Origin of the sequence: Methylobacterium sp. 285MFTsu5.1, assembly GCF_000383455.1 — a bacterium.
GTDB lineage: Bacteria > Pseudomonadota > Alphaproteobacteria > Rhizobiales > Beijerinckiaceae > Methylobacterium.
Window position 1 is genome coordinate 1 of sequence record NZ_KB911279.1, and the last position, 56,016, is coordinate 56,016.

Genomic DNA, 56,016 nt, shown 5'->3' on the forward strand with positions numbered 1-56,016 from the left:
GTTGATGCCCCGCTGGATCTCGCCCAGGATCCCCCGCACCTGCCCCGTGGCCGCCTTGGCCTGGTCGGCCAGGAGCTTCATCTCCGAGGCCACCACCGAGAAGCTGCGCCCGCTCTCGCCGGCCGCGGCCGCCTCGATGGCGGCGTTCAGCGCCAGCAGGTGCGTGCGCTCCGAGATGTCGTTGACCGTCTCGATGATGTCGCCGATCGTCTGGGTCTTCTCCGACAGGCTGACGATGTTGCCCGCCACCGCCTCCGCCTGCTCGCGGATCGCGTCCATGGCCTTGGCGGTGTCGGACACCGCGCGCAGCCCCTGGCGCGAGGTCTGGGCGGTCGCCTGGGCGGTGGCGATCACCTCGGTGGCGCGCTTGGAGATCTGCGCCCCCGAATGGGTGATCTCGTCGACCGTGGCGGCCGTCTCCTGCACGGCGGCGAACTGCTGCTCGACCGAGGCCGCCTGCTCCTGCGCCGAGGCGCGGATCTCGGCCGCGGCCGCGTTCAGGTCCGCCGTCGCCGCCCGGTTCGTCCGCGCCAAGTCCGACAGACCCGAGACCATCGTGTTCAGCGTCGTGCTCAGACGGCCCACTTCGCCGCCGGCGCGGACATCGAGCGTGCTCGACAGGTCGCCCTCGCCGACCCGTCCCACGAAGCCCATCACCGCCACGAGAGGCCTGACGACGAGGCGGTTGATGGCGACCCCGATGCCCAGGCAGATCAGCAGCGTGATCAGCGTTCCGCCCCAGAGGGCGAGGCCCTCGTTGCGCTCGCTCCGCGCGACGCGCTCGGCCAGCGCGGCCCGAACCGCTCCTTCGAGACCCTCGATGGCCGCGAGCTTCTCGCGGAAGGTGTCGAACAGCCGCTTGCCCTGACCGTCCGCCTCGATCTTGACCGCCTCGTCACGCTTCGCCGGATCGGCCGCGATTCGCACGACGACCTCGCCGACCTCGGTCTGCCAGCTGCGGGCCGCGGCCACCGCGTCGGCCAAGAGGCGCGTCCGCTCGGGATCGTGGCCGATCAGGGTCCTGAGCCTGTCGATCGCCTCGTCCAGTGTCTGGCGCCCCGTGCGGTAGGGCTCCAGGCTGCCGTCGCGGCCCGTGATCAGGTAGCCGCGCAGTCCGGTCTCCTGATTGAGCATGGCCGCGCGGAAGCCGTCGAGGGCGCGGATCAGCTGGTTGGACCGGCTCCGGGCATCGGTCGCGTCCCGCAGCTGATCGGCCGTGATCAGGACCGCGCCGCTGGTCAGGACCGACACCAGGGCGATGACACCGATCGCACCGCCCAGGATGCGGTTGAGGCCCAGCGTTTGCGGCATCGTCTGCTTCATCCTACGCGGCCCCGCGGACGGCTCTGGCTGAGCCGCGACCGGGGCGCGCTCGCCTCTTAGCGCCGCCGCCCGGCGGATGCGAGCCGCAGCGCCGGGTGCTGGTGCGATATTTACGAGTTGTAAACCGACGAGCGACTTGTACTTGTGCAAGCGAGCGATTGTGTATGCATCTAAATAGCGAGAGCCGCAGTTTTCGATCGTAAAGGTTTTTCAGAGGGCGTTTGCGTCGCGCGAGATGTTGATTTCTTTCCTGATCGATACCGATCGCAAAGCGGATCCACTCGACGCGAACCTTCGCGCGCGGGCCCGCGTCGAGCAGCTCGACGTCGCGCTCCGCCTGGTTCCCTTCACGATTCTTGTGAGCCTCAGCGTCGTACAGGTCATCGTTTATCTGTTCTGGCAACCGGGCAACCGGGTCTACCTCGCCGGGCTCGAGGCGCTCGTCCTGCCCCTGGCGGTGGTCTCGCTCCAGCAGTGCTGGCGCTGGCGCTCCCGTCCGAAACCCCTCGAAGTGCCGTCCTCATTCGTCCAGGGCGTGGTGCTGGCCGCCCAGGCCTACGGCCTCCTGCTGGCCTCCATCCCGGTCATGCTCTTCGCCGGAGCCGACGCGCACGGGCGGCTCCTGATCGCCTCCAGCATCGCGGGCCTGATCGCGACCGGCATGAGCGCGGCGGTGCTGCCCCGCGTCGCCATCGGCTATTCCGGCCTGATCATCCTCGGCTCATTCATCGCCCTCGCGACGACCGGGGAGCCCTTCTACATCTACGTCGCGGTCCTGCTGTTCTTCTACGCGATCTTCATCTGCTTCACGATCGTGCATCTCAGCCGGCTGTTGACGATGCGGGTCATCGCGCAGATTGAGCTGGAACGGCAGCAGGAATTCACCCACCTCCTGCTCAACGAGTTCGAGGAGAGCGCCAGCGACTGGCTCTGGGAAACGGATGCCGACCTGCGCCTCCAACACGTCTCGCCGCGCCTGATCGAGGTCGCCGGCTCCTCCGAGCGCCAGCTGATGGGCCTGCCCCTGGAGCGGCTGCTGCTGCCGCCGGTGGCGCCGCCCAGGAGCCACTCGAGCACCACCCTGTGGGGCTGCATCGCCGAGCGGCGCGCCTTCCGGAACCTGCACCTGCAGCTCGACATCGCCGGCGAGCGGCGGACGTGGTGCCTCAGCGGCAAGCCGACCTTCAACCGGGCCGGCGCATTCTCGGGCTATCGCGGCGTCGGCTCCGACGTGACCGAGAAGCGGCGCTCCGAGGAGCGGCTGTCGTATCTCGCCCTGCACGATTCCCTGACCGATCTGCCCAATCGGGTCCTGTTCCATCAGCTCCAGGAAACGGCGCGGGAACGGCTCGCGCAGGGGGACCGGTTCGCCGTGCTCGCCCTCGACCTCGACGAGTTCAAGAGCGTCAACGACACCTTCGGCCACGCGGCCGGCGACAGGCTCCTGAAATCGGTCGCCGAGCGGCTGCGGAGCTTCGAGGCGTCCGATGTTCAGCTCGCCCGTCTGGCGGGCGACGAGTTCGCGGTCCTCGCGACCGGACGGAGCGCCCGTGACCTGCACGGCATCGAGTCGCTCGCGAACGGCATCGTCGAGGCGCTCGCGTCGCCCTTCACCATCGACGGCATCCGGCTGACCGTCAGCGTCAGCATCGGGATCGCGATCGCCCCGCAGGACGGGTGCCAGGAGATCATGCGGCGGGCCGACCTCGCCCTCTACCGCATGAAGAGCGAGGGCCGGAACGGCTACCGCTTCTACGAAGCGGAGATGGATGAGCGGATCGAGGCGCGGCGCGCCCTGACGGCCGACCTGCGGGGCGCCCTCGATCGGGACGAGTTCGTCCTCTACTTCCAGCCGATCGTGGCGGCCAAGGAGTGCCGCGTGCGCGGCTTCGAGGCGCTGATCCGGTGGAAACATCCGGTGCGCGGCTTCGTCTCGCCCGGCGAGTTCATCCCGCTCGCCGAGGAGACCGGGGTGATCATACCGCTGGGCGAGTGGATCCTCCGCGAGGCCTGTCGGATCGCGGCGGGCTGGCCGGGAGATGTCCGCATCGCCGTCAACCTGTCCCCGCGGCAGTTCCGCCACTCGGACCTGACGCAACTCGTCCGCTCCGCGCTGCGCACGAGCGGGCTCGCCGCGCCGCGCCTGGAGCTGGAGGTGACCGAATCGGTGTTCCTGGAGGCCACGCCGGCGATCAACGCCACGCTCGCCAAGCTCCGCGAGATGGGCGTGCGGCTGTCCCTCGACGATTTCGGGACAGGCTACTCGAGCCTGAGCTACCTGCGCCGGATCGCCTTCGACAAGATCAAGATCGACCAGAGCTTCGTCCGCGACCTGCCGCAGGAGCGGAGCGCTGCGGCGATCGTGAACGCGATCATCGACATGGCGACGAGCCTCGACATGACGATCACCGCGGAGGGCGTCGAGACGGATGCCCAGCGCGCCTGCCTGCTGGAGCAGGGGTGCCACGAGTTCCAGGGCTACCTGTTCAGCAAGCCGCTGCCGGCCGAGCAGGCCGCCGCGCTGGCGCGTAGCGGTCAACTCCTCCCGGCGGCGGTTCAGGCGGCGTGAGGCGCGTTCAGACGCCGAGCGGCGCGACGCCGGTCGTGCCGCTCCCGCCCGCGACGGCGTGCGGGGACGTCTTCGGCCAGTAGGGCAGGAAGCCCTCGATGATCGCCCGCGGAATATCGAGCGGGCGATAGTGGACGGTGTCCACGAACATCAGCGACTGCTCGCCCCGGCCGAGGAGGCCGTTGACCTCGCTGTGGATCTCGTGCGCCAGGGTCACGAACTTCCTGTTGTGGCTCGCGATCGAGATACGGACGGTGACCGGCTCGAACTCCATCGCCTCCCGGCGGAAGTCGTGCTGGAAGGACTTCGTCAGAATGTAGAAGTCCGTCGATTTCAGGTCGAAATCCGGCATGCAGATGTTGAAGAACAGCTCGCGGGCCTTGCCCACCCAGCGCACGTAATTGGCGAAGTAGACGTTCCCGACCGAGTTGGTGTCGTCGTAGGTCGGGATGAGGCGCAGGACGAACCAGTGCCCGTCGAACCCGTGCGACGCGACGGCGTCGGTCTGGTCCAACGCCACGGGCACCGGCGCCGCCCGCGGCGCCCGCTCCGCCGCCGGGATCAGCTCCGCGACCGGCGGCGGCGCGCGCCAGCCGAGGACCTCGGCGATCATCGGGAGAGCGCCGATCAGGCCGATCAGCGGCGCGATGGCCAGCAGCGCCCAGCTCGGGGCCAGATAGCCTGTCACGAAGATCAGGCACGCCGTCGCCCCGATCATGGAGGTGAGAACCGGGTCGTAGCGGCGGGTCGCGCCGAGCGTCTCGCACACGAGACACGCCGCCGCCCCGACGAGGAGCGTGGCGAAGGGCATCATCAGGTAGAGGAGCGAGAGGTTCGCCCAGATCGCCGCCGCCGCTGTGGCGAGCGCGGCACCGAGGATCCAGACCGGCGACGCCACGAGGCCGGCCGGCACGAAGGCGAGGAGCGGGGAATTGCTGCGGGCCGTGACCGAGATCCCGAGCCAGCGCGTGGCGCTGTAGAAGCTGTCGATCGTGGTCGCGGCGGCGATCGCCGTCCAGATCACGAAGGCCACCGCGACGCCGGTCGCGGGTTCGCGCCCGATCGCCTGCGCCACGGCCGCGTAGGCTCCCGACAGGCCGTCGGACGAGACGACCGGCATGCCGAGCCCCGCCCGCGCGGCGATGAGCGCGTTGATCGTCAGGAGACCGAGGAAGAGGAGCGCGCCGGTCACGTAGGCCGCGCGCACCGACCCGCCCGAGCGCCGGATCTCGACCGCCCGCTGCCACTGCTGGATGTCCATCCAGGGGCCGAGCAGGAAGCCGACCAGCGAGGGGACGACGAGCCCGTAGAAGCGCTCGTCGAAGGCCTGCAGCGGGACGTCCCAGCCGTCCCGCTGCGCGGACAGCCCGCCGAGCAGGATCACGCTCGCGGCGAGCCCGACCGCCAGCGCCCCGCAATGGACGATGCGGATCCCGCGCAGCGGGACGGCATGGCCGAGCGAGCAGGCGACGAGGACCAATGCGATCACGCCCACGGCGGCGTCGTGGCCGAACAGGGGAAGCCACGCGTAGGCCGCGAAGCCGAAGATCGTGATCGCGACGGCGAAGAACTGGGCTCCCATGAACAGGAGCGCGTAGGGGCCCTGCACGGCGGCCACGATCGCGTCGATATTCCGACGCGGCGCGCCGAGCATCCAGCCGAACAGGCCGAGACCGGTCGCGTTCGGCAAGGCGAAGGCAAGGAACCCGAGCCAGCCGTATGTCAGCGTGACATGGATCGCGTAGAAAAACCCGAGCCCCCAGAACCACGACAAAGCAATCGTGGGTGCCCAGGCCGCGGAGCGGATGAACTGGGAAGGCATTGTGGCTTCAAGCGCTCCGGACCTTAAGCTGCAATAGCGTATCAGATTCGTTTCGGGAATATGGCGAACCCAAAAGAAGGCGGATACAAGAAATTCAGTGAGGGAAAAGCATCGGGCTGCTCCGCCACGGCCGGCGATCCGAGGGGGGCGCGTGTCCTATAGGCACCCGCCACGGCGCCGAGGCCCGGGTGATCCGCCTAGTCGGCGAGCGTCTTCCGACCGTCGCGGACCAGATCGACGAAGTTGCAGACCAGGGCGGCTTTCGCGGGCGACCACAGCGCGAAGACGTCGGCGCGGATGCGGGGTCCCTCGAGCGGCCTGTAGACCACGTCGGCATGCGCCAGCCGGGCGACGTATTCCGGGATGATGGCGATGCCCAGGCCGGATGCGACGAGGCTCGTCAATGAGGCCGCCTCGACGGCCTGATGGGTGATGGTGGGGACGAACCCGGACTCGACGCAGCAATCCCAGAGATACTTGGCGAACAGCGAATCGGACATCCGGAGGAACACGAACCGCTCGTCGCGCAGGTCGGCGAGCCGGAGGCTGCCCCGCGCGAGACGGTGCCCCCTGGGAAGGACGACCTGCACGGTCTCGCTCCACGCGCGGACCCGGACCAGATCGGCATCCTGCGGCGGGGCTCGCAGGAAGCTGACGTCGGTCTGCCCCGCCTTCAGCATCGCGATCTGGCGATCCGGCGACATCTCGTGGATTCGGAGATCCACCGCGGGATAGACCTGCGCGAAATCCCGGATCGCGTGCCCGAGCGGCCCCGCGAGCATCGAGCCCGTCAGGCCGACATTGATGATGCCGGCGGTGCCCCCGCCGATCGCCCGGGCGCGCTCGACGGCCTCGGCGGCCCGCTCCAGGAGCCCGATCGCCTGAACGTGAAAGTCATGACCTGCCCGCGTCAGCGCCACGCGCCGGGTCGTCCGCTCGAAGAGAGCCGTCCCGATCTCCGCCTCCAGATCGCGGATCTGCTGGCTGAGCGGCGGCTGCGCGACACCGAGGCTCTCCGCGGCGGCGGTGAAGCTCAGGTGCTTCGCCACAGCGACGAAGTAGCGGAGATGGCGCAGTTCCATGGGCGGATTAAAACTCTGAGCGTTTCAAACTAAATGAAATAGATATTTGACGTCTAGATCGTTCGGCACGATTTTGCCGCCGGGAAGGCCGAGCAGGCATCGCTTTGCACAATGGCGCCGCGCCGCGCGGTCGGGCTCGACCGGACCCGCCCATGAGAGGCGGGACGATCGCGGTCGGGTCGGGTCGGGTCGAGCCTTCCGAGGGAGATCGCGATGAAGCGCTTGTACGGGTCGCTGTTCGGGCAGGTTGTGGCCGCCCTGATGATCGGCATCCTCGTCGGCCGGCTCTGGCCCGACTTCGCCGTCACCCTCAAGCCGCTGGGCGACGTCTTCATCAAGCTCATCAAGATGGTGGTCGCGCCGCTGGTCTTCGGCGTCGTCGTGCACGGCATCGTCGGCGCGGGCGACCTCCGGAAGGTCGGTCGCGTCGGGCTCAAGTCCCTGATCTACTTCGAGGTGGTGACGACCATCGCGCTCGCGCTGGGGCTCGTCCTCGCCTACGTGTTCGCGCCCGGTCACGGCATGAACGTCGATGTGGCGACCCTCGATGCCAAGTCGCTCACCAGCTACACCGACCGCGTCGGGCAGGTGACGGGCACCGTCGACTTCCTGATGAAGATCGTGCCGACGACCTTCATCGACGCGTTCGCCAAGGGCGACATCCTCCAGGTCCTGCTCCTCGCGATCCTGTTCGGCGCCGGGCTCTCGCTCCTCGGCGAGCGCGGCAAGCCGCTGGCCGACAGCCTGGAGCGCATCACCGAGGTCCTGTTCCGGATCATCGGCTTCATCGTGCGGCTGGCGCCGCTCGGCGTGCTGGGCGCGGTCGCCTTCACGGTCGGGAAATACGGCGTCGGGTCCCTGAAGCAGCTCAGCATGCTGGTGATGCTCTTCTACGCCGGCGTCGCGCTCTTCGTGGTCGTGGTGCTCGGAAGCATCATGCGGCTCGCGGGATTCAGCCTCTTCAAGCTGCTCGCCTACCTGCGCGAGGAGTTGACCGTCGTCGCCGGCACCGCCTCGTCGGACTGCGTGCTGCCGCAGGTCATGCGCAAGCTGGAGCGGCTCGGCATCAAAGAATCCACCGTCGGCCTCGTGATCCCGACCGGCTACTCCTTCAACCTCGACGCCTTCTCGCTCTACCTGACCCTCGCCACCGTGTTCATCGCCCAGGCGACCAACACGGACCTGTCCTTCGGCCATCTGATGCTGATCCTCGGCATCGCGCTCCTGACCTCCAAGGGCGCCCACGGCGTGCCCGGCTCGGCGATCGTCGTCCTCGCCGCCACGTTGTCGGCGGTGCCGGAGATCCCGGTGATCGGGCTGGTCCTCGTCCTATCGGTCGACTGGTTTGTCGGCATCGCCCGCGCCCTCGGGAACCTGATCGGCAACTGCGTCGCGACCGTCGTCATCGCCGCCTGGGAGGGCGACATCGACCGAGTGCGGGCCAATCGCGTCCTGAACGGCGAGGACACCACCGACACGGCGGAGATCCTCGAGGCGCCCGTCGCCGAGCCGCGCACCGCGTGACCAGATCCCCGACAGACGTTTACAGCTTGAAGTCGAATTCTGGAGACCGACCATGAGCGCTGGAGCCTACAACCCCCCGTGCGGTGGCCTACCCGGCCAGACGCGGCTGATGACCGGCCGCGCGGTGTTCACCGAGGCCTACGCGGTGATCCCCCACGGCGTCATGAGCGACATCGTCACCAGCCTCCTTCCGGGCTGGGACAGGACCCAGGCCTGGATCGTGGCCCGGCCGCTCTCGGGCTTCGCCGAGACCTTCGCCCAGTACCTCATGGAGGTCGCCCCCGGCGGCGGCAGCCAAGCCCCCGAGCCGGAGCCGCAGGCCCAGGGCGTCCTGTTCGTGGTCGCCGGCACGGCCAGCCTCACCCTGGAGGGCGCGCGGCACGCCCTGCGGCCGGGCAGCTACGCCTACCTCGCTCCCGGGGCGGCCTGGGCGCTGCGCAACGACGGCGACGCGCCCGCGCGCTTCCATTGGATCCGCAAGGCCTACCAGCCCGCCGCCGGCCTCGACGCGCCGACGTCCTTCGTCACCCACGAATCGGCGGTCGAGCCGGCCGGCATGGTCGGCACCGACGGCGCCTGGGCGACGACCCGCTTCGTCGCCTCCGACGACCTGCGCCACGACATGCACGTCAACATCGTCAGCATGCGCCCGGGCGCCTCGATCCCGTTCGAGGAGACCCACGTCATGGAGCACGGACTGTTCGTGCTGGAGGGCAAGGCGGTCTACCGGCTCAACCGCGACTGGGTTGAGGTCGAGGCGGGCGACTTCATGTGGCTGCGCGCCTTCTGCCCCCAGGCCTGCTACGCGGGCGGGCCGGGCCCGTTCCGGTACCTGCTGTACAAGGACGTCAACCGCCACCCGGCGCTGGCGCCGCGCGGGCTCGGCCGGTGAGCGCTGGCGCCCGCACGGTCGTCGCCCGGCCGCTGACGGCCGAGGCGTTCGCGCCGTTCGGCACGGTGATCGACGTCGCCGCGGTGGCGCCGCGGCCGATGAACGGCGGGATGGCGCGGCGCTTCCACGATCTGGCGGCGGTCGAGGTCGTGGGCGAGGGGTCGCGGGTGGTGATCGGGCTGGTCGAGGCGCAGCCCTACCCGGTGCCGCTGCGGCTCGGCCTGGTCGAGCGGCACCCGCTGGGCGCGCAGGCGTTCCTGCCGCTGAGCGTGGCGCCGTTCCTGGTGGTGGTCTGCCCGGACGCGGAGGGCCGTCCCGGCCCGCCCCAGGCCTTCGTGACGGCGCCGGGGCAGGGGGTCTGCTACGCGCGCAACACGTGGCACGGGGTGCTGACGCCCTACGGCCAGCCGCAGGACTTCGTGGTGGTCGACCGCGGCGGCCCGGGCGTGAACCTCGAGGAACACACCTTCGAGGAACCCTGGACGGTGCATCTGCCCGGCCAGGACTGAGGCCGAGCGCGCCATCCGCGCCATCGTCGCGTCGCCACGGTCTCGCGCGGCCGGGGCCGCCTCCGGTCGCCCCGTATCAGCGGCGGCCGGATGCAATCATTCCCGGGGACGCGGCCGCGAAAGTCCGTTGACTGGCACCGGTCAGCGGCTATCGAGGCCGCAATCAGGAGTCCGCACCAACGCGGACCCGAGGAAACGTCGGGCCCCGCGCCCGCACCGGAAAGGCCGCCATGTCCCCGTACCGCACGCCCCTGTCCCGCCGCCGATTCCTGGCGACCGGCTCGACGGCCCTCATCGCCGGTACCGTGGCGGCACCGCACGTGGCGCGGGCGCAGAAGGCAGAATTCACGTACAAGTACGCCAACAACCTGCCCGACACGCATCCGATGAATATCCGCGCCCGCGAGATGGCGGAGGCGCTGCGCACGGAGACCGGCGGCCGGTTCGACCTCAAGATCTTCCCGACGAGCCAGCTCGGCTCCGACACCGACACGCTCAGCCAGCTGCGCTCGGGCAGCGTCGAGTTCTTCACGATGTCGCCGCTGATCCTCTCGACGCTGGTGCCGAACGCGTCGATCAACGGCATCGGCTACGCCTTCCCGAGCTACGACGCCGTCTGGCCGGCCATGGACGGCGAGCTCGGCGCCTGGGTCCGCCAGCAGATCGCCAAGGCCGGCCTCGTCGCCATGGAGAAGATCTGGGACAACGGCTACCGCCAGACCACCTCGTCGACCAAGCCGATCGCCACGCCCGACGACTTCAAGGGCTTCCGGATCCGCGTCCCGGTCTCGCCGCTCTGGACCTCGATGTTCAAGGCCTTCGACGCGGCTCCCGCGTCGATCAACCTGAACGAGACCTACTCGGCCCTGCAGACCAAGATCGTCGAGGGCCAGGAGAACCCGCTGGCGGTGATCTCCACGACGAAGTTCTACGAGGTGCAGAAGTACTGCTCGCTCACCAACCACATGTGGGACGGGTACTGGTTCCTGGCGAACCGCCGCGCCTGGGAGCGCCTGCCGGCGGACCTGCGCGAGACGGTGGCCCGCCACATCAACGCCGCCGGCATGAAGGAGCGGGCGGACGTCGCCCAGCTCAACGCAAACCTGCAGGCGGACCTGTCGAAGAACGGGATGGTCTTCAACAAGCCCGACCCGGAGCCCTTCCGCGACAAGCTGCGCAAGGCCGGTTTCTACGCCGAGTGGAAGGGCCGGTACGGCGACGAGGGCTGGTCGCTGCTCGAGAAGGCCTGCGGGAAGCTCACCTGATGAGCGCCGCGGGGGCGCCGCGCGGCGGGGTCGCGCCGTGCTCCCGGCGGGTGATGAATCTCGCCCATTTCCTGCGCCGCGCCGCGCGCCGGTTTCCGGACGCGGTGGGGCTCGCCTGGGGCGCGCGGCGCTGGACCTGGGCCGAGCTCGACGCCCGGGTCGACGCGATGGCGGCGGCGCTCGCCGCCCGTGGTGTGACCAAGGGTGATCGCGTCCTGGTCCAGGCACGCAACAGCAACCAGCTGTTCGAGTCGATGTTCGTCTGCTTCCGGCTCGGCGCCGTCTGGGTGCCGGCCAATTTCCGGCAGACGCCTGCGGAGATCGCCTATCTCGCCCGTGCCAGCGGCGCCTCGACGCTGATCTGCGGCGCGGGTTTCCCGGAGCACGCCGCCGCGGTGCGCGAGGCCTGCCCGGATCTGGACCGCGTCGTGGCGATCGGCGACGCGGCCTTCGGGGCCGGCTACGACGCGCTCGTCGCCGACCATCTCGGCGCGGCCGCGCCCGTCGCCGATGTCGAGCACGACGATCCGTGCTGGTTCTTCTTCACTTCCGGCACGACGGGCCGCCCCAAGGCGGCGGTCCTGACCCACGGCCAGATGGCCTTCGTCATCACCAATCACCTCTGCGACCTGATGCCGGGCACGACGGAGGCCGACGCGTCCCTGGTCGTGGCGCCGCTCTCGCACGGCGCCGGCATCCACCAGCTCGCGCAGGTCGCGGCCGGCACCAAGACGGTGCTGACCGCGGGCGAGCGGCTCGATCCCGAGGAGGTCTGGGCTCTCATCGAGGCGTGGCGCGTCACGAATCTCTTCACCGTGCCGACCATCGTCAAGCTGCTGACTGAGCACCCCGCGGTGTCGACGCACGACCATTCCAGCCTGCGCCACGTCATCTACGCGGGCGCGCCGATGTACCGGGCGGACCAGCAGCACGCGCTGCGAGTGCTCGGGCCGGTGCTGGTGCAATACTTCGGCCTCGGCGAGGTGACGGGCAACATCACGGTGCTGCCGCCCCGCCTGCACGCGGCCGAGGACGGGCCGGACGTCAAGGTCGGCACCTGCGGATTCGAGCGCACCGGCATGCAGGTCCAGATCCAGGACATGCAGGGGCGCGAGTGCCCGCCGGGCGTCACCGGCGAGATCTGCGTCTGCGGCCCGGCCGTGTTCGCGGGCTACTACGACAATCCGGAGGCCAACGCGGCGGCGTTCCGCGACGGCTGGTTCCGGACCGGCGATCTCGGCCATCTCGATTCCGAGGGCTTCCTGTTCATCACCGGCCGCGCCTCGGACATGTACATCTCCGGCGGCTCCAACGTGTATCCGCGCGAGATCGAGGAGAAGCTCCTCACGCATCCGGCGATCACCGAGGCCGCGATTCTCGGCGTCCCGGATCCCGGCTGGGGCGAGGTCGGCGTCGCGGTCTGCGTCGCCCGTCCCGGGGCCGCGGTGCAGGAGGGAGAGCTGATCGCGTGGCTGTCCGCGACTGTCGCTCGTTACAAGCTGCCTCGGCGCGTGTTCTTCTGGGAGGCCCTGCCGAAATCCGGCTACGGCAAGGTGACAAAGCGCGCGATCCGCGAGGGACTTGAGGCGCGGGGCGACCTGCCCCTCGCCGGGCAGGCGAGGCCGCAGGCCCGATAGGGCTGTCGCGATCCCATCCGGTTGATGCGGCATCCCGTCTTTGCGAGCGGAGCGAAGCAATCCAGTCAGCGCCACGATCTCAGTGGACGCGCCGCCCTGGATCGCTTCAATTCGCTCTCGAGGACGCCAGCGGCGGAATCGGCCTCCATATGCGGGATGCAGTTTCAGGGAGTCGCATCGACCTAAGGGGGTCCGACCGGTGGCAGGCATTCCGAGCGGAAAGTCGGGCCGGTCCACATCCCTCCGCGCACATCATGATCTCGTTGCATGACAGCTCCGAGATGCAGACCCTGACATGTCCCCGGAGCTGCGCGCATATTGCAGTGCAGCACGCCGGGCCCCCGCCCGGCCACGATCGGGATCTCGGCACGATGACCACCCTCGCGAATCTCGTCAGCCGGCTCGAGGGTGCAGTGCGGCGCGCCGCGGCCGAACGCTACGCCGAGCAGCGCGAGCGGATCGCGCGGACCGGCGGCGCCGGCATGATCTGATCGCGCGCGGCGCGTCCCCGCGGTGGAGATCGTCAGAGGAAGCCGATCGAGAACCAGGGGACGAGGATGATGGCGAGCAGCCCGATCAGCAGGGCCACGATGTAGCCGACGATCGGGCGCATCCCGGCATCGGGATGGATCCGGCTGATGGCGCAGGCGGCGTAATAGCCGACGCCGAAGGGCGGGGCGAACAGGCCGATGCCCATCGCGAGGATGACCACCATGGCGTAGTGGACCTCGTGGACCGCGACTGCCCGCGCGATCGGGAACAGCAGCGGCCCGAACAGCACGATCGCCGGGATGCCCTCCAGCACCGAGCCCAGGATGATGAAGGCGAAGGCCGAGACGAACAGGAACCCGAGCGCGCCGCCCGGAAGGCCCTTCATCACCACGGCGAGCGTCTCCGAGAAGCCCGACTGCGTCAGCGCCCAGGCCATCCCGGTGGCCGCGCCGATGATCAGCAGGATCGCCCCCGACAGCGCCGCGGTGGTCACCAGCATCGGGTAGAGCCGCCGCCACTCGAACTGACGGTAGATCAGCAGGCCGGCCAGCGCCGCGTAGACGATGCCGATGGTCGAGACCTCGGTGGCGGTGGCGATGCCCTCGACCACGGCGAAGCGGATCACGAACGGCAGCGCCAGCGCCGGGATCGCCACCAGGAAGGCGCGGCCGATGACCCGGCCGGACGGCCGGGCGACGTGGCTCAGGTCCTCGCGGCGGTAGCGCCACCAGACCAGCGCGCACAGCGTCGCGGCGAGGACGAGGCCCGGCATCAGGCCGCCGGTGAACAGCGCGGTGATCGACACGCCGGTGACCGAGCCGATGGTGATCAGCACGATCGAGGGCGGGATCGTCTCGGTCTGCGCGCCCGTGGTGGCGAGCAGGGCCACCAGATCGCCCTCCTTGGCGCCGCGGGCCTTCATCTCGGGAAACAGCACGGGCGCCACGGCGGCCATGTCGGCGGCCTTGGAGCCGGAGATGCCCGAGACGAGGTACATGGCCCCGACCAGCACGTAGTGCAGGCCGCCGCGGACGTGACCGAGCAGCGAGGCCAGGAAGCCGACCATGGCTTTCGCCATGCCGGTCATCTCGATCAGCAGGCCGAGGAACACGAACAGCGGCACCGCGAGCAGGATGAGGTGGCTCATGCCCTCGTCCATGCGGCCGACCACCACCATGGAGGGCGCGTCGGTGGTCAGCGTGATGTAGGCGAAGGTCGACAGGCCGAACGCGAAGGCGATCGGCACGCCGGAGAAGACCAGCGCGCCGACGCCGACGACGAAGAACAGCAGCAGGTTGAGGTTCCCGAGGTTGGCGAGCCACGGCTGCAGCGCCAGGAGCGCGGCGGCAACACCGCCCCCCAGGATCAGCGCCCCCACGGTCAGTTTCCAGTCGGCGGTCTCCAGGAGTCGGATCAGCGCCACGATCAGCATGAGGCCGAGGCCGATCGGCAGGGCGGCGGCGCGCCACGCGTTGTTCAGCTCCAGCGCCGGCGTCTGCACGAAGGTCTCCTCGCTGGCGAACTCGAAGGCCGGCTCCAGCAGCAGGGCGACGAAGATCAGGCCGGCGACCAGGGCGACCGTCTCCAGGAAGGCGCGCAGGCGCGGGCCGCTCATGGCCACGAAAGCGGTCATGCGCATGTGCTCGGCGCGCCGGAAGGCGACCACGGCGCCGAGCATGGCGAGCCACAGGAACAGGATCGAGGCGAGCTCGTCCGACCAGATGATGGGATCGCGGAACACGTAGCGGCTGACGACACCGCTGAGCAGAACCGCGATCTCGGCCAGGACGAGCAGTGCCGCCGGGATCTCCACGAGGTGGCCGAGCCCGGCATCCACCCGGCGCAGCCAGCCCCGGGCGCGCAGCGGCGGTCCCGAAAATTCAATCCCCGCCGTCGACTCGACGGCCGCAACATCGATCTGCATGGCGCCCCTCCGTCGGGGCCGCTCCCGATGCCGCTGGCGGCGGGATCGACCCCACATGCGTCTTCGCGTGTGTCTTGCGGTGCGTCTCGGCGCGCCTTCGTTCTCCGATACCGTTATCCGATCCTGCGGAAAACGGTCCCGGTCAGTTTGCCCGACGCATCTTCACGATGCGACCGCGCCCCATCGCCGTACTTCGTTTTCCAGTCCTTGTGGAATCTCTGCCGTTCAGCGGCGCGCGAATCCGCGCCAGCAGGTCGGCCGGCTCGCGGATGCGGGCCGCCCGAGCGGGTCGCGGAGCGGCGTGACAGTTTCCTAACCCAGCGGCATCCGCATTAAATTTTCGCCGCGGGGTGATCCTGAGACGTTGTCGGCGTCGAACGCGTCGGTGATGAGGTGGGCATAGTCCATGCGGGCGGCGACCCGCACCCCGAAATCCGGATGGGCGCTCAGGAATCGCGCCGGCCGCAGCGCCACGAGGTCGGAGGCGCGGTTCGACTCGGCGGAGGCGCGCCCGACATGGTCGCGCAACGCCTATCCCGCAGGGGTCCGCGGGATGCCCTGACCCACCTGCTCGAACAGAACGACGCCCAGCGTCTCTTCCGTCCTGCGCGATGCCTGACTGACTGCGCTCGGGGGAGAGGTTGGACGGCGGAGAGGGGTACGGACGGCCTCATCCGGAACAGGATAGGCCGCGACCGGTGCCGCTGGGATCGGGCCCGGGCCGGCGATACGCCGGTCGCGGCGCGCCGAGATCAGGCCGACCGGTGGCCGCGGACCCGGACCGGCGCGGCGACCGGGACGATCTTGCCCTGCTGGGCAACCTCGCAGAGGACCGCCACCATCGCGTCGGCCTGCGTCTCGAGGTCGGGCGGCCCGACATCGTCGCGCGTGTTACGCCAGGCGATGAAGATGCAGGCCAGGATGGCCGACGCGCTGGCTGCCAGGGGTGCGATGATCAGCGCGGCGAGGGCGCTCACCGGCGCCAGGATCGTGGCTGTCGCGAGACCGCTGACGATGGCTGCGGCTATCAAGACGATCATCGGAGCCTCGCCCGATCTGCGTGGCCGGATCCCGTGCCCGTCCACCGTCCTAGGATCACGTCACAAAGGTTTACGCTTCGTTAACGGGAAGCTTCCATCCGCTAATTCCGTGGCAGCTGTCCCGCCGATTGCTTGACGATCGCCCGTTCAGCGCCCGCGAGGACAGGTCGGGGCGCGGATTCGTGCCCCCGGCTCCGGTCAGCCGGGTCGCGCAACACGACGAGCTGCGCCGTGGTCGGCCCGATCGCGGACGCCGGCACGCCGGTGGCGCGGACTGTGCGGAGACTGTTCACGCCTTCGTGAGGTTACGCGCTGCAATCCGCTCGCGCAGCGTGTCGACCACATGCCCAGATGTGTTCAAACTGATACGATCGGATCAGGCCTAGTACAGGGCGATCCCTTGCTGCTCAGGGTTGGGCAATGATAGCCCTTGCGCGCCCGGCGTGTAGGAATTCTGTCTCCAATGGCCATCGATGTTCGAGCTGTCGCGCGCCTGCGCGAGATCGCAGCCGTCATTGGCTGTCCGGTCGAGGCCTTCTACGGACCGGATGGCGAGGCCGTCGACCTCGGCATGACGCACGAACTCTTTCACCTCTGGCACGCGATACAGGATCCGAATGCGCGTCAGCGGGTCCTGAACAGCGCGCGGCGTGAGGCTCTCGGCGACGCGGTCCCCGGGACGGCCGCCGAATAGCCGCCGCGCCGTCAGCGCCCCTGTGCGATCCAGCCCAGGACCGTCGCGCAGCGCTCGGCCTGCTCGCGGGTCAATCCCGACGCGACGGCGGCGCCGTTGCGGTAGACCACGAAGGTCCCGTCGTCGGTCGCGCGGATCTTGACGGACGCCATCACTCGGCTCCCGACGTGAGAGCCCGAAGCTGGGAGAGGCCGGCCGCGGTGATCTGCCAGACCGCCACTGGACCACCCGGATCCTCGAGCGGGTCGATCCGCCGGAGATGGCCGGTGCTCTCGAGCGCCGTCAGTCGGCTGTGGTCGCCGGGCCAGGACGCGTCCGCCCTCTGACGGATCGTGATCTGGTAATCCCGTGCCTCCGCTGCCTTGTTGAGGAGACGGCGCTGGTGGTTCACTCGCATCGGCACTCCGGCTCAGCTCGGGTCGGTACGCAGTAACTACGGACAGGCTGGCCGATACGGTTAAGCTTGGCAACCCCGCGGTCGCAACGGGCTCTGGATCGTCCTGTTCAGAGGGCGGGCGGCGGGAGCTTCGGATCACCGGCGCGGAGCCGCCCTGCCGCGTCGATCCTGCGCGGCGCTCCCTCGAGCCGGGGCGGTTGCCGGCGCGACGTCGGTTTCGGATGCCGGGCTCCACGATCGCGGGCGCGGACATAGTGAAAGGCCGACCGGGTTGCCCCGGCCGGCCTCTGTCGCTTCGCGGTGCGTGTCGCTTACCGCAGGAGCTGGAGGACGCCCTGCTGGGCGGAGTTGGCCAGCGACAGGGCCGAGATGCCCATAGACTGGCGGGTCGACAGCGCCTGCGAGTTGGCCGCCTCCTGGTTCAGGTCGGCGTTCGTCAGGTTGGCCGAGCCCGTCTGCAGCACGTTGATCAGCTGCTTGGAGAAGTCCTGGCGGTTCTGAACCACCGACAGGTTCGAGCCCAGCGCGCTCGCCGCGGAATTCAAGGTCGCGTCGGCTTTGGTCAGGGTCGACAAGGTCTTGTTGACGTCCGCGTTCAGCAGGAAGTTGCCGAGGCCGTTCTGGCTCGACGAGTTGTTCGAGCTGGTGATCGACGACAGGCCGAGACCGCTCGCCGTGGCGTCGACCGAGGCGACGTTGAGGGTCGAGCTGCCGGTGTCGTTGAACTTGATGTTCAAGTCATTGCCCTTGCCGGCAATGAGGTTGACGCCGTTGTAGCTGGCGTCGCCGGCGAGCTGCGTGATCTGGTTGAGCAGGTTGTTGTACTGGTTGGCCAGCGAGGCGCGCTGCGTCACGCCCGAGATCGACAGGTCGCTGGACACCACGGTGCTGGCGGCGGTGCCGTAGGTCGAGGCGGTGGTGGCCGAGGCGGTGAAGCCGAGCGCCGTCTGGCTGCCGGAGTTCTGGAATTCCACGTCCGCCTGGGCGTTCAGGACGATCTTGGTGCCGGTGCTGTCGACCGAGAAGATCGCGCCGGCGCCGAACGAGCCGCTCGACGAGGTCGAGGCCGAGCTGACCGCAGAGTTCAGGGCCGCGACCGTGGCGCTGACGCTCGAGGAGGCGGCGACCGTGGCCGAGACCGAGGTACCGTTGATCGTCATGAGCACCGTCTGGGAGGCGGTGCTGGCGCTGTAGGCGTTGGCGGCGGTGCCGGTGGTGGAGAGCTGGGTCGAGAGCGCCTGGTTGGCGATCGACTTGGCCTGGTCCACGAGCTTCTGGATCGAGGTGATGCCCTGGTTGGCGGCCTGGATCGACTGGATACCGTTGGAGACGCCGTCGAGGAGCGAGTTCAGGCTCGAGGAGCGTCCGTCGAGGGCCTGGGAGGTGAAGAAGTTGGTCGGGTTGTCGAGGGCGGAGTTGACGGTCTTGCCGGTCGCGAGCCGGTTCTGGGTGGTCGCCATCAGCTGGGCGGTGTCCTGCAGCGAGAGCAGGTTCTGACGCGTGGCGGCCGACAGGGTGATCGAGGACATAGGTCTTATCTTTCTGATTTGATGCACCCGTTTCTCGGGTACGCCAGTAATCGCCCTTCAAATGTTTCGCGGGGGTTAAATCAATTGCTGACTCCGAGTGTGTCCGAAGTGATCGTTAATGAATCGATCCTTGAAGCGCTAAGTATTTACGGATCGCGGAGCGTGTTCAAGATCTATTAACCATCCGCAGCCATAAGCTGTGACGCAAACCAAGTCTGTCGCGCCTGCCCGACCGGTGCCGATCCGGTTCGGTCGGCGCGGCGGGTACGGGGCGCACCTTGCAGGGAGCTCAGATGTGATCGCTCAAGCGTCTGGTGATGTTGGCGCCGCGACCCCTTCAGCGTCGCCGAAGTTGCCCCATGTGGCGATCGCGATCCCCTGCGGGACCATGGTCCACGCGGACTTCGCCGTGAGCCTCGGATCGATGATGCACTCGCTCGGCGAGATGCCGATGTCGATCGTCGTCGGGAAGTCGTCGATCGTCGCCGATGCCCGCAACCTCGGCCTCGAATACGCGCAGAAGTACGGGGCGGAGTACGTCCTGTTCATCGACAGCGACATGACCTTCCCGAAGGACGCACTCCTCAAGCTCCTCGTAAGGCAGGTCGACATCATCGGCGCGACCTATTCCCGCCGCACCGCCCCGTTCCACTTCCTGGGCGACATCCTCCCGGAGCAGCCGGCCGACGCGCCGAAGGGTCTGCTGGAGATGTCCCGGATCCCGACCGGCTTCCTGCTGATCAAGTCCACGGTCTTCGAGAAGCTGAAGAAGCCCTATTTCCGCTTCCGCGTCGACGAGGAAGCCGGCGTGAACATCGGCGAGGACTTCGACTTCAGCGACCGCGCACGCGCCGCCGGCTTCCGGATCTGGTGCGATCCGTATCTCAGCAAGGAGCTCGGCCATATCGGCGAGCAATCCTTCAAGCTCTGACAGCGTTCCGCGCCGCGGCGCGCGACCCCCGACACGGTGAGGCGTGGGAATGAGGATCGCGATCATCACGCCGTCGAGGCTCAAACCCTCGACCCTGGCCGGAAAGGCCGGCCAGTACTTTTTGGAGCACGCGATCGCGAGCGCCAACGCCCAGGAGCTCGACCGGCCGGCGACGATCCACTTCTTCGTCGGGATCGACCCCGGGATCGAGATCCCGGCGCGGCTCGCCGCGCACCCGCAGACCACCTTCGCACGCGGCCCGCAGAGGGGCCAGATCCCCGCGCTGAACGCCGCCATTGCCGCCGTCGACGACAGCTGGGACCTCGTCGGCTTCCTCGAGGACGACGATCACTGGCTGCCGGCCTATCTGGGCTTCGCGCTGAGGGCCCTCGAGAGCTTCGATTTCGTCTCCTCGACGCAGCTCGAGACCGACGAGGCCGGCGAGGTGGTGCGGATCAACGACTTCGCGACGCCGTCGGGCTGGCTGATGCGGCGGACGACCTTCGCGCAGGTCGGCGCGATCAGCCCGGCCGCGAAGTGGCACTACGACAACGAGTGGCTCGGCCGCCTCGCCGAGACCGGCCTGCGCCGCGCCCACCTCGTCGAGGCGACGGCGCCCGTCACGCTGCAGGACGCGATCCAGGTCCGTCCGTGGCTCGCCAACGTCCTGCGCAACGGCGGCCCCAACGTGCAGCTCGTGCGGCACGGCTTCGTCCTGCCGCTGGTGTGCCGCCTCGTGCATCCGGGCTCCGGGACCTCGGATGTCGGCTCGGGCGGCACCTCCAAGGCCGAGAGCAACGCCGAGTACCAGCGGCTGGTCGACCGCTTCGGTCGCATCCCCTGGTGAAGGCGCCGGGTGGAGCACCCGACGCCCGCAGCCCCCCTGCCCGAGGCGGCCGACCTAGGCGGTCCGCCCCCGAGCCCGCCCCCGCAGCGCGTCCTGGAACGCGGCGAAGACCCGGCGCATCTGCGGGGCCTTGTAGGGGTACAGCTCCGCCGAATCCATGTCGTGGACGACCATCCCGGTATCGGCCTCGAAGACCAGCAGACGGCCGTCCGCGCTCTCGGCGCAGTCGATGATCAGGTAATCGAGGCCGATCCTGCGGTGGATCTCGGCGAACGCGGCGCGGTGGCGCTCGGCGAAGTCGGTGTCGAACGTGGCCATGGCGGCGGCCTCGACCTGCCGCTTCACCGGATCCTCCAGCATGCCGGCGTTGAGGTAGTGGATCATCCAGTGATCGCGGATGGCCATGTGGCAGAGGTAGGGCACACCGTCGATCAGTACGATGCGCAATTTCCGATAGAGGCCGTCGGGACCGCGGTAATCGCAGAACTGCGTGACGTAGAACGCCTCGGCCTCCGTCTGCGCGAGGTAGAGATGCAGGTCCTCCGACCGGTCGATCTTCTGGAGGTCGTTGCCGGCGTGCGTGTCCAGAGGGCGCACGAGGAGCGGGTATGTCGGTCCCTCGGCTCTGCGGGACGCCGCGGCGCTCAGGATGGAGCGGCTCACGCGGACGACCTCCGGCGCCAGGATCTCATCCGCCCCGCGGAGCGCGTCCGCGATCCCGTGGCGGGACGTCTTGAGGACGTGGCGCGGGTGATTGACGATCGGCCGCGTCCACTGGTCCGCCGCCGCCGCGAGGGCTTCCAGGAGCGGCTCGGCGGTCCGCGCGTAGGCGATGCCCGTGACGATGACGTCGTGCGCCGGCAGGTCGTGCGGGATCGGCTCGCCGGGGCGGAGATAGAGGTAGGTGAGGCCGAAATCGCCGTCGTTCAGCAGGAAGTCGATCGGCGTGTTGGCCATGAGATCGCCGGCCGTGACCAGGACGAGGACGCGAATCCGCGCCTGATCCGGGTTCGAGCGCAGCGAGAAGACCCGCTGTCCGTCCAGCACCTCTCTCTGGAGCGCGAGCCCCTCGGTGAAGCGGTGCTTCAGCAGCAGGATCGTCGCCATGTCCAGCGCCGTCCCGGCGTCGAGGGCGGAGTCTCCGCCCTCGGCGAGGATCTCGGCGGCCAGGGCGGCCATGTCGGCGCCCTCGAAGGCCGCCCGGATCAGGCGGGCCGGGCCGATCATCGGGTTCGGGTTGTCGATCCCCGCAACGTGCGCTTGCATCAGAGCCTCCGAGCCGTGGGGTCGCCGCAGCGATCCCGGAACCGCGATCAGGTGTTTCGAATCGCGCTCCGCGGCACGACGAACGCACTCTGACCGCACGGAGGTTTACGAAGCGCTAACCATGTTCTCGGTTCACCGGCGGCAGTCCCGGCCGCGACGCGGAGGCCGTGCACGCGCGTCAGGCGTGCCTCACTCGCGCCGCGGCGCGGCGCCCGCGCGCCGGAGAGCGTCGGCCAGCGCCCCGCCGGGGGCCTCACCCGGGCTCGGTCGGCTCCGCGGCGCGTCCTGCCGCGGCTCGGCCGTCCTCCGGGTCTGCTGGCCCGGCTCGACGGGATCGTCTAGCCGCAGCGACAGCGCGATGCGCTTGCGCGGGACGTCGACGCTGAGGACCAGCACCCGGACGACCTCGCCGATCCGGACGACCTCGGTGGGCGACGCGATCCGCCGCCGGGCCATCGCGGAGATGTGGACGAGCCCGTCCTGGTGGACGCCGATATCCACGAAGGCCCCGAAGGCCGCGACGTTGGTGACGACACCCTCGAGCTGCATCCCGGGCTTCAGGTCCCCGATTGTCTCGACGCCCTCCTGGAAGCGCGCCGTCTTGAATTCCGGCCGCGGGTCCCGCCCCGGCTTCTCGAGCTCGGCGATGATGTCGCGCACGGTCGGCAGGCCGAAGCGCGCGTCGACGAAGGGCTCCGGCGCGAGGCGGCCGAGGAGGGCGGCGTTGCCGAGCAGGACGTGGATATCGCTCTTCGTCGCCTGGAGGATGCGGCGGACCACCGGATAGGCTTCCGGGTGGACGCCAGACCCGTCGAGCGGGTCGTCACCGCCCTGGATGCGGAGGAAGCCGGCGGCCAGCTCGAAGGTCTTCGGGCCGAGCCCCGGGACCTTCTTGAGCGCCGCCCGCGTGCGGAACGGGCCCTGGGCGTCGCGGTGGGCGACGATCCGCGCCGCCATCGCGCCGCCGAGGCCGGAGACCTGCGCCAGCAGGGCCGGGGAGGCGGTGTTGACGTCCACCCCGACCGCGTTGACCGCGTCCTCCACCACCGCCGAGAGCGACCGCGACAGCTTCGCCTCGCTCACGTCGTGCTGGTACTGCCCGACGCCGATCGACTTGGGGTCGATCTTGACCAGTTCCGCCAGGGGATCCTGGAGGCGCCGAGCGATCGACGCGGCGCCGCGATGGGACACGTCGAGGTCGGGCAATTCCTTGGCGGCGATCTCGGAGGCCGAGTAGACCGAGGCGCCGGCCTCGGAGACCACGACCTTCGCCAGCGGCAGGTCCGGGTTCGCCGCGATGATCTCCGCGGCGAGGCGCTCGGTCTCGCGGGACGCGGTGCCGTTGCCGACAGCGAGAAGCTCCACGCCGTGCAGCCGGCAGAGCCGGCCGAGCGTCGCGACGGCCTCCCGCCAGCGCCGCTGCGGCTCGTGCGGGTAGGTCGTCTCCACCGCGACGACCCGCCCGGTCCGATCAGCTACCGCGACCTTCACGCCGTTCCGGTAGCCCGGATCGAGCCCCATCGTCGCCCGGCCGCCCGCCGGAGCGGCGAGGAGCAGGTCCTTGAGGTTCCCGGCGAAGACCGACACGGCCTCGTCCTCGGCCCGCTCGAACAGCCGGCCGCGCAGGTCCTGCTTGATCCCGGCCCGGATCTTCGTTCGCCAGGCCGTGCGCACCGTGTCGAGGAGCCAGGCATCGCCGGGACGCCCCCGCGCCGCGATCTCGAAGCGGCGGCAGATCGCCATCTCGAAGGGCCCGGGAAGGCCCGGCGCCGACTCCTCCCCCTCCGCGGCGAAGCCGACGTCGAGCACCTCTTCCCGCTCACCGCGGAAGATCGCCAGGATCCGGTGCGAGGGCATGCGCTCCAGCCGCTCGCTCCAGTCGAAGTAGTCCAAGAACTTCGCCCCCTCGTTCGCCTTGCCCTTGCGCACCTGCGAGACGAGCTGGCCGGTCCGCCAGTAATCCGCCCGCAGGCGCCCCACGAGGTCGGCATCCTCGCCGAAGCGCTCGATCAGGATGGCGCGGGCGCCCTCCAGCGCGGCCTCGGTGTCCGGCACGCCGCGCGCGTCCGACACGTAAGCGGTCGCGACCGCTTCGGGCGCGCGGTCGGGACGGCTCAGCAGGGCCTGGGCCAGCGGTTCGAGGCCGGCTTCGCGGGCGGATTGCGCCTTCGAGCGCCGCTTAGGCCGGAAGGGCAGGTACAGGTCCTCCAGCCGCGCCTTCGTGTCGGCGGCGTCGAGGGCCGCCGCCAGGGGCGGGGACATCTTGCCCTGGGCCGTGATGCTCGCGACGATCGCGGCGCGCCGCTCGTTGAGATCGCGCAGGTAGGACAGGCGCTCCTCCAGCCTGCGCAGCTGCGTGTCGTCGAGGCCGCCCGTATTCTCCTTCCGGTAGCGCGCGATGAACGGCACGGTCGCGCCGCCGTCGAGGAGCGCCACGGTGGCTGCGACCTGCGCCTCCCCGACACCGAGTTCCTCGGCGATCAGAGCGTTCACGGATTTCATGGGTTCTCCGACTGGAGTCGCGGCGACGGACGGGCTGCCTGGGTGGAGCGCCAAGCCGTCGGAAACAAGGCACCGGTCAGGGGCGCGGCTGCGCGTCCGCCCCGGCCTCCGCCTTCACGGCCCGGGCACAATCCAGGATGCGGTGCCGGGCATCGGGATCCTTGATCGAGAACCACAGGGTCAGCAATTCTTCGGTCATCGAACGGTCGTCCTGCGGGTCCGGATCGAAGAAGACGTCGACCGAACATCCGAGAGTCTCGGCCAGATCGCCGAGAAGGCGGCGCGACCGTTCGTTCGGGACTCTGCTGTGATCTGCCATCACGTCGATCCGCCTCGCAGCGCCACCGGGTGCTGCCGCCAGAATGCCCTCGACCCCGCCCGCAACGGGTCAGAGCATCGAGATCCAGACAATCCAGTCAAGTCCACGCGTCGCAGGACCGTCGCGGCGTCGGCAGCGCGGATGCCGCGGCGACTGTCACGGGGCCAGCGCAGTTCCTGGGGATAGCTGGCCGGCTGTCCGCTCATCCTGGCACGGATTTCGCACCCGATTGTTCAGGTCAGATCTCGATGGATAGCTGGCACGATGCTGAAGCATCGATCTCATCGCGCTCCGTCCGCGAAGACACTAGTCTTCAGCGGAAGTTCGCGGCGGCCGGCGCGCCTTGACGGTCGCGAAACAACGTCATCCGGATGTCACCCGCGGATGCAAGTCTTTCGCTCCGCATGTCCCGGACAGGGAGGCGCCCGTGCAATTCGAGATACGAGAGCGTAGCCGGTCGCTGTGGTCCTGGGTTCTTGTCAACGAGACTGACGAGCCCGTTCTCGAATCGCGACGCAGCTTCCCGTCCCGCGCCCAGGCCACGGCGGCGGCCCTGGCCTTCTCTCAGCTCGTCTCCCGTGCGGGGCGCAGCCTGGGCGGCGGCCCGCGTCAGGTCGGGTTCCTCTGACGGTAGCTTGCTCCGGTTCGGTGTCAGGTCGTCCGGATCCGGTGGCGCACGAGGCTCACGAGACTCGTGGCGGCGATGACGCAGCCGACGCCCATCGCGCCGAGGCAGCTGATGGTGCGGATCGGCTCGCCGCGGGCCAGGACGATGGCCACCGCGAGCGGCAGGAGCAGGAACACGAACAGGAGGGTCATGACCGGATCCGAATGACGATGCGCGAATCTAGGACCCGAATGGTTAATCACTTCTCACGTCTCGGTCCGGCTGGCGGCCTCGGTGGACCTCGCGATCCGGCCGCACCGACACGTCTCCGCGAGCGGCGCTGAGCGATCTCGGGCGCGCGCCGCGACCCGTCACTTAGCGGGCGGACGGACCGCGATCACCGTTCGCGTCCGTCGAGGCGGACGAGACGGTCGACCAGGGCCCGGTCGTGCAGGAGCGCCATCCGCTCTTTCGGCGAGAGCCACGCCTGCGCCTCCGCCACCGTCTCGGCCTCGCAGATCTTGGCGGTGGCCAGGGTCTGGTCCGGATCGATCGCGCCCCGGGGCCGCCGCTGTCCGAGGGGCAGCATCCGCGTGTGGTCACGCGCGAGGTCGGGATCGGCGTGTAGGGCCGCAAGGGCATCCGTCTCGTCGAACCCGTGCTCCGCGTTGCGGGCCGCGAGGGACGCGGCGCGGACCGCGATCTCCGGCGGGGTAGCCTCTTCCGGCGTAGCGAGGAGCAGGCGTCGCTTGAGCGCCAGGCCGAGCCCGAGCTGGCCGCTCGCCCAGGAGATCGGGATCGCCAGTACGAGACCCAGGATCGTCGGGCTCATCCAGAGGAACAGCGAGGTGGCGATCGCGAAGGCGGCGACGCCCGCCACCAGCCCCAGCAGCGTGTGCCAGCGATGGCGGACGACGATGTCGCGCAGCGGGATCGAGCCGTCGTCCCGCCGCTGCGGGTTCCATCCCGTGTCCCGTCCGAGCAGGATGCCCATCACGGAGCCCGACTGGATCACCATCGCCACCGGCGCCACCAGGGCGGATAGCAGGATCTCGACGAGGCTCGACAGGACGAGCCGTCCGGCGCCGCCGCAGGCGCGCCGCACCGGGCCGTCCAGCAGCGCCAGGATCAGGCCGAGGAACTTGGGTGCCAGCAGCACCGCCATGGTCAGGCCGAACAGCTGGAGCGCGCGGACCGGATCGAAGCGCGGGAAGACCGGCGAGAAGCCGGCGCCGCCGAAATAGTCCGGCCGCTCCGTGGCCGTCTGAAGCACCAGCAGGATACCGACCACCAGCTGCAGCAGCCACAGCGGTGAGGCGAGGTAGCCGGCGATGCCGGTGGCGAAGTGCTGCCGCGTCGCGGGATGCAGCCCGGCGGCGCCGATCACCCGCGCGTGCTGAAGATTGCCCTGCGCCCAGCGCCGGTCGCGCACCGCCACGTCGATCAGCGAGGGCGGGCTCTCCTCGTACGAGCCTGGCAGGCGATGGAGCATGTACACCGCCCAGCCCGCCCGGCGGATCAGGGCCGCCTCGACGAAGTCGTGGGATAGGATGTGTCCGCCGAAAGGCGGTTTCCCGGGCAGGTCCGGAAGGCCGCAGGAATCCGCGAAGGCGCGGGTCCGGATGATCGCGTTGTGACCCCAGTAGTTGCCGTCCCGGCCCGACCACGCGGCGAGGCCGGCGGCGATCACCGGGCCGTAGATCCGGGCCGCGAATTGCTGGAGCCGGGCGAACAGGGTGTTGCGGTTGATGATCAGCGGCAGCGTCTGGATGATCCCGGCGTCCGGGTCCGCCTCCATGGCGGCCGCGAGCGCCACGACGGCAGATCCGCTCATCAGGCTGTCGGCGTCCAGCACGAGCATGTGGTCGTAGCGCCCGCCCCAGCGGGTGACGAAATCGCCGATGTTCCCGGCCTTGCGGTGATGGTTCTTCGGCCGGTGCCGGTAGTAGAGCCGGGCCTCGGGGCCGAGCCGGCCGCGCAGGTCGAGATAGGCCCGCTCCTCGGCGATCCAGGCATCGGGCTGGGTGGAGTCCGACAGGACGAACCAGTCGAAATGATCGCCCAGCCCGGTCGCCTCGACCGCCTCGCGCATGGCCTCGATGCCCGCGAAGGTGCGGGCTGTCGCCTCGTTGTAGACGGGCATCAGGATCGCGGTCCGCGTGCGCAGCGCGGCCGGGTTCGGCGCCGGCCGGGACCGGCGCAGCAGCGTCGCGAAGCCGAGCACCGCGCTGGTGAAGGCGAGCGCGATCCACGAGAAGGTCAGGCAGAACAGGACGACCAGCACGAGCTGGAGCGCGGTCGGGCTGCCCGAGACCGACACGGTCTCCACCATCTGCCAGCCGCCGAAGGCCGTGAGCGCCAGGGCACCGCCGAACACCAGGACCCGCTCAGGCCAGGGCGTCCGGACCCGGCGCTCCGGCCGGTGACCGAGCCCCGGATCCCAGCGCGCCAGATCCTGGACGGGCATCGACAGGGGTGCCTCGGGCGGCAGATAACGGCCGCCGTCGGTCACGGTCTCGCGCCCGGAACCGGCGTCCGTCGCTGGCGGCAACATCATGGTCTCGTCCAGTCGCACGGGGGAGGCCGTTCCTCAGCAATCGGGTCGGGGTTCAGGGTGTCCAGCGAAACAGCCAGGTTTCGCTGGCCCGGGCCTGGCCGCGCCGGAGCGCGAGACGCAGCTCGCTCGCGCGCTCGCTCCCCGGATCGAGCTCGAACAGGATCCGCAGCGTCTTACGATCGGGGTACCGAAACCGTTCCTGGCGCGTGATCGTCCCGGCCGAGGAGCCGAGGTCGACGTCGATGTCGCCGGGCTGGAACAGCGCGTCGCCCTCGAAATCGACGGCGAAGAGGCGGCGGTTCCCCGTGCTGCCGTGGCCGCAGCGGCTGTCGCGCACCCGGGCGATCTCCGGCGGCAGCGGGTCCGGCCAGCCCTTGGACCAGTGCTGCCGGCACTGGAAGCGCATCTCCGCGCCCTTCGCGAGCTTCGCCTTGGGCCGCCAGTAGGCGAACACGTTCTCGTTGAGCTCGGAATCGCTCGGGATCTCCAGCAGCGTGACCGCGCCCTCGTTCCAGTCGTCGAGGGGCTCCAGCCAGAGGGACGGTCGCTGCTCCCAGTGGCGCCGGTCGTCCTCGAAATCGTCGTAGGCGCGGGCGCGCTGCATGAGGCCGAAGCCCTTGGGCCCGCGATCCACGAAGGCCGAGACCTGCAGCGCCTCGGGATTGTGAACCGGGCGCCAGATCGGCTCGCCGTAGCCGTTGTGGATCGCCAGGCCCTCCACCGAGAAGGCCGCGGCGCGCAGGTCGTCCACGCGGTTCCGGTCGAGGGGCCCGAACAGGTAGCTGCCCTGCATGCCGCCGAGACCGATATGGTCGAGTTCGGCGCGGGCGAAGACCGTCCCGTCGATCTGCGCCGTGGAGACGTCGCGGCCCGGCGTCAGCGTGATCTTGAACGCCGCGGTCGCCGATTCCGATTCCGCGAGGGCGTGGACGATGACCGGCTGGCCCGCCCGCGGCGCCTCGACGAACAGGGCCCGGAACAGCGGGAATTCCTCGCCGCGGGAATCCGCCGGCCGCAGGGCGAGCGCCCGGGCGTTGATGCCGAAATCCTGGCCCTCGGCGACGAGGCGGAAGAACGAGGCGCCCTGGAACAGGGCGAAGTTCGACAGCCCGTCGGCACCGTCGAACCGGGCGCGCAGGCGGAAGCCCGAGAAGGCGGTGTCGGCGGTCAGGTCGGGCAGGTCGAGGCCCGGCGCCGCGATGGCGGACTTGTCGTACCCGACCGGCTGCACCACGCCGTTCTCCACGACGAATAGCGACACCGGCGTCTCGAAGATCGAGCCGCGCAGCAGCGGCTCCAGGACGTAGCCGGTATTCCGGTCGGCCCAGACCGCGCGGCCCTCCGCGGGACGGATCGCCTCGTAGGCCTCGCGGGAGAGGTTCTTGAGAACCGTCGGCACGTCGCCGGTCTTCGGGGCGGCGTAGGGGGCGGCGGCCCGGGCGCGGGCGAGGTCGGTCAGCGTGCCCGCCGCGAATGCCTCGCCGGCGCCGGGCAGGGGCGGGGCCTTCTCCGGGTCGGCCGCCCGCGCGGCTGCCGGGAGCAGGCCCGCGGCAGCGCCGAGCGCGCCCCCCAGGACGGCGCGGCGTGTCGCGGTGGCGGAGAATCCGGGATCGATCATCATGCAGGCGGTCGTCTCACGTCGCAAGGCAAGGTGCGGGAGGCCCCGTGTATACGGACAGGCCGGCTGAACCCAGCGTTAAGCAAGCGCTTGAACCGCAAGGGGCTCCGTTGACTTAACCCGAGCCGGCTCTCTAATTCGGCCGACTGCATCGGAACGGGGGAGGCAGCATGGGATCGTTGCGAGTGACTGGCCACGGCGTGGATCTCGGCGAGAGTCTGCGCGGCCGCGTCGAGGAACGGATGTCGGCGATCCAGGCGAAGTATCTCGACTCGCACATGCACGATTCCTGCAACGGCCACGTCACGCTCCGGCGCGACGGCACAGCCTTCCGGACGGATTGCGTCCTGCACCTCGTCTCCGGCCTGACGATCGAGGCCAACGGCTTCGCGCACGACGCGCGGTCGAGCTTCGAGCAGACCGCGGAGCGTCTGGAGACCCGTCTGCGGCGCTACAAGCACAAGCTGAAGCAGCACGCGACGGGCCCGGGGGACGACGCGGCAGTCGAGGCCGCCTACGCGGTGTTCGCCGCCCCGGAGGTGGAGGAGGACGACGCCGCCGAGGGCGACGCCCACCCGCCGATCGTCGCCGAGAGCACCAAGACCCTCCAGCGCCGCACCATCGGCGAAGCGGTGACGGCCCTCGACATGACGGGATCCCCAGTGGTTGTGTTCGTCCACGCTGGCACCGGCCGCGTCAACGTCGTATATCGGCGGAGCGACGGAGCGATCGGCTGGGTGGACCCGCCGAACGCCACCGAGTGACGCCGCGGGTCGGGAGGAACGGAGCCGGAACCGGCTGGTTTCCCCGCTTATTGAATCTGGTGGGGGCGCGGCCGGAACGGTCGTCGATGCCCCTGCGACGAGGCCCGCTTCCTCGCGAACGGGCGACGGGGCAACGGTCGTTCGATGCCAGTTCTGGAATTCCTCGACCCCGACTCGGTCGTGCCGGCCCTGCGCGCCCGCGCCAAGAAGCAGGTGCTGCAAGACCTCGCCGCGCAGGCTGCGCGGCGCCTGCCCGCCCTCGGTGAGCGCCCCGTCTTCGACACGCTGCTCCAGCGCGAGCGGCTCGGGTCGACCGGCATCGGCGACGGCGTGGCGATCCCGCACGGCAAGCTGCCCGGTCTCGACCGTCTCTTCGGGCTGTTCGCGCGCTTCGACCGGCCGGTGGACTTCGAGGCGCTCGACGGGCAGCCCGTGGACATCGCCTTCCTGCTGCTCGCGCCCGAGGGCGCCGGCGCCGATCACCTGAAGGCCCTCGCGCAGGTCGCCCGCATCCTGCGCGAGCCGGGCATGCTCGCGCATATCCGCGCCGCCCGGGACGCCGGCGCGCTCTACGCGCTCCTGACGCGCTCGACGGCACCGCAGGCCGCGTGATGATCCAGAGCTTCCGAACGGCCGCCGCCCTGACCCTCGCGGCCGGCATCTCCGGCGCCGCCGCCCAGGGCGAGACCACCTGCGCGCGCGACGTCCTGGTGGCGCAGTCGATGCAGCGCCAGGCCCTCGAGCAGCTCGAGCAGGCGGACGGGGACGACGCCAAGAACTGCCGCGTCTGGCGGCGCCACGTGGAGACGATGCGCCGCGTGGCGAGCGTCTACGGTCGCTGCCTGTCCGGTTCGGAGCGCGGCGAGCGCCTCGCCCAGGTCCAGGGGTCGGACCGCGAGTTCTCGGCCGCGATCAAGGCCCGCTGCAAGGGGCTGTAGGGGCGGGGGTGGCGCGCGCCGCGCCCTCAATCCACGCCGCGGAGCATGAGCGGCTCGGCCACCATCTTCACCGGCTTGCCGCGCCCGATCAGGATCGCCGCGCGGGAGCGTTCGGGATCCGCCTCGAAGCGCGTGCGGACCCAGCTGACCAGGAACTTCATGTATTCCGAGGCCAGGAGGCGCGCGGCCGGCGGGTTCTTCCACCAGCGATCGGCATCGAAGGCCTCGCTCACGACCGGATGCGGCAGGACGCGGTCGCTGTCCTGGAGGGCGTGGTCGAGTTCGACCAGCGTCCGCGGCATGTGGTAGTTCGAGGTCACGACCGCGACGGTGCTGAACCGGTGCGCGCGCATCCAGCGGCGCGTCTCGATGGCGTTCCCGATCGTGTTGCGCGCCCGGTAGTCGAGATCCACGCAGCAGGCGATCAGGGCGCGCTGGGTCGGGTTCAGCCGGGCGATCTCGTCGCGGCTGGTCCGCTCGTTGACCCCGGTGATGAGCAGGCGCCGCCCGTAGCCGCCCGCGAGCAGGTCGATCGCGTCGCCGATCCGCTGGGCACCGCCGGTCAGCGCGACGATCCCGTCGGCCCGGTCGGTCGGCGTCCGCTCCTGGCGGGCGAGCGCGCCGACGAACACGAGAAAGCCCGCGAACAGGGCCAGCATCCCGAGCCCGGCGCCGAGGCCGCAGGTCCAGAGCGCGATCCGCCGCCGGTCGCGCGGGCGCGCGGCGGCGCGGCGCGGGAGACCCCACTCGTGCCAGGCCCAGCCGACAACGTCGGTCGAGGGCGGATCCGATGCGCGCAGCATACGCGTGGTCATCCTCCGGAGAATCGGCGCCGATTGCGGCGGCTCGGAGGCCGGCGCGGTCGGCTGTTTCCACACCGCAACGATAAAGTTTCCAGATGGTAAACGCGCTCGGAAGACCCCCTATTTCCACGTCTTCGTGACGCAGCAGGGATCAGGCCAGGAAGCGCCGCACGGTCACGCGCGAGACGACGCCCGTGACGAGGGACGCGATCACGCCGATCAGGATCACGCTGGCGTAGCCGCGCAGGCCGATATGGAACGCGCCGAACAGCGCCTCGACCTCCTGACCGGCCGGTCCGGAGCGCGCGGCCCGGGCGAGGAGCCCGGCGATCACGAAGGCCACGAGGGCCAGACCGGCGCCGATCGCGCCGCCGCGCAGGCCCAGGCCGAAGAACCGCCGCTGGAACGCGCGGGCGATGTAGTCGTCGTCGGCGCCGACGAAATGCAGCACTTCCACCACCTCGCGGTTGCTCGCCATGGCGCCGCGTGTCGCGAAGGTCACCGCGAGGCCGGTGGCGATCAGGACGAGCAGCACGAGCCCGATCCCGATCCCGACGAAGGCGTTGGCGGCGGTCGAGAGCCGCTGCAGCCAGAGGGCGTGGTCGTCGAGGCTGGCGACGCCCGGCAGCGCCTCGACGAGGCGTGATCGCAGCCGCTTCAGGTCGGCCGCCTGGCTGCTGGAGAGCTTGAGGGCGATGAGCCGCGGCACCGGCAGGTCGGACAGGTCGAGCCCGGTCCCGAGCCACGGCTCGAGCAGGCGCTCCGCCTCGGCCTTGCTGAACACCCGCGTCTCCGCGATCCCGGGTTCGGCCTTGGCGATGCCGTCGGCGCGCGCGACGTCGGCGTCGACGTCGCGGCCGGGACCGGGCCGGACCTGGATCGTGACCTCCCGCGCCACGTCGCCCTGCCACTGGGCGGCGTTGGTCGCGACCATCTCGGCCGCGCCCGCGCAGAGGCCGGCGAGGAAGGTGAGGATCGCGATGACCGCCGCGAGGGAGCGCCCCGCCGCCGTGTCGGTGGGCACCAGCGGCGCGTTGCGGCGCAGGTTGGCCGGCATCGACGGGTCGGGCGGCACGGCCGATCCACCGGCCTTCGTCCGCGGCATCGCCTGAGTGCTCATTCCTCGATCCGCAGCCGGCCTTCGCCCAGGACCATCCGGCGGGCATCGACGGCGTCCATGATGCCGAAATCGTGGGTGGCGATGATGACCGAGGTCCCGAGCTTGTTCAGCTCCAGGAACAGGCGCAGCAGCCGCCGCCCGAGGCCCGGATCGACGTTGCCGGTCGGCTCGTCCGCGAGCAGCAGGTCGGGCCGCGCGATCAGCGCGCGGGCGATGGCCGCGCGCTGCTTCTCGCCGCCCGAGAGCAGCGGGGGCAGGGCGTGCATGCGCTCGCCGAGGCCAACCCAGCGCAGCAGTTCCACCACCTCGGCCCGGTAGCTGGCCTCGGCCCGGCCCTGGACGCGCAGGGGCAGGGCGACGTTCTCGTAGGTGGTCAGGTGGTCGAGGAGCCGGAAATCCTGGAACACCACGCCCATCCGGCGCCGGAGCCCGGTCAGCGCCTTCGCGGAGATGTCGCTCACCTCCTCACCGAAGATCGAGACGAGCCCGCGGGTCGGCCGCACCGACAGAAGGATCAGGCGCAGCAGCGTCGTCTTCCCGGCGCCGGACGGGCCGGTCAGGAACTGGAAGGAGCGCGGCGCGATGCGGAAGCTCACGTCGGACAGCACCTCCGGCCCGAGGCCGTAGCGCATGCCAACATTCTCGAACTGCACCACCGGCCGCTCCGCGCCGGGCAGCAGGCTCTTCATGCTCGCCTGTAGGTTCAAAGCCGTGCCGTATCTCGTCTGTCCGTCCCTCGGGAATCGCCGGAGCGGCGGGCGTTTTCAAGGCCTCGGGGATTTCACGGCCCCTTAACCCTGTTCGGGCACACTTCTTCAAGCAATTCACAGTCCGGCCCGGTCGCGGCCGATCGATGCGAGTATGGCGCGGATGCTGATCGCCTGCCCGAGCTGCGCGAGCGAATATCGCATCGACGCCAGCAAGGTCGGCATGGAGGGCCGTTCGGTCCGCTGTGCCGCCTGCCGCGAGACGTGGTTCATCTCGCCCGCCGACGTCCTCGCCGGCCACGAGGCGGAGCTCGCCGCGCAGGCCGAGACCGATCCCCTCGCGGACGCGGCCTGGGAGGAGGCGACCGCCTCGGTGCGGAATGCCACCGACGTTCCGGCGCCCGAATCCCGACGGTCCGCCAAGCGCAAGTCCGCCGGGAAGGCCGCCGGGAAGGCGCGCCGCGCGATCCCGGGTCTGACCCCGTCGCTGGCTCTCGGCCTGACACTCCTGGCGGCGATCCCGCTCGTCTGCCTCGCCCGGACCAGCGTGGTCCGGGCCGTCCCGCAGACCGCCTCCCTGTTCGCGCGCATCGGCCTGCCGGTGAACGTGCGCGGGATCGAGATCCGCGACGTCGTCGCCTTCAACAACCCGGCCGAGGACGACAGTCCCGCGGAACTCGTCGTCGAGGGCGACCTCGTCGGCGTCGCGCGCTCGGACGCGCCCGTCGCGCCGCTGAGCGTCGAAATCCGCGACGCCGGCGGTCGGACGATCAAGACCTTCACGGTCGCGCCGCCGCGGACGATCCTCGCCGCGACCGAGACCGCGCGATTCCGCGCGAGCCTGCCGTCGCCGCCGGCCGCTGGGCGCGCGGTGGTGCTGCGTTTCGCCGACGCGTCCGCGACCCGCTCCGACCCTCGGGTGGCGGCGGCGGATCGGTGAGGCAGGTCCGCGCCGGCAATTAGCTCAGGTTGCGCCTCTCCCGCGGATCGGCAACCTTCTCGACGGCGCTCCCGTTGCGGGCGTGAGCGTCGGCCGACGTCGGCGTATGGGATCGCCGTGCCTTGAGTGTTCGCGAAACCGTTCCCATCGTCGTCGAGACGACCGACTCGGTCGATCAGAAGCGCGCCTTCGACTACTGGCGCAGCACGGCACTGGCGCGCGTCGACGCGACGCCGCTGGCACCCGACATCCCGTTCGCGGCGGGCCGCCGGCTCGCGATCACCCGTCACGGCGCGATCCTGCACACCCTGAGCAAACCGATCGGGGTCGAGCGCACGACGCAGCACGTGCGCCGGGACGGGCGCGACGACATCGCGATCGTGCTCCTCGTCCAGGGCAGCGGCTACATCGAGCAGGGCAACAGCGGCGCCGTGCTGGGCGCCGGCGACATCGCCGTCCATGCCATGGACCAGCCCTTCGCGATCGGCAGCCGCGATTCCTACGAGGAGATCCGCCTCCAGGTGCCGCGCGCCGCCTTCGTGAGCCAGGTCGGCAGCGTGCACGCCTTCGCCGGGCGCGGTCTCCGCGCGACGCCGCTCAGCGGCCTGTTCGCGACCTATCTGCGGTCGTTCTCCGAGACGGTCGGCGGTATGTCGGAGGCGGAAGCCGGCATCGCCCTCGAGGGCGTCCTGCACCTGCTGCGCGCCCTGGCCGACCGCCAAGGCGAGACGGCCGGCGACGAGCTGTCCGGGGACGCCGTACGGGCCCTGGCCCTCGCCCATATCGAGCGCCGACTGCACGATCCCGCCTTCGGGCCGGAATCGCTGCCGACGGCTCTGCGGGTCTCGCGAAGCCGCCTCTACGCGGCTTTCAGCGGCGACGAGGGCGTGGCGGCGAAGATCCGCGACGCCCGGCTCGACCGGGCCTACAGGCGGCTCCGCGGCGGCACGCGGATCGGGTCGGTGATGACGAGCTGCGGCTTCACCGACGCGGCCACCTTCAGCCGCGCCTTCCGCCGCCGGTTCGGCGTGGCGCCTCGGGACGTGCTGGAACGCCGCCCCTGACGGAGTCAGATGCGGCTGCCGCGCGGGTCGGAGACCGTCCGCCCGGGCGCGACCGCGCCCGCGAGCCGCTGCGCCACGCCGATGAACCCCAGGCCGAGGCGGATCGCGACGACGCCGACCCGCGCGATCCGGATCTGCCCGGGCAGCTGGCGCGGGCCGATCGGGCGGTAGGCGAGGCGCGGGCTGGCGCGCTCCGCCTCCGCGATGGCCTGACCCAGCGGGAGGGACGCGATGCGCCGCGCCTCCGGCGGAACGATGCCGATCGCCCGCGCCCAGCCGTCGCTCCGCGCGAGCGCCCCGCGCCCGTGCATCTGGCGGAATCGCCGCCGCCAGAGGTAGCGCCGCACGGCGCGCGGGAAGGTCTCCATCCGGGCATCGCAGAGCGCGTCGGGCTCCTCGCAGCGGGAGCGGATCGTGTCCGCCACGCCGCCCGGCGCGCGCCCGGCGAGGCGGGCCGAGATGGTCACGCAGACGTCGGTGGCGTGCCGGACCCGCAGCCCGTGTTCCAGCAGCCGGGCGATGAAGGCGCCGTCCTCGCCGAGCGGGATCTCGGGCATGCCGCCGACGGCGAGGTACGCGCTGCGGGTCACCGCGAGGGTCGCGCCGATTGCGGTCCGGTGGCAGGGCCAGGGGTCGTTCGGATCGGGATCGATCCGCGCCTCGGCCTCGGTGATCAGGGCGTCGTAGGTGTCCTCCAGCCGGCCGCGGGCGGGGAGCGAGGGCGGCAGCAGCGCCGCCTCCGCCGCGTCGAGCTCGACCCGGCCGGCCACAGCGTCGGCCCCGGCCTCAATCGCCGCGCGATTGCGCGCCACCCAGTTGGGCGGGACCCGGCTGTCGGCGTCGGTCGACAAGATGATCCCCGCATTCCCCGCATCACCCAGCCAGGCGGCGGCGGCGTCCATGGCCCGGCGCCGGGCCCATCCGGCATGGGCGCCGGAAAAATTCTCGACGGACACGCGGACCGGGATCGACAGCGTCGGCACCAGCGCGGTGACGAGGGCCTCGGTGCCGTCCGTGCAGTTGTTCAGGAACAGCACGAGCCCGACGCGCCCCGATTCGGCACCCTCCTGGGCGTCGATCGCCCGCAGGCACGCGGCGATCCGCTCCTCCTCGTTGCGCACGGGCACCGCCACGATCGCATCGGGACCCGGGACGTCTGACAAAGGGGGGCTCGACACCGGTGATCATCTCCGCCGGACCCGTCGTGCGGGTCTGGATCGGGCTTATGCCGGAGCTTCCCTGAACGGGACCGGACCGGGGAGACCTAGCGACGCGCCGCCGGTCAGAGGGTCTTCTCGACGAAGCCCTCGATCCATTCCGGCTGGGTCTCGCCGACCGAGCGGCCGACCTCGGTCTCGCCCTTGTAGGCGATCAGCGTGCTCTGCATCCGCACGTTCAGGCGGCGCAGCAGCTCCTTCTGGCTATCGAAGTCGATGTCGAAGATCTGGAGATCCTTGAAACGCGGCTCGGCCGCGAGTTTCGCGAGGATCGGCTTCTGCGTCCGGCAGATCGGGCACCACGGGGCGCTGACCGCGATCAGCACCGGCTTCCCGCCCTTCTGCGCGGCCTCGAAGGCCGCGTCCGAGAACGGCCGGGTCTCGCCCGCCAGGGCAGCGGTCGGGACCTCGAGCAGGGCCGGGCCGGCGAGGGCGAGGCCGACGAGCGCGAGGACGTGACGGCGGCTCTTCATGGCATGCGATCCTCCCGCGACCCCGTCGGCGCGGGGGGCTGCTGGTGGCGGGATGCTACGTCGCGCGCCCGGCCCCGTCCCTGTGACCTGTGCGCCCCGGAGACGGAAAGCCCCCGCGCCGGATCACATTGTCGAGACGCCGGACGGCGGCGCGTCGGACGACCGGTCCTCCGCCACGAGCGCCGCGATGTCGTCGGGATCCACCGCGTCGATCGGGCGCCGGATCTTCAGGGCGCGCGTGGGCGCGCCGGCGCGCATCACCAGCACGATCGTCTCCATGTCGGGGCAGCCCGGATCGGCGCAGGCGATCTCGTTGACCGCCAGCGTGTCGGCCTCGCCGAGGCCGAGGGCCGTCCGCAGATCCTGCTTCAGGCGCGCCGCGATCGCGGCGCGCTCCGCCGAGCGGGCCCGCCACGCCTTGAGGCTCACGAAAGCCATGCGCGATGCTCGTTGTCCTGCCGTGGAAGCCCGGTTGCGGATGTGTAACACTGTTACAGTTTTCCGGGGGCGGTCAAGCGTCGCCCCATGCGCCTGAAACAACCGTCGTGTTCACCGGTCATGTAGAGGCCGACCTCGGAAAAACCGACTGCGTTGGTCTTCGGACTCGACAGGGGCGTAGAGGTCCGGTGTGGTGTAATAGGCGCGCGAAGGATGTGAGATCTTGCGACCCTGGCGGGACGGACCGGACGACCGGCGGAGCTACCATCACGGCAACCTGAAGGAGGCCCTGCTGGAGGCCGCGCGCCGGTTCATCGCCGAGCGCGGGATCGGCGGCTTCACCCTGGTCGACGCGGCGCGGCTCGTCGGCGTGACGCCGGCCGCCTTGTACCGCCATTTCCGCGGCCGCGAGGCGCTCCTCGAGGAACTCGCCGGGCGCGGCTTCGCGGAGCTCGCCGCGCGTCTGGCGCGGGCCCTGACGTCGCGCGGGACGCCGCTGGAGCGGTTCACCCGGATGGGTGAGACCTATCTCGCCTTCGCCGAGGAGGAGCCGGCCTACTACGCGGCGATCTTCGAGACCCGCGGGGCACCCGTCGGCGGGGCCGATCCCGACGCGCCGCCCGGCACCCCCGGTGCGGAGGCGCGGCCGAGTCCCTTCGACCTGCTGGTGGAAGCGCTGCAGGCGACCTTCGCGGACGGGTTCGGGGGCGTGGCGCCCCGCTTCATCGCCCTGGAAGTCTGGGCCCTCGCGCACGGCCTCGCCACCCTCTCGGCCGCCGGCCATCTGCCGCGCGGCCCCGGCTTCCCCGACAAGTACGAGTTGCTGCGGGCCGGAGTCCTCGCCCTGGTCCACGGGGCGGGGCGCCCCGGCGAGCGCGACGGCGGCGGTGGGCGGCCTTGAAAGGCCCCCGCCGGACCCGCATGTTAACCGCGTTCACATGAACAGCGGAGCACAGCCGTGACCTCTCAATCCTCCTCTCCCTGGGCGACCGGCAGGCTCTGCCGGTCCGGCCCGTTCCCGCGTCGGTCGCTGGAGATCGGCGCGATCGTGGTGGGCTTCATCTACTGGTGGCCGATCGGCCTCGCGCTCGTGGCCTGGAAATTCGCGGGCTACCCGGCCTTCGCCGAGATGCGGGACGCCGCGCGCCGGACGGTGTCGGGGTTCGAGGGCGGGCGCCCCGCGTCGCGCTTTGCCCGCGCCTTCGAGGCCGCGAACCGCCGCGGCGGCAGCGGGAACGCCGCCTTCGACGAGTACCGCCGGGCCGAGCTCGACCGCCTCGAGGCGCAGCGCCGCGCCCTCGAGGAAGAGAGCCGCGCCTTCTCGGACTTCGTGGAGGAGCTGAAGCGCGCCCGGGACCGCGAGCAGTTCGACGCGTTCATGGCCAAGCGCCGGACCGAGGGTGGCGGCCGCGCGGTCTGATTCTGCGACGCGGCGTCCGGGCTCATCGGCCCGGACGCACCCCCTGAACACCGCGTGCCGTCTCAGGCCGCGCGGACGCGATCGAGGAACCGCGCCACCTCGCCGTTCAGGTGCTCGGACTGCTCCGAGAGCCGCGACGCCTCGGCCAGAACCTGCCCGGCGGCCTGACCGGTCTTCTCGACGGCCCCAGCGACGCTGACGATGCTGCGGGTCACCTCGCCGGTGCCGGCCGCGGCCTGACCGACGTTGCGGACGATCTCGTGGGTCGCCGCGCCCTGCTGCTCCACCGCCGCCGCGATCGTCGTCGCCACGCCGTCGATGTCCCGGATCCGGGCCGTGATCGTCCCGATCGCCGCGACGGCCTGCCCGGTCGAGGCCTGCACCCGCCCGATCTGGCCCGCGATCTCTTCCGTGGCCCGGGCGGTCTGCTCGGCCAGCGCCTTCACCTCCGTGGCCACCACCGCGAAGCCGCGCCCGGCCGCGCCCGCGCGCGCCGCCTCGATCGTGGCGTTGAGCGCCAGCAGGTTGGTCTGACCCGCGATGGTCGAGATCAGCCCGACCACGTCGCCGATCCGCGCCACGGCCTCGCTCAGGTCCCGGACCAGCGCGCCGGTCCGGTCGGCCTCCGCGACCGCCGCCCGCGCGAGGCCGGCCGAGCCGTCGACCTGCCGGCCGATCTCCTGCACGGAGGCGCCGAGTTCCTCGGCCGCCGCCGCCACGGTGCCGACGTTGCTGGCCGCCTCCTCGGCCGCGGCCGCGACGGTGGTCGACTGCCCCGCGGTCTCGGCCGCGGTCTCCGTCATGCCGCGGGCCGTGGCCTGCAGGCCGGCCGCCGCGGTCGAGACCTGCGCGACGATCCCGCCGACGGCGTCGGCGAAGCGGTCGGCGACCTGCCGCATCGCGAGGCCGCGCTGACGCGCCGCGTCCTGCCGGGCCGCCTCGGCCTCGGCCTCGAGCTGCCGAGTGCGGATCAGGTTGTCCTTGAACACCTGCACGGCGCGGGCCATGGCGCCGATCTCGTTGCGCCGCCGGAGGCCCGGGACGGCAACGGCGGAATCCCCGGCCGCGAGGGCCTCCATGGCCGCGGTGATCCGCCGGATCGGCCGGAGCACGCCGCGGAACAGGGCGAGCAGCCCGAGGGCGACGAGCAGCAGGGTCGCGACCAGGGCCGCCCCGTCGCGCCACAGGGTGCTCCGCGCCGCCCCCGACAGGGCCTCGGCCCGCGCAACCATCTCGTCGAGGCAGACGAAGGCGAGGTCGACGAGGGTCACCTGCTCGGGCGTGTCGAGCTTGCGCGCCTGGGCGAGCGTCAGGCCCGGCGGCGCGCCGCGAGCCAGGGCCTGCGCCACGGCGCGCCGGCGGGCGAGGGGGGCGCCCTCGAAATTGTTCTCCCGGGCTCGCCGGAACGCGGCCTGGACCGTCCCGGACGCCTCGGCCGCGGCCTCGATCGCCGCGTTCCAGGCCGCGTCGAGCCGTCCCCGCTCCTCGGCGGCCGCGACGGTCTCGTCCAGCGACCAGGACGCCCCGGCCGCCAGGGATGTCTGCACGCGCAGCGCGACGGCGCCGTTGGCCATGCGCGTCGCCCACGCCGCCCGCTTCAGGGCGAGGTCGCGCCGGAGGAGCCCGTCGGACAGCGGGATCGCGGCGTCCACGGCGTCGCTCGTGGCGATCAGGGCATCGAGCATGGCCTGGAGGGCGGCCCTGGCCTCCGCCGTCACCGCGCCGTCGCGACGCGCGCCCGGCACGTCCAGGGCGGCGTCGACCCGCGGCCGGAGGCGATCGAGGCGGCCGCTCGCCTCGTGCAGCCGGCCGAGGGTCGCCGCCACGGCGGGCATTTCCAGACCGTCGAGGAGCGGCCGGGCCGCGGCGAGCCCCGCGATGGCCCGCTGCCGGTCGGCGTAGAGCGACGCGCGGGTCTCGGCCTCGACGGGCTCGGCGGCGGCGAGGAACTGCAGCGTCGCGCCCCGCTCGAACCGGGTCACGTTCAGCGTCTGGAGGAGGGCGCGGCTCGCCCGCACCAGCGCGATGACCCGCTCGGCCTCGGCGGCGTGCTGCCGCGCCTCCCGCACGGTGCCCGTCGCGAAGCCGAGCATGATCGTGGCCATGACGACGAGGACGAGGCTCATGGTCGTCCGGATGGACAGGTCCCCTACGCGCATCGTGCCTCGGCTCCGGTCGCCCGTTCGATCGGGCATGCCGGAGCATAGCAAGTTTTTCCCCGCACAACCGTGACAACGAGAGCGGGCACAGGCACCCGCCTGCCTTCAACCGCTACCTTGCGCACTATCATGCCGTAATACGTCCCGATAATGACCGGACATCCGCGCGGATATTTTTGGTCACCACTTGATCAGACGCGGATAGGGTGCAAAAAAACTTCCATTTACCTGTGCGCAACGACACTCACGCTCGGAACAGCGCGCCGTCCGAGGGGTCCCGCGTCCCTCTCGGGGGGCGCCGCGTCAGCCGGCCAGAAGCGCGGCGAAATGGGCGACGAGCCGCCGGGCGACCTCGTCCTTGCCGAGGCGCGGCCAAGTCTCCACGGCGCCGTCCCGCCGGATCAGGTGCACCGTGTTGTCGAGGCCGCCCATGACGCCGCCCTCGGCCGACACGTCGTTGGCCACGATGAGGTCGCAGCCCTTCCGGGCGATCTTCGCCCGGGCGTGCTCGACCACCGTGTCGGTCTCGGCCGCGAACCCGACCACGAGGGGCGGGCGCCCGGCCGGCCGGCGCGCGATCGTGGCGAGGATATCGGGGTTCTCGACCAGCGGCATCGGCGCCGGCCCGGTTCCGTCCTTCTTGATCTTCTTGCTGCCCGCCTCCTGCTCCGGGCGCCAGTCGGCGACCGCGGCGGCGAAGACCGCGATGTCGGCCGGCAGCGCTTCCTCGACGGCGGCCAGCATCTGCCGGGCGGTCTCGACCCGCACGACGGCGACGCCCGGCGGGTCGGGCAGCGACACCGGCCCGGAGACCAGGGTCACGGCGGCGCCGGCCGCGGCGGCGGCGGCCGCGATGGCGTGGCCCTGGCGGCCCGAGGAGCGATTAGCGATGTAGCGGACGGGGTCGATCGGCTCGTGGGTGGGGCCCGAGGTCACGAGCACGCGCCGGCCGGCCAGGGGCCTGTCCCCGCTCGGGGCGCCGAGCATCCGCTCCAGCGCGTCGGCGATCTCGTTGGGCTCGGCCATCCGGCCGGGTCCGGATTCGGGCTCGGCCATCCGGCCGGCATTCGGCCCGACGATCCGGACGCCGTCGCCCTCCAAGACCGCGCGGTTCCGGCGGGTGGCGGGATGCGCCCACATCTGGACGTTCATGGCCGGCGCGATCAGGATCGGCAGGGTCGTGGCCAGCAGGACCGTGGTCGCGAGGTCGGCCGCGTGACCGCCGGCCATGCGGGCCATCAGGTTGGCGGTCGCGGGCGCCACCACCACGGCATCCGCCTGACGGGCGAGCTTGATGTGACCGATCTCGGCCTCGGAGGCGCGGTCGAACAGGTCGGTATGCGCCCGCTCACCGGCGAGCGCGGCCGCCGCCAGCGGCGTCACGAATTCCTGCGCCCCCGCGGTCAGGACCGGGCAGACGCTGGCGCCCCGCTCGCGCAGCCGCCGGATCAGGTCGAGGGCCTTGTAGGCCGCGATGCCGCCGCCGATGACGAGGAGGACGCGGCGATGGGCGAGGGTCTCGGTCATGCCGCCGACCCTCTGCGCGCCGGTGCGCGCGCGTCAAGCGGCCTCAGGCGGCGGCCGGGACGGCCGGCGCCTTCAGGCCGCCGAACCGGCGCTCGCGGCGACCGAACTCGGCCACGGCCTCGGCGAGGTCGTCGGGCCCGAAATCGGGCCACATCCGCTCGGTGAACAGCAGCTCGGCGTAGGCCGCCTCCCACAGCATGAAGTCGGAGAGGCGGCGCTCGCCGCCGGTGCGGATCAGCAGGTCGACATCCACCGGGGAGCCGTGCATCGGGCCGGCCACCAGCTTGCCGAAGCTCTCGCGCGTCGGCTCCTCGCCGGCGAGGCGCTGCGCCGCCGCGATGATCGCGTCGCGGGCCGAGTAGTCGACGCAGATCCGCAGATGCAGCCGGGTCCCCGCCGCCGTGGCGGCCTCGGCGGCCGCGATCGCCTGTGGGATGCCGTCGGGCAGACGGTCGCGCCGACCGACGACGCTGAGACGGGTGCCGGTGCGGGCGAGGCGCTGGGTCTCGTTGCGCAGGTACGAGCGCAGGAGCCGCATCAGGCCGCCGACTTCCTCGGCCGGCCGCTGCCAGTTGTCCGCCGAGAAGGCGTACAGCGTGAGCGTGCCGATGCCGTGATCCGGGCACGCCTCGGCGGTGCGGCGGATCGCCTCGACGCCCCGGTGGTGGCCGGCCAGCCGCGGCAGGCCGCGCTGCGTCGCCCAGCGCCCGTTGCCGTCCATGATGATCGCGGCGTGCAGGGCTCCCGGCACCGCTTCGCTTTGCATCGTAAAGTCTCCCGGCATGGGCGTGGCGTAGAGGTCTATCGAAACGGGATTAACATTCCCGGCGGGACGGGCGGTCTCACGCCGTTTTCGTGGCCGGATCGAGGCCGCGGACACCGGATTCGGGGCCGCGCTCGGCCGCCTCCGCGGCGTCGCGCACCACCTGCTCCAGCACGCCGAGATAGCCGATGAAGCGCCGACGCCCGACCGCCGTGAGGCGGCAGATCGTCTGCGACCGGTTCTGCGCGAAGCGCTTCTCGAGGCTCACCAGATCCGCCTCGCTCAGAACGGCCAGGTGGCGGCTGAGATTGCCGTCGGTGAGCCCGCACAGCCGCTTGAGATCCGGGAAGGGCAGCCCCTTCGGGTGCGCCACCAGGGAGGTCAGCACGCTCAGGCGCGCCCGCTCGTGGATGATCCTGTCGAGCCCCTCGTAGGAGAAGCGCCCCTCGGAACGGTCAGCGGTCGTCATCGAAGGCCCGGGCCCCGTGATGGATGATCCCGGCCAGCCACGCCTGGCCGAACAGGAAGGGCAGGCCCATCGTCCAGGGCGACAGGGCCCGCGTCTCGGCCGAGACCGCCAGGACGGCGAGGCCGGCGAGCAGGTACCAGGCCCCGACGCCCTGGACCGCCCGGGGCAGGATCCGGGCCGAGGCGAAGAGGCCGAGGCCGACCAGCACCTGCCAGAGACCCGGCAGCATCCAGACCTCGCCGGGCGCGAAGCGGGCGATGACCAGGGCGAGGCAGGCCCCCGCGCCCGCGGCCGGCAGGAACACCTCGATGGCGTTCCACACCATCGCGTCGGCGAGGCCGGAATGCAGGCGCCGGCTGCGCCGGACCGCCTCGACGCCGATCATCGCGAAGGCCGCGAGGGCCGCCGCGATCCAGAGGCCGAAGAACAGGCCCGGCCGCGCCGCGGGATCGCCGAGCCACAGGGCCTGCCCCGCCGCGCAGGCGAGCGCGAGGCCGCCGGTGCCGGCGACCGTCGCCGCGCCCAAGCCGCGGAACGCCGTATCGCGGGCGATCTGCGAGCGGATGGCCACGATGTCGGCCAGCGCCTTGTCCAGGTCCTGCATGTGCCTCAAGCCCCCGGCCGCAGCATGCCGCACTCCCCACTTTGCACCGCAAAGTATCGACGGGGTCGGCCCACCGCAAGCCGATTTCCGCGCGCGCATGCCGATCTTCTCAGCATCCGGGACCGCGGTCGAGTTCGCCCCCGGGTGAATTCTACCTATCGGTTGTATTCGCCACACCGTCTTTAGTGGAACGCCACGGCGCTCCGCGGCAGGTCCTCGGCATGGCCGGCGGCGGACGAAAGCCGTCAAACCGCACCCGCGCAGGGTTTCTCGGAGCGCGATCCGGGCCCATATTGTTCTCATGCCCGCACCGAAGAAACCGCGCGCCGCCTCCGTGACGGCCACGTCCGCCAAGGCGTCGAAGCCCGAGCTGAAGCCCCTGGACACCTATCTGGCGGAGCTTCTGAACCCGGCGCTCAACCGGAACCGTCCGGCCACCGTCGAGCCGCCCCCCGAGGCGCCGGCACGGCCGGGCCGCAAGGCGGGGGGCAGGAAGGGCAACCCGAAGGACGGGGTGCCCGCGGCCGCGACCCGGCGGGCCGAGATCGCCCGCGACGGCTTCGCGGAGGCCCCCCAGGCCGGCTACGCGCTCGGCGACGCGGCCGATGTCGACCCCCGTCTGGCGCAGGCGCTCGGCCTGACGCCGCCCGAGGACGGCCCCGCGCCGGAGGGCGCCGATCTGCCGGATCCCGGCGGCGACGGCGGCGCCTCGGCGACGGTGAGCGCGCTCGAGCGGCTGCTCACCGAGGGCAACCCGCTGTTCAAGGACGGCAAGACCTGGACGCCCCACCGGCCGGAGCGGCCGCAGAAATCCGAGGGCGGCGTCCGGTTCACGCTCAAGTCGGAATTCACGCCGGCCGGCGACCAGCCCCGGGCGATCGCCGAGCTCGTCGGCGGCGTGCAGGCGCTGGAGCGCGACCAGGTGCTGCTCGGCGTCACCGGCTCGGGCAAGACCTTCACGATGGCCAAGATCATCGAGGAGACGCAGCGCCCGGCGCTGATCCTCGCGCCCAACAAGACGCTGGCCGCGCAGCTCTACGGGGAGTTCAAGGCTTTCTTCCCCGACAACGCGGTCGAGTACTTCGTCTCCTACTACGACTACTACCAGCCCGAGGCCTACGTCCCGCGCTCCGACACGTTCATCGAGAAGGAATCCTCGATCAACGAGCAGATCGACCGGATGCGCCACGCTGCCACCCGCGCCCTGCTGGAGCGGGACGACGTGATCATCGTCGCCTCGGTCTCGTGCATCTACGGCATCGGCTCGGTCGAGACCTACACGGCGATGTCGTTCACGGTCTCGCTCGGGGAGCGGATCGAGCAGCGCCAGCTCATCGCCGACCTCGTGGCCCTGCAGTACAAGCGGATCCAGTCCGACTTCGCCCGCGGCACCTTCCGGGTGCGCGGCGATTCGATCGAGCTGTGGCCGGCCCACCTGGAGGATCGCGGCTGGCGGATCGGCCTGTTCGGCGACGAGGTCGAGAGCATCGTCGAGTTCGACCCGCTCACCGGCAAGACGATCTCCGAGCTGAAATTCGTGAAGGTCTACGCCAACTCGCACTACGTCACGCCGCGCCCGACGCTGCAGCAGGCGATCAAGGGCATCAAGCACGAGCTGAAGGGCCGGATCGAGGAGCTGACCAAGATGGGCCGCCTGATCGAGGCGCAGCGCATCGACCAGCGCTGCACCTTCGACATCGAGATGATCGAGGCGACCGGCGCCTGCAACGGCATCGAGAACTACTCGCGCTACCTCACCGGCCGGAAGCCGGGCGAGCCGCCGCCGACCCTGTTCGAGTACCTGCCCGACAACGCCCTGGTCTTCACCGACGAGAGCCACGTCACCGTGCCGCAGATCGGCGGCATGTACCGGGGCGACTTCCGCCGGAAGGCGACGCTGGCCGAGTACGGCTTCCGGCTGCCGTCCTGCCTCGACAACCGCCCGCTGCGCTTCGAGGAGTGGGACGCGATGCGGCCGATGACGGTCCACGTCTCGGCGACGCCCGGCAAGTGGGAGATGGAGCAGACCGGCGGCGTCTTCGCCGAGCAGGTCATCCGCCCGACCGGCCTCGTCGACCCGGTGATCGAGGTGCGCCCGGCCCGCAGCCAGGTGGACGACCTGCTGGGCGAGGTCCGGGAGGTGGCGCAGGCCGGCTACCGGACCCTCGTCACCACGCTCACCAAGCGCATGGCCGAGGACCTCACCGAGTACCTGCACGAGAACAGCGTGCGGGTGCGCTACATGCACTCCGACATCGACACGCTGGAGCGGATCGAGATCATCCGCGACCTGCGGCTCGGGGCCTTCGACGTCCTGATCGGCATCAACCTGCTGCGCGAGGGCCTCGACATCCCGGAATGCGCCCTGGTGGCGATCCTCGACGCCGACAAGGAAGGTTTCCTCCGCTCGGAGACCTCGCTGATCCAGACCATCGGCCGCGCCGCCCGCAACGCCGACGCGCGCTGCATCCTCTACGCGGACAACATCACCGGCTCGATGGAGCGGGCGATGGCCGAAACCGAGCGCCGCCGCGCCAAGCAGCTCGCCTACAACGCCGAGCACGGGATCACGCCGCAGAGCGTGAAGCGCGGCATCGCCGACATCCTGAGCAGCGTGTTCGAGCGCGACCACGTGCAGGTCGATACCGGGCTCGCCAAGGACGCCATCACGGTCGGCCACAATCTCAAGGCCGTGATGGCGGACCTCGAGAAGCGCATGCGGGCGGCCGCCGCCGACCTCGACTTCGAGGAGGCGGCGCGGCTGCGCGACGAGCTGAAGCGTCTCCAGGCGACCGAGCTGCTGGTCTCCGACGACCCGATGGCCCGGCAGGGCGACGTGGAGCGCGAGGCGGGGAAGTTCGGCCGGAAGCCGCCGCGCGGGGGCAGCCGCATCGCCAGGCCCGACCTCGACAATATGGGCCCGGGGACGGACCGGGAGCTGCCGGTGGGCGGCGCGGCGCCGGTCTGGCAGGAGCGGCCGAAGCCGCGCTCGACGCAGGGGCTCGGCGGTCAGAAGCCCAAGTACAAGGGCGGCGGTGGGCGACGGCGGGGCTGACCCGGCCGCCGGGACCTCAGGCGGCCTCGCTGCCGCGGCCGAGGCCTTGTCCCGACCCGGCCTCGCCGGCATCGACGATGGCCTGCGCGATCCGGACCACGAGGACGTGGCAGGCCTCGTCGTAGGCGTGGGAATCCGCGCGGACCGCCGCCTCAACGACGGTCCCCGCCTGCTCGCGCACGATCTCGCGGGCGGTGCGCAGCGCGTCGGCGTAGGGCTCAAACGGTCGGGGCATCGTCGCGCTCCGGAGACGCCGGGCCTGGCCCGGATAGGCGGCTGGAACGAGCCGGGCGACGAAACTGTTCCCCCGGCCGCTGGACGTCGATGCCGCAGCGGCCCAGATCAGCCGCGATGAGTGACGAGCACGCGATGGCCTCAGAGACGAACCCGCCCCCGACCCTCGACGACGAGACCCTGGCCTTCGCGGGCCGGGTCTTCCAGTACGCGCGGATGGGTCACGCCGAGGAGCTCGCCGACCTGTTCGGGCAGGGGCTGCCGGCGAACCTGCGCAACGACAAGGGCGACAGCCTGCTGATGCTCGCTGCGTATAACGGACAGGCGGAGGCCGCCCGGGTGATCCTGGAGGCCGGCGGCGACCCGGAACTCGCCAACGACCGCGGCCAGACACCGCTCGCCGGGGCGGCCTTCAAGAACGACCTCGCCGTCGCGCAGCTCCTGCTCCGGCACGGGGCCGCGGTGGACGGGACCGGCGACGGCACCCGCACGGCGCTGATGACCGCCGCCATGTTCGACCGCACCGAGATGGTCGACCTGCTCCTCCAGCACGGCGCCGACCCGGATCGCCGCGACGCCTCCGGCCAGAGCGCCGCCGACATGGCCCGGGCGATGGGCGCCCAGGCGACGCCGGCGCAGCTCGACGGGGCGCCCCGGCGGCAGGCGTGAGGCCGCGTCGCGAGAAGACCTGTTCGGGCGCGACAGGCGCCGCACACGGGAGCACAACCTTGTCGCGATGGATCGGGGCCGCCCTGCTGGCCTGCCTTGCCGGAACCGCCGCCCTGAGTACGGCCTCCGCCGCCGAGACGCCCTGGCCGGCCTTCGGGCACGACCCGAGCAACCGCAACTTCTCCGAGCTGACCCAGATCAACCGCGACACGGTCGGCCGGCTGCGCCCCGCCTGGATCTTCCAGACCGGGATCACCGGCTACTTCCAGGCCCAGCCGGTGATGGTGGACGGCACCCTCTACGTCTCCACGACGCAGAACAACGTCGCCGCCCTCGACGCGAAGACCGGCAAGCCGCTCTGGACCTACACCCACAAGCCGCGCACCGAGAAGATCTTCGGCCCGCCCTCCAACCGCGGGGTCGCGGTGTCGGGGGGCCTCGTCTTCGAGGCGACCATGGACGGGCAGCTCATCGCCCTGGACGCCAGGACCGGCCGGATCGTCTGGGAGAAGGAGGCGGTGCGCCCGGAGGAGGGTGAGACCGAGACCGCCTCGGGCCTGGCCGCGACCCTCGGCGGCAAGCCCGTCCAGGGTTCGAGCCGCCTCGGCTTCAAGATGCCGCCGCTCGTCGCCGACGGGCTCGTCATCGTCGGCGTCACCGGCGCCGGCTACGGCCTCCACATCGAGGACGAGGCGGGCGGCCTCGACGGCGGCTCGGTGGTCGGCATCGAGGGCGGATACGGGCGGCGCGGCTGGCTCGCGGCCTACGACGCGAGGACCGGCGAGGAACGATGGCGCTGGTACGTCACGCCCTCGGAGGGCTGGGAGGGCGGCTTCGTGGAGAAGACCGCCGACGGCACGCCGCTCCACCGCGACATCGCCGCCGAGAAGGCGGCGGCGCCCGCCAACCGCGACGCCTGGCGGGTGGGCGGCGGCTCCCTCTGGATGACGCCCGCCTACGACCCCGATCTCGGCCTGATCTTCCTCGGCACCGGCAACCCGGCGCCGCAGAATTTCGGCCTGTCGCGCCCGGGGGACAATCTCTACACGATGTGTCTCGTCGCCCTCGACGTGAAGACCGGGAAGCTGCGCTGGTACTACCAGCAGGTGCCGCACGACGAGTGGGGCTACGACGTCGCCGCGCCGCCCTTCCTGCTGGACATGCCGGGCGGCGCCAGGGCGGTGGCCTCGGCGAGCAAGACCGGCTGGATCTACGTCCACGACCGCGCCACGGGGAAGCTGCTCGCGCGCTCGGCCCCGCTGATCGAGCAGAAGAACCTGTTCGCGCCGCCGACCCCGCAGGGCACAGTGGTGGCGCCCGGCCCGCTCGGCGCGGTCTCGTGGCCGCCCACCGCCTATGACGGGACGCGCGCCTACGTGCAGGTCCGCCACGGGGCGACGACCTACACGGTGAAGACCGTGCCGGCCGCCGCGGGGCGTCCGGAGATCCGCTACACGGAGACCGGGGAGGCCAGGGGCGAGCCGTCCTTCAGCACGCTCACGGCCGTCGATCTCGCGGACGGCGGCCGGATCGCGTGGTCGGTGCGCGGCGCGAGCCGCCTCTCCGGGGGCACCCTGGCGACCGCCGGCGGGCTCGTCTTCTCGGGCGAGGAGGACGGCCATCTCGACGCCCACGACGCGCGGGATGGCCGGATTCTCTGGCGCTTCCAGTGCGGGGCCGGCATCAGCGGGCCGGCGATGACCTACGCACTGGACGGCAAGCAGTACGTCGCGGTGGCGGCGGGCGGCGCCTCATTCACCAGGGCGTCGGGCTTCGGCACCGGCGACGCGCTGCTGGTCTTCGCACTGCCCGATTGACCGCGACCGGCCCACAGCGCGGACGAATGTCGCGGCGCGCGGGACTCTCGACGCTGCGGCGGGACGGGACGCCCCGGCGCGGCCCCTTGGCTAGTGGGCCACGAAGAGGGACAGCGCGCACAGGGCACTCGCGCCCAGTGCGAACGTCACGTCGGTCCAAGCGAAACGAGCCCTGCCAGGCATGCAGAATCTCCGCGCGAATACAGACCAACAAATTCCCGGACAAGTTGTTGCCGTCCGCTACCGGACAGAAGCCTCGCGGACGGTGGCCGGAGACGTTCGAGGAGGCAGGCCGGGACGGGTACGCTCACGACGCGCGGCCTTACGCGGCTGGCGCGTGATGTCCGGGCGCCCGGACCGCCTCAGCCCGCCACGACGGCGTAGCGGGTGCGCAGGCGCAGGCCGAACACCGCCATCATGAACATGCAGCAGGTGGCGTTGTTGCCGTTGTAGAGCACCGTCTCGAAGGAGGCCGAGACCAGCCCGAGGAACCACAGCCTCAGGAACAGCAGGGTCTCCGCGTCGAGGCGCGTCCCGCCGGCCACGCGCTGCAGGTCGCGCACCGGGGCGAGCACGAAGGCCACCACGGTCAGGGCGAGGAACGGCAGTCCGCCGATCAGCGCGGTGTCGAGATAGGCGTTGTGGGCGTGGTCGACGGTGTTGACCCAGGTCAGCGCCTCGGAGCCGGCATACATGGTCCGCTCAGTCATCCAGAAGGCGCCGATCCCCCAGCCGCGCCAGGGCCGGATCATGATGTTGTCGATGGCGAACTGCCAGATCTCGCTGCGGCCCGTGAAGGTCGCGTCGGTGAGCAGCGACCCCACCGCCTCCTGGATCGGCGGCGCCAGCACCGAGCCGATCGAGATCAGCGAGAACCCGATCACCGGGCCGAGGAGCAGCAGGCGGCGCAGGAACCCGCCGGTCAGGACCTGGCACAGGCCGGTCACGGCGAGGATCACCGGCAGGAGCAGGATCGCGGTCTTGGAGCCGCTCGCCACCAGGAACCCGGCCGCCAGGAGCACGATCGCCCAGCCGAGGACGCGGCTCGCCACCCTGGCGACGTAGAGGCCCACGATCACCAGGATCACCATGGCGGCGCCGGCCTCGTTCTTCTGCGGGAAGATCCCGCGCCAGAGGCCCGGGTGGCTCGGATCGGAATTGACGTCGAAGGCCGAGTGGATCGCGAGGTTCGGCACGAAGGCGACCGCGAGGTAGGAGGCGAGCACGATGACCAGGGCGGACCCGGCCATGGTCAGCGCCAGCTGGCGGGGCGAGCGGGCCACGATCAGCACGCCCGCCGAGAGCATCGCCGCGATGGCGAAGAGCGCGAGCCGCCGCAGCGACAGGCTCGGCTCGACGGAGAGCAGCGCCGTCGCCCCGAGCCAGAGGGCGCAGAGCACGAGGGGGCGGGTCACCAGGGGGCGGAGGTGGCGCACGCCGATCCGGTGGATCGCCGCCGCCATGGCGGCGCCGGCGCTGAGGAACAGGATCTGCGTCAGCAGGCTGCCGTCCTCGGAGGCCGCGAGCATCGACCGATCGGACAGGTCCTTCAGCCAGACGTGGTTCCAGAGCAGGACGAAGACGGCCCCGTTCAGGAGCACGCGCAGAACGTCCGGCACGTCGCGGCCCGCGACGCCGCGCTGCCGCCCGTCGGCCGGGATCCCGATCGCCGCGTCCGCAGAAGCCATGCCGTCCCACCGCGAGGCCGCGCCGCGCGGCCAGGACCATTCTAGCGGCCCGCAGGTGCGGGGCGATGGAAAATCAGATGTTGCACCCCGCGATCGCGCGATAACCTTGACGCGATGCCGGCGGGGTCAGCGCCGCATCGTGTACTGCGAGCGGCCGGCGGATTGCCGCATCAGGAAGGACGCCATCTCGGCCAGTTCCGGCGCCTTCGAGCGGAAGGTGACGGACAGCGCCAGCAGCGTGTCCTTGTGGTCGAGGCCCGGGTAGAGCCGCTCCTGGACCGGGACGTGCTCGGCCCGCAGCTTGGCGGCGAGGCTGACCGTGTGCCGCGGCTTCACCACGGTGTCGGCGTCGCCGGTCGCCAGGAAGGCGGGGGGCGAGAGCGGGCCCACGAAGGCGACGGGCTGCGTGGCCTCCGAATCGGGCGCCTTGCCGAACACCTTGACGGTGGTGTCCTGGTCGAACGGCAGGAAGTCGTAGGGGCCGGACAGGCCGGCGACGGCCTTGATCACCTTGGGATCGACCCCGGCGGCGATCACGTAGCGCGGGTCGAGGCCGAGCATCACGGCGTTGTAGGCGCCCGCCGAGTGGCCGGCGAGCACGATGCGGCGCGGGTCGCCGCCGTATCCGGCGATGTTGTCGCGCACCCACGCGATGGCCTCGGCGCCGTCCTCGAGGAAGCCGGGGAACGGCGCCTCCGGGTAGAGCCGGTAATCGGGCAGCACCGTGACGAAACCCTGCGCCGCGAGGGCGTGCCCGACGAAGGCGTAGTCGTCCTTGGCGCCGCTCTGCCAGGAGCCGCCGTAGAAGAACACCAGGACCGGCGCGTTCTCGGCGCCCGCGGTGGGAACGTAGACGTCGAGCCGCCGCCGCGGACCCTCGCCGAAGGGCTGGTCCTTCGCGGCGAGCCGACCCCCCGGATCGCGCGGGCCGATCGCGTCGAACAGCGCGAGCGGCGAGGCAGCGGTGAAGCCGAACGCGGCGAGCCCGAGGCAGAGGAGGCTAGCGAGCGCGGTGAGGAGACGTGTCATATCCCATCCGGTTGTCCCGACCGGGCCATACCGCACCGCCCTCGGGGCGGATTGATGACGCTCTCGGGGCGGATCACGAAAAATCAGGTCCGCAGCACGAAGCAGGCGCCGCCGACCTTGCGGATGCGGCCGCACAGGTCGTCGGCCGCCTGCCGGCTCTGAGCCGGGATGCGGATCCGGTAGAAGGCGCGGGTCCCGCGGTTGCGCAGGCGCGTGCCGATGATCATCGGCCGCACCTCGCCGATCACCCCCGCGTAGGCGCTCCGCGCGCGGTTGAAGCTCTGCAGCGCCAGAGCCTTGGAGAAGTTGCCGGCGAGCTGGATGCCCCAGGGGGCGGCCGGCCCCTCGTTGAGGCCGAGGGCGAAGCGGTCGCCGCGCGACGGGACGCGCAGGCTGGCGGTGACCTGCAGGCAGGTCTGCGGCGCTTCCGGCTTGGTCTCCCTCTTGGCCTCCCCCTTGGCCTCCTTCTGGTCCGTCGCGTCCTTCTCACCCTTCGCCTCGGACTTGTTGTCGGACCTGCCGTCGGACTTGGCGGGCGCGCCGCCCTCCGGGAACTCGATCGCCTTGCCGGGGCCGGTCCGCCAGTCGTCCACCGGCTGGCCGGTGATGTTGGCCACGTAGGCCCGCGTCTCGGCGGGCAGGCCGCCGTCGCCGGCGAGCCACTTGCTCACCCGCGCGGCGCCGCCGTTATAGGCCGCGGCGGCGAGGCCCAGATTGCCGAACTGGGTCCTCAGGTCGGCGAGCAGGTGGGCCGCGTGCGGGATCGCCTGCTCGGGATCGAACGGGTCGAGGAGGCCGCGCTCCCGGGCGGTCCCGGGCATGAACTGCGCGACGCCCTGCGCGCCGGCCGGACTCACCACCCCGACGCGAAAACTGCTCTCGCGCCAGATCAGGCGCGTCAGGAACGGTACCGGCAGGCCGCGGGCCTTAGCCGAGTCGTCGATGAGGCGGCACAGGGCCTGCTCGACGGTCTCGGTCGCCCCCTCGGACGGGGCGGCCGCGGCCGGCTGCGCGCAGGCGAGGGCGATGAGCAGCGCGCCGAGGCGCAGGGGCGGGGCGGTCACGCCGCGCATGTAGCGACGCGCGAGGTAGGATCAATCCGCGCGGCCAACCTTCCTGGGGGAACATCCGGCCCCGGCGCACGAGCGTTGCACCTTTGCACACTGGCGCGACCGGGCCGCGCCGTCGTAGCGTCCCGGGCTCAGAGAGCCGCCTCCGACGCGGCCCCACGGGAGGAACCGCCGATGTCCGATCCGGCAACCCTGCGCGGCCTGTCCGGCCTGAGCCCCGCGCCGGCCCCGCTCAGGGGCTCGGCGCTCGTGATGATCGACCTGCAGCAGACCTACCGGGAGGGCGTGATGCGGCTCGACGGCGTCGAGCCCGCGCTCCGGGAGGCGGCGGCGCTCCTGCGACGGGCGCGCGACGCCGGCATCCCGGTGATCCATGTCCGCCACGATGCCGGGCCGGGCTCGCCCTACGACGTGACCGCCCCGATCGGCCAGATCAGCCCGGAAGTGGCGCCGCAGGGCGACGAGCCGGTGATCACCAAGGCCTATCCGAGTTCCTTCGTGGGCACCGACCTCCAGGCGCGGCTCGAGCAGATCGGCGTGAAGGACGTCGTCCTGGCGGGCTTCATGACGCATATGTGCGTCAACTCCACCGCCCGGAGCGCCTTCAACCTCGGATTCCGCCCCACCGTCGTGGCGGCCGCCACGGCGACGCGGGACCTGCCCGGGCCGGACGGCGCCGTGGTGCCGGCGGCCCAGCTCCAGGCCGCGAGCCTCGCCGCCCTCGGCGACCTGTTCGCCGTGGTCGCGCGCGGGCAGGGCGATATCCCCGACTGAGACGGCGGACCGCTCCCGGCACCGGTCGAGGCCGCGCGATCAGGCCTGGAGCCGCCCGATCTCGGCGATCACCGCCCCGAGGCCCGGCCGCCCGTCGGGATCCGGCCCGGTGCAGGCCTGCGCCAGGGCGCACAGGGAGTCCGGCAGCGCCGCGCATCGGTCGAGCAGCTCGCCGATCAGGATGCCGACGGCGCGGACCTCGACCCGCGCCAGGGCCGCGCCGAGCGGCCCGTCCGGCAGGGCCGAGGCGGCGCCGAAGTCGCTGAGCACGGCCGCGCCGGTCCCGGCATCCCAGAGCGTGTTGTGGGCGTAGACGTCGCCGTGCAGCAGGCCCCGCCCGTGCAGGTGCGCCACCGCCTCGGCCACGGCGCGGGCGATCCGCAGGACCGTGTCGGCGCCGAGGCGCAGGTCCGGGTCGTAGACGTCGCGGCTGCAGCTCGCGAGGCTCGGTGGCCCGGCGAGCGCGCGCCAGTGCGCCGGCAGGAGCCGGAGCAGCAGGCCGCGGGCACCGTCGGGATGGCCCTCGAGCCGGCCGAGCGCGCCCGTGAGGGCCGGGTGCGTCCCGGCGGCGAGGCAGGCCTCCATCTCCCGCTCGGGCAGGCCGTCGCTGGTCATCGCGCCCTTGAACAGCTTCAGGGCCACGTCCTCCCCGCCGGCCGGCCCCCGCCACCGCGCCCGGTGGACCCGCCCCGAGGCGCCCTCGCCGAGCAGGTCGCCGACGGCGAGGTCGGCCCACGGCACCGCGGGGGCCGCGACCGGCGCCGTCGCCGGCTCGGCGGGGTTGCCGGCATAGGCGATCCAGGCGAGGCGGGGCAGGCGCGCGAGCCAGGGCGGGAGCGCCGCGAGGCGATTGCAGGCGAGCCGGATCAGCTCGAGGTTGCCCGCCCCCGACAGGCTGTCGGGCAGCGCGGAGAGCCGGTTGCCCGCC

Annotated in this window: 51 protein-coding genes and 1 pseudogene (1 of these 52 only partly in view); 21 read left to right on the plus strand and 31 right to left on the minus strand. The window is 71.3% G+C overall.

Features of this window, described 5'->3' with window-relative positions:
* Positions 1-1,311, minus strand: a 1,311-nt coding sequence (locus tag H288_RS32425; RefSeq protein WP_043712710.1) for a CHASE3 domain-containing protein, incomplete at its 3' end; no start/stop codon positions are given.
* 247 nt (positions 1,312-1,558) lie between these two features.
* On the opposite strand from H288_RS32425, the gene H288_RS0115910 reads away from it, so the two are divergent.
* Positions 1,559-3,892, plus strand: coding sequence for an EAL domain-containing protein (locus H288_RS0115910; RefSeq protein WP_020093570.1), 2,334 nt, complete (start codon positions 1,559-1,561; stop codon positions 3,890-3,892).
* A 7-nt stretch (positions 3,893-3,899) separates the two neighbouring features.
* Here the strand turns inward: H288_RS0115910 and H288_RS0115915 are convergent, their stop codons facing one another.
* Positions 3,900-5,714 (minus strand): thioesterase family protein, encoded by a 1,815-nt coding sequence (locus H288_RS0115915; protein WP_026604997.1) that lies wholly within the window; start codon positions 5,712-5,714, stop codon positions 3,900-3,902.
* Between the two features lie 197 nt (positions 5,715-5,911).
* Positions 5,912-6,796 (minus strand): LysR family transcriptional regulator, encoded by an 885-nt coding sequence (locus H288_RS0115920; RefSeq protein ID WP_020093572.1) that lies wholly within the window; start codon positions 6,794-6,796, stop codon positions 5,912-5,914.
* 213 nt (positions 6,797-7,009) lie between these two features.
* On the opposite strand from H288_RS0115920, the gene H288_RS0115925 reads away from it, so the two are divergent.
* The 5 genes from H288_RS0115925 to H288_RS0115945 all read left to right on the plus strand — a co-directional run bounded on the left by H288_RS0115925 (position 7,010) and on the right by H288_RS0115945 (position 12,623).
* Positions 7,010-8,320: a dicarboxylate/amino acid:cation symporter gene (locus H288_RS0115925; protein ID WP_020093573.1), complete on the plus strand. Its 1,311-nt coding sequence runs from the start codon at positions 7,010-7,012 to the stop codon at positions 8,318-8,320.
* A 52-nt stretch (positions 8,321-8,372) separates the two neighbouring features.
* Positions 8,373-9,212 (plus strand): bifunctional allantoicase/(S)-ureidoglycine aminohydrolase, encoded by an 840-nt coding sequence (locus tag H288_RS0115930; RefSeq protein ID WP_026604998.1) that lies wholly within the window; start codon positions 8,373-8,375, stop codon positions 9,210-9,212.
* Positions 9,209-9,721 carry an ureidoglycolate lyase gene (locus tag H288_RS0115935; RefSeq protein ID WP_020093575.1) on the plus strand — a complete coding sequence of 171 codons (513 nt, stop codon included), beginning with the start codon at positions 9,209-9,211 and terminating at the stop codon, positions 9,719-9,721. Before H288_RS0115930 ends, H288_RS0115935 begins: the two co-directional genes overlap by 4 nt.
* A gap of 230 nt (positions 9,722-9,951) precedes the next feature.
* Positions 9,952-10,986: a TRAP transporter substrate-binding protein gene (locus H288_RS0115940; RefSeq protein WP_020093576.1), complete on the plus strand. Its 1,035-nt coding sequence runs from the start codon at positions 9,952-9,954 to the stop codon at positions 10,984-10,986.
* On the plus strand, positions 10,986-12,623 hold the full coding sequence (locus H288_RS0115945; protein WP_020093577.1) for an acyl-CoA synthetase: 1,638 nt from the start codon (positions 10,986-10,988) through the stop codon (positions 12,621-12,623). Before H288_RS0115940 ends, H288_RS0115945 begins: the two co-directional genes overlap by 1 nt.
* Positions 12,624-13,146: 523 nt before the next feature.
* On the opposite strand, the gene H288_RS0115955 is transcribed toward H288_RS0115945, so the two are convergent.
* The 3 genes and pseudogenes from H288_RS0115955 to H288_RS0115965 form a co-directional block, all read right to left on the minus strand.
* On the minus strand, positions 13,147-15,039 hold the full coding sequence (locus tag H288_RS0115955; protein ID WP_020093579.1) for a TRAP transporter large permease subunit: 1,893 nt from the start codon (positions 15,037-15,039) through the stop codon (positions 13,147-13,149).
* Between the two features lie 247 nt (positions 15,040-15,286).
* Positions 15,287-15,669 (minus strand): annotated as a pseudogene (locus tag H288_RS34000) (LysR family transcriptional regulator); the annotation flags it as partial.
* Between the two features lie 122 nt (positions 15,670-15,791).
* Positions 15,792-16,079 (minus strand): hypothetical protein, encoded by a 288-nt coding sequence (locus H288_RS0115965; protein WP_020093581.1) that lies wholly within the window; start codon positions 16,077-16,079, stop codon positions 15,792-15,794.
* A 463-nt stretch (positions 16,080-16,542) separates the two neighbouring features.
* Here H288_RS0115965 and H288_RS0115970 point away from each other — a divergent pair, with 463 nt between their 5' ends.
* A complete protein-coding gene (locus H288_RS0115970; protein WP_020093582.1) occupies positions 16,543-16,773 on the plus strand; it encodes a hypothetical protein in 231 nt (76 codons plus the stop codon).
* Positions 16,774-16,784: 11 nt separating this feature from the next.
* On the opposite strand, the gene H288_RS35650 is transcribed toward H288_RS0115970, so the two are convergent.
* The 3 genes from H288_RS35650 to H288_RS0115985 form a co-directional block, all read right to left on the minus strand.
* Entirely contained in the window at positions 16,785-16,925 is a 141-nt protein-coding gene (locus tag H288_RS35650) for a hypothetical protein (protein ID WP_012319948.1), read from the minus strand.
* The gene (locus H288_RS0115980) at positions 16,925-17,170 is read right to left on the minus strand and encodes a hypothetical protein (protein WP_026604999.1); all 246 of its coding nucleotides are present in this window, start codon (positions 17,168-17,170) and stop codon (positions 16,925-16,927) included. Before H288_RS0115980 ends, H288_RS35650 begins: the two co-directional genes overlap by 1 nt.
* A gap of 311 nt (positions 17,171-17,481) precedes the next feature.
* Positions 17,482-18,699, minus strand: a complete 1,218-nt coding sequence (locus H288_RS0115985; protein WP_020093584.1) for a flagellin — start codon at positions 18,697-18,699, stop codon at positions 17,482-17,484.
* 361 nt (positions 18,700-19,060) lie between these two features.
* Between H288_RS0115985 and H288_RS0115990 the strand changes: the two genes are divergently transcribed.
* Together H288_RS0115990 and H288_RS0115995 are read left to right on the plus strand one after the other, a co-directional pair.
* A complete protein-coding gene (locus H288_RS0115990; protein ID WP_020093585.1) occupies positions 19,061-19,630 on the plus strand; it encodes a glycosyltransferase in 570 nt (189 codons plus the stop codon).
* A 49-nt stretch (positions 19,631-19,679) separates the two neighbouring features.
* Positions 19,680-20,477: a hypothetical protein gene (locus tag H288_RS0115995; protein ID WP_020093586.1), complete on the plus strand. Its 798-nt coding sequence runs from the start codon at positions 19,680-19,682 to the stop codon at positions 20,475-20,477.
* A gap of 54 nt (positions 20,478-20,531) precedes the next feature.
* Here H288_RS0115995 and H288_RS0116000 read toward each other — a convergent pair whose 3' ends face one another.
* The 3 genes from H288_RS0116000 to H288_RS0116010 form a co-directional block, all read right to left on the minus strand.
* The gene (locus H288_RS0116000; RefSeq protein WP_020093587.1) at positions 20,532-21,743 is read right to left on the minus strand and encodes a hypothetical protein; all 1,212 of its coding nucleotides are present in this window, start codon (positions 21,741-21,743) and stop codon (positions 20,532-20,534) included.
* A 189-nt stretch (positions 21,744-21,932) separates the two neighbouring features.
* Entirely contained in the window at positions 21,933-24,245 is a 2,313-nt protein-coding gene (locus H288_RS0116005; protein WP_020093588.1) for a Tex family protein, read from the minus strand.
* Positions 24,246-24,321: 76 nt separating this feature from the next.
* The gene (locus tag H288_RS0116010) at positions 24,322-24,564 is read right to left on the minus strand and encodes a hypothetical protein (protein WP_020093589.1); all 243 of its coding nucleotides are present in this window, start codon (positions 24,562-24,564) and stop codon (positions 24,322-24,324) included.
* Between the two features lie 427 nt (positions 24,565-24,991).
* Between H288_RS0116010 and H288_RS35955 the strand changes: the two genes are divergently transcribed.
* Positions 24,992-25,192 carry a hypothetical protein gene (locus H288_RS35955; RefSeq protein WP_020093590.1) on the plus strand — a complete coding sequence of 67 codons (201 nt, stop codon included), beginning with the start codon at positions 24,992-24,994 and terminating at the stop codon, positions 25,190-25,192.
* A 23-nt stretch (positions 25,193-25,215) separates the two neighbouring features.
* Here H288_RS35955 and H288_RS35655 read toward each other — a convergent pair whose 3' ends face one another.
* The 3 genes from H288_RS35655 to H288_RS0116030 all read right to left on the minus strand — a co-directional run bounded on the left by H288_RS35655 (position 25,216) and on the right by H288_RS0116030 (position 29,349).
* Complete coding sequence (locus H288_RS35655) at positions 25,216-25,383, minus strand: hypothetical protein (protein ID WP_020093591.1); 168 nt, start codon at positions 25,381-25,383, stop codon at positions 25,216-25,218.
* A gap of 185 nt (positions 25,384-25,568) precedes the next feature.
* Positions 25,569-27,728: a glucans biosynthesis glucosyltransferase MdoH gene (mdoH, locus tag H288_RS0116025; protein WP_199778769.1), complete on the minus strand. Its 2,160-nt coding sequence runs from the start codon at positions 27,726-27,728 to the stop codon at positions 25,569-25,571.
* A 52-nt stretch (positions 27,729-27,780) separates the two neighbouring features.
* A complete protein-coding gene (locus H288_RS0116030; protein ID WP_020093593.1) occupies positions 27,781-29,349 on the minus strand; it encodes a glucan biosynthesis protein D in 1,569 nt (522 codons plus the stop codon).
* 167 nt (positions 29,350-29,516) lie between these two features.
* Between H288_RS0116030 and H288_RS0116035 the strand changes: the two genes are divergently transcribed.
* From H288_RS0116035 to H288_RS0116045, 3 genes are all read left to right on the plus strand, one after another.
* A complete protein-coding gene (locus tag H288_RS0116035) occupies positions 29,517-30,110 on the plus strand; it encodes an HPF/RaiA family ribosome-associated protein (RefSeq protein ID WP_026605000.1) in 594 nt (197 codons plus the stop codon).
* Positions 30,111-30,254: 144 nt separating this feature from the next.
* Entirely contained in the window at positions 30,255-30,722 is a 468-nt protein-coding gene (gene ptsN / locus H288_RS0116040; protein ID WP_020093595.1) for a PTS IIA-like nitrogen regulatory protein PtsN, read from the plus strand.
* Positions 30,722-31,048 (plus strand): hypothetical protein, encoded by a 327-nt coding sequence (locus H288_RS0116045; protein ID WP_020093596.1) that lies wholly within the window; start codon positions 30,722-30,724, stop codon positions 31,046-31,048. The genes ptsN and H288_RS0116045 overlap by 1 nt, the downstream gene beginning before the upstream one ends.
* Before the next feature lie 26 nt (positions 31,049-31,074).
* Here the strand turns inward: H288_RS0116045 and H288_RS0116050 are convergent, their stop codons facing one another.
* From H288_RS0116050 to ftsE, 3 genes are all read right to left on the minus strand, one after another.
* Positions 31,075-31,851, minus strand: a complete 777-nt coding sequence (locus H288_RS0116050) for a YdcF family protein (RefSeq protein ID WP_020093597.1) — start codon at positions 31,849-31,851, stop codon at positions 31,075-31,077.
* Positions 31,852-32,002: 151 nt separating this feature from the next.
* On the minus strand, positions 32,003-32,971 hold the full coding sequence (locus H288_RS0116055; RefSeq protein WP_020093598.1) for an ABC transporter permease: 969 nt from the start codon (positions 32,969-32,971) through the stop codon (positions 32,003-32,005).
* On the minus strand, positions 32,968-33,660 hold the full coding sequence (ftsE, locus tag H288_RS0116060) for a cell division ATP-binding protein FtsE (protein WP_020093599.1): 693 nt from the start codon (positions 33,658-33,660) through the stop codon (positions 32,968-32,970). The genes H288_RS0116055 and ftsE overlap by 4 nt, the downstream gene beginning before the upstream one ends.
* A 181-nt stretch (positions 33,661-33,841) precedes the next feature.
* Between ftsE and H288_RS0116065 the strand changes: the two genes are divergently transcribed.
* On the plus strand, positions 33,842-34,618 hold the full coding sequence (locus H288_RS0116065; protein WP_042670636.1) for a zinc-ribbon domain-containing protein: 777 nt from the start codon (positions 33,842-33,844) through the stop codon (positions 34,616-34,618).
* 122 nt (positions 34,619-34,740) lie between these two features.
* Positions 34,741-35,682 carry a helix-turn-helix domain-containing protein gene (locus H288_RS0116070; protein WP_020093601.1) on the plus strand — a complete coding sequence of 314 codons (942 nt, stop codon included), beginning with the start codon at positions 34,741-34,743 and terminating at the stop codon, positions 35,680-35,682.
* Positions 35,683-35,687: 5 nt separating this feature from the next.
* Here H288_RS0116070 and H288_RS0116075 read toward each other — a convergent pair whose 3' ends face one another.
* From H288_RS0116075 to H288_RS0116085, 3 genes are all read right to left on the minus strand, one after another.
* The gene (locus tag H288_RS0116075) at positions 35,688-36,860 is read right to left on the minus strand and encodes a glycosyltransferase (protein ID WP_026605001.1); all 1,173 of its coding nucleotides are present in this window, start codon (positions 36,858-36,860) and stop codon (positions 35,688-35,690) included.
* 104 nt (positions 36,861-36,964) lie between these two features.
* Positions 36,965-37,372, minus strand: coding sequence for a thioredoxin family protein (locus H288_RS0116080; protein ID WP_020093603.1), 408 nt, complete (start codon positions 37,370-37,372; stop codon positions 36,965-36,967).
* 123 nt (positions 37,373-37,495) lie between these two features.
* Positions 37,496-37,810, minus strand: a complete 315-nt coding sequence (locus H288_RS0116085) for a hypothetical protein (protein ID WP_020093604.1) — start codon at positions 37,808-37,810, stop codon at positions 37,496-37,498.
* Positions 37,811-38,033: 223 nt separating this feature from the next.
* Here H288_RS0116085 and H288_RS0116090 point away from each other — a divergent pair, with 223 nt between their 5' ends.
* Both H288_RS0116090 and H288_RS0116095 read left to right on the plus strand, forming a co-directional pair.
* A complete protein-coding gene (locus H288_RS0116090; RefSeq protein WP_020093605.1) occupies positions 38,034-38,711 on the plus strand; it encodes a TetR/AcrR family transcriptional regulator in 678 nt (225 codons plus the stop codon).
* Positions 38,712-38,768: 57 nt separating this feature from the next.
* Positions 38,769-39,230: a DUF2852 domain-containing protein gene (locus H288_RS0116095; RefSeq protein ID WP_026605002.1), complete on the plus strand. Its 462-nt coding sequence runs from the start codon at positions 38,769-38,771 to the stop codon at positions 39,228-39,230.
* A 62-nt stretch (positions 39,231-39,292) separates the two neighbouring features.
* Here H288_RS0116095 and H288_RS0116100 read toward each other — a convergent pair whose 3' ends face one another.
* The 5 genes from H288_RS0116100 to H288_RS0116120 form a co-directional block, all read right to left on the minus strand.
* Positions 39,293-41,389, minus strand: a complete 2,097-nt coding sequence (locus H288_RS0116100) for a HAMP domain-containing methyl-accepting chemotaxis protein (RefSeq protein WP_020093608.1) — start codon at positions 41,387-41,389, stop codon at positions 39,293-39,295.
* 303 nt (positions 41,390-41,692) lie between these two features.
* A complete protein-coding gene (coaBC, locus tag H288_RS0116105) occupies positions 41,693-42,916 on the minus strand; it encodes a bifunctional phosphopantothenoylcysteine decarboxylase/phosphopantothenate--cysteine ligase CoaBC (protein ID WP_020093609.1) in 1,224 nt (407 codons plus the stop codon).
* Positions 42,917-42,959: 43 nt separating this feature from the next.
* Positions 42,960-43,682, minus strand: a complete 723-nt coding sequence (locus tag H288_RS0116110) for a di-trans,poly-cis-decaprenylcistransferase (protein WP_020093610.1) — start codon at positions 43,680-43,682, stop codon at positions 42,960-42,962.
* A 76-nt stretch (positions 43,683-43,758) separates the two neighbouring features.
* On the minus strand, positions 43,759-44,148 hold the full coding sequence (locus tag H288_RS0116115; protein ID WP_020093611.1) for a transcriptional regulator: 390 nt from the start codon (positions 44,146-44,148) through the stop codon (positions 43,759-43,761).
* Entirely contained in the window at positions 44,135-44,752 is a 618-nt protein-coding gene (locus H288_RS0116120) for a hypothetical protein (protein WP_020093612.1), read from the minus strand. The genes H288_RS0116115 and H288_RS0116120 overlap by 14 nt, the downstream gene beginning before the upstream one ends.
* A gap of 301 nt (positions 44,753-45,053) precedes the next feature.
* Here H288_RS0116120 and uvrB point away from each other — a divergent pair, with 301 nt between their 5' ends.
* Positions 45,054-47,807, plus strand: a complete 2,754-nt coding sequence (gene uvrB, locus H288_RS0116125) for an excinuclease ABC subunit UvrB (RefSeq protein WP_020093613.1) — start codon at positions 45,054-45,056, stop codon at positions 47,805-47,807.
* A gap of 16 nt (positions 47,808-47,823) precedes the next feature.
* Here uvrB and H288_RS0116130 read toward each other — a convergent pair whose 3' ends face one another.
* On the minus strand, positions 47,824-48,042 hold the full coding sequence (locus H288_RS0116130) for a hypothetical protein (RefSeq protein ID WP_020093614.1): 219 nt from the start codon (positions 48,040-48,042) through the stop codon (positions 47,824-47,826).
* A 134-nt stretch (positions 48,043-48,176) separates the two neighbouring features.
* Between H288_RS0116130 and H288_RS0116135 the strand changes: the two genes are divergently transcribed.
* Positions 48,177-48,710, plus strand: coding sequence for an ankyrin repeat domain-containing protein (locus H288_RS0116135; RefSeq protein WP_020093615.1), 534 nt, complete (start codon positions 48,177-48,179; stop codon positions 48,708-48,710).
* A gap of 83 nt (positions 48,711-48,793) precedes the next feature.
* Positions 48,794-50,527 carry a PQQ-binding-like beta-propeller repeat protein gene (locus H288_RS0116140; protein WP_234083029.1) on the plus strand — a complete coding sequence of 578 codons (1,734 nt, stop codon included), beginning with the start codon at positions 48,794-48,796 and terminating at the stop codon, positions 50,525-50,527.
* A gap of 362 nt (positions 50,528-50,889) precedes the next feature.
* Here H288_RS0116140 and H288_RS0116145 read toward each other — a convergent pair whose 3' ends face one another.
* From H288_RS0116145 to H288_RS0116155, 3 genes are all read right to left on the minus strand, one after another.
* Entirely contained in the window at positions 50,890-52,215 is a 1,326-nt protein-coding gene (locus H288_RS0116145) for an O-antigen ligase (RefSeq protein WP_020093617.1), read from the minus strand.
* Between the two features lie 126 nt (positions 52,216-52,341).
* Complete coding sequence (locus tag H288_RS0116150) at positions 52,342-53,244, minus strand: alpha/beta hydrolase (RefSeq protein WP_020093618.1); 903 nt, start codon at positions 53,242-53,244, stop codon at positions 52,342-52,344.
* Positions 53,245-53,327: 83 nt separating this feature from the next.
* Positions 53,328-54,317, minus strand: a complete 990-nt coding sequence (locus H288_RS0116155; protein WP_020093619.1) for a lytic transglycosylase domain-containing protein — start codon at positions 54,315-54,317, stop codon at positions 53,328-53,330.
* A 171-nt stretch (positions 54,318-54,488) separates the two neighbouring features.
* Between H288_RS0116155 and H288_RS0116160 the strand changes: the two genes are divergently transcribed.
* Complete coding sequence (locus H288_RS0116160) at positions 54,489-55,088, plus strand: cysteine hydrolase family protein (RefSeq protein WP_020093620.1); 600 nt, start codon at positions 54,489-54,491, stop codon at positions 55,086-55,088.
* 39 nt (positions 55,089-55,127) lie between these two features.
* On the opposite strand, the gene H288_RS0116165 is transcribed toward H288_RS0116160, so the two are convergent.
* Positions 55,128-56,016 carry the 3' portion of a leucine-rich repeat-containing protein kinase family protein gene (locus tag H288_RS0116165; protein WP_020093621.1) on the minus strand. Its footprint extends 410 nt past the window's final position, so only the last 889 of its 1,299 coding nucleotides appear in the window; its start codon lies beyond the right edge, outside the window; its stop codon occupies positions 55,128-55,130.

Excerpts from the sequence above, each read along its gene's own strand:
- H288_RS0116130 (WP_020093614.1), bottom strand. The coding sequence starts at position 48,042 with ATGCCCCGACCGTTTGAGCCCTACGCCGACGCGCTGCGCACCGCCCGC.
- H288_RS0115980 (WP_026604999.1), bottom strand. The coding sequence starts at position 17,170 with ATGCGAGTGAACCACCAGCGCCGTCTCCTCAACAAGGCAGCGGAGGCA.
- H288_RS0116160 (WP_020093620.1), top strand. The coding sequence starts at position 54,489 with ATGTCCGATCCGGCAACCCTGCGCGGCCTGTCCGGCCTGAGCCCCGCG.
- H288_RS0115945 (WP_020093577.1), top strand. The coding sequence starts at position 10,986 with ATGAGCGCCGCGGGGGCGCCGCGCGGCGGGGTCGCGCCGTGCTCCCGG.
- H288_RS0115940 (WP_020093576.1), top strand. The coding sequence starts at position 9,952 with ATGTCCCCGTACCGCACGCCCCTGTCCCGCCGCCGATTCCTGGCGACC.
- H288_RS0116010 (WP_020093589.1), bottom strand. The coding sequence starts at position 24,564 with ATGGCAGATCACAGCAGAGTCCCGAACGAACGGTCGCGCCGCCTTCTC.
- H288_RS0116035 (WP_026605000.1), top strand. The coding sequence starts at position 29,517 with ATGGGATCGTTGCGAGTGACTGGCCACGGCGTGGATCTCGGCGAGAGT.
- H288_RS0115995 (WP_020093586.1), top strand. The coding sequence starts at position 19,680 with ATGAGGATCGCGATCATCACGCCGTCGAGGCTCAAACCCTCGACCCTG.
- H288_RS0115970 (WP_020093582.1), top strand. The coding sequence starts at position 16,543 with ATGGCCATCGATGTTCGAGCTGTCGCGCGCCTGCGCGAGATCGCAGCC.
- H288_RS0116120 (WP_020093612.1), bottom strand. The coding sequence starts at position 44,752 with ATGCAGGACCTGGACAAGGCGCTGGCCGACATCGTGGCCATCCGCTCG.
- H288_RS0116145 (WP_020093617.1), bottom strand. The coding sequence starts at position 52,215 with ATGGCTTCTGCGGACGCGGCGATCGGGATCCCGGCCGACGGGCGGCAG.
- H288_RS0115965 (WP_020093581.1), bottom strand. The coding sequence starts at position 16,079 with ATGATCGTCTTGATAGCCGCAGCCATCGTCAGCGGTCTCGCGACAGCC.
- H288_RS0116005 (WP_020093588.1), bottom strand. The coding sequence starts at position 24,245 with ATGAAATCCGTGAACGCTCTGATCGCCGAGGAACTCGGTGTCGGGGAG.
- H288_RS0116080 (WP_020093603.1), bottom strand. The coding sequence starts at position 37,372 with ATGAAGAGCCGCCGTCACGTCCTCGCGCTCGTCGGCCTCGCCCTCGCC.
- H288_RS0116045 (WP_020093596.1), top strand. The coding sequence starts at position 30,722 with ATGATCCAGAGCTTCCGAACGGCCGCCGCCCTGACCCTCGCGGCCGGC.
- H288_RS0116085 (WP_020093604.1), bottom strand. The coding sequence starts at position 37,810 with ATGGCTTTCGTGAGCCTCAAGGCGTGGCGGGCCCGCTCGGCGGAGCGC.
- H288_RS0115930 (WP_026604998.1), top strand. The coding sequence starts at position 8,373 with ATGAGCGCTGGAGCCTACAACCCCCCGTGCGGTGGCCTACCCGGCCAG.
- H288_RS0116000 (WP_020093587.1), bottom strand. The coding sequence starts at position 21,743 with ATGCAAGCGCACGTTGCGGGGATCGACAACCCGAACCCGATGATCGGC.
- H288_RS0116155 (WP_020093619.1), bottom strand. The coding sequence starts at position 54,317 with ATGCGCGGCGTGACCGCCCCGCCCCTGCGCCTCGGCGCGCTGCTCATC.
- H288_RS0115955 (WP_020093579.1), bottom strand. The coding sequence starts at position 15,039 with ATGCAGATCGATGTTGCGGCCGTCGAGTCGACGGCGGGGATTGAATTT.
- H288_RS0116135 (WP_020093615.1), top strand. The coding sequence starts at position 48,177 with ATGGCCTCAGAGACGAACCCGCCCCCGACCCTCGACGACGAGACCCTG.
- H288_RS0116115 (WP_020093611.1), bottom strand. The coding sequence starts at position 44,148 with ATGACGACCGCTGACCGTTCCGAGGGGCGCTTCTCCTACGAGGGGCTC.
- H288_RS0116055 (WP_020093598.1), bottom strand. The coding sequence starts at position 32,971 with ATGAGCACTCAGGCGATGCCGCGGACGAAGGCCGGTGGATCGGCCGTG.
- H288_RS0115915 (WP_026604997.1), bottom strand. The coding sequence starts at position 5,714 with ATGCCTTCCCAGTTCATCCGCTCCGCGGCCTGGGCACCCACGATTGCT.
- H288_RS0115920 (WP_020093572.1), bottom strand. The coding sequence starts at position 6,796 with ATGGAACTGCGCCATCTCCGCTACTTCGTCGCTGTGGCGAAGCACCTG.
- uvrB (WP_020093613.1), top strand. The coding sequence starts at position 45,054 with ATGCCCGCACCGAAGAAACCGCGCGCCGCCTCCGTGACGGCCACGTCC.
- mdoH (WP_199778769.1), bottom strand. The coding sequence starts at position 27,728 with ATGATGTTGCCGCCAGCGACGGACGCCGGTTCCGGGCGCGAGACCGTG.
- H288_RS0115925 (WP_020093573.1), top strand. The coding sequence starts at position 7,010 with ATGAAGCGCTTGTACGGGTCGCTGTTCGGGCAGGTTGTGGCCGCCCTG.
- H288_RS0115985 (WP_020093584.1), bottom strand. The coding sequence starts at position 18,699 with ATGTCCTCGATCACCCTGTCGGCCGCCACGCGTCAGAACCTGCTCTCG.
- H288_RS0115910 (WP_020093570.1), top strand. The coding sequence starts at position 1,559 with ATGTTGATTTCTTTCCTGATCGATACCGATCGCAAAGCGGATCCACTC.
- coaBC (WP_020093609.1), bottom strand. The coding sequence starts at position 42,916 with ATGACCGAGACCCTCGCCCATCGCCGCGTCCTCCTCGTCATCGGCGGC.
- H288_RS35650 (WP_012319948.1), bottom strand. The coding sequence starts at position 16,925 with ATGGCGTCCGTCAAGATCCGCGCGACCGACGACGGGACCTTCGTGGTC.
- H288_RS0116100 (WP_020093608.1), bottom strand. The coding sequence starts at position 41,389 with ATGCGCGTAGGGGACCTGTCCATCCGGACGACCATGAGCCTCGTCCTC.
- H288_RS0116110 (WP_020093610.1), bottom strand. The coding sequence starts at position 43,682 with ATGCAAAGCGAAGCGGTGCCGGGAGCCCTGCACGCCGCGATCATCATG.
- ftsE (WP_020093599.1), bottom strand. The coding sequence starts at position 33,660 with ATGAAGAGCCTGCTGCCCGGCGCGGAGCGGCCGGTGGTGCAGTTCGAG.
- H288_RS35655 (WP_020093591.1), bottom strand. The coding sequence starts at position 25,383 with ATGACCCTCCTGTTCGTGTTCCTGCTCCTGCCGCTCGCGGTGGCCATC.
- H288_RS0116030 (WP_020093593.1), bottom strand. The coding sequence starts at position 29,349 with ATGATGATCGATCCCGGATTCTCCGCCACCGCGACACGCCGCGCCGTC.
- H288_RS0116050 (WP_020093597.1), bottom strand. The coding sequence starts at position 31,851 with ATGCTGCGCGCATCGGATCCGCCCTCGACCGACGTTGTCGGCTGGGCC.
- H288_RS0116065 (WP_042670636.1), top strand. The coding sequence starts at position 33,842 with ATGCTGATCGCCTGCCCGAGCTGCGCGAGCGAATATCGCATCGACGCC.
- ptsN (WP_020093595.1), top strand. The coding sequence starts at position 30,255 with ATGCCAGTTCTGGAATTCCTCGACCCCGACTCGGTCGTGCCGGCCCTG.
- H288_RS0116150 (WP_020093618.1), bottom strand. The coding sequence starts at position 53,244 with ATGACACGTCTCCTCACCGCGCTCGCTAGCCTCCTCTGCCTCGGGCTC.